Origin of the sequence: Sorangium sp. So ce834 (genome assembly GCF_051521425.1) — a bacterium.
GTDB lineage: Bacteria > Myxococcota_A > Polyangia > Polyangiales > Polyangiaceae > Sorangium > Sorangium cellulosum_D.
Genome location: NZ_CP150351.1, coordinates 1,903,159 through 1,960,829, shown reverse-complemented (window position 1 = coordinate 1,960,829; position 57,671 = coordinate 1,903,159). Strand labels below are relative to the sequence as shown.

17 protein-coding genes (2 of these 17 only partly in view) are annotated in these 57,671 nt (G+C 71.4%); 10 read left to right on the top strand and 7 right to left on the bottom strand.

All coding sequences use genetic code 11. The annotated features are described in order from the left end of the window. Window positions 1-54, bottom strand: partial view of a DNA-3-methyladenine glycosylase I gene (locus WMF20_RS07020; protein WP_437611759.1) — the start only. The gene continues 552 nt to the left of window position 1, outside the view; the window shows 54 of its 606 coding nt (coding positions 1-54); the start codon lies at window positions 52-54; its stop codon lies beyond the left edge, outside the window. A 214-nt stretch (window positions 55-268) separates the two neighbouring features. On the opposite strand from WMF20_RS07020, the gene WMF20_RS07015 reads away from it, so the two are divergent. Beyond that, window positions 269-1,777: a serine/threonine-protein kinase gene (locus WMF20_RS07015; protein ID WP_437611758.1), complete on the top strand. Its 1,509-nt coding sequence runs from the start codon at window positions 269-271 to the stop codon at window positions 1,775-1,777. 92 nt (window positions 1,778-1,869) lie between these two features. Here WMF20_RS07015 and WMF20_RS07010 read toward each other — a convergent pair whose 3' ends face one another. The 3 genes from WMF20_RS07010 to WMF20_RS07000 form a co-directional block, all read right to left on the bottom strand. After that, on the bottom strand, window positions 1,870-3,159 hold the full coding sequence (locus WMF20_RS07010; RefSeq protein WP_437611757.1) for a glycosyltransferase family 4 protein: 1,290 nt from the start codon (window positions 3,157-3,159) through the stop codon (window positions 1,870-1,872). 283 nt (window positions 3,160-3,442) lie between these two features. Next, the gene (locus WMF20_RS07005) at window positions 3,443-5,455 is read right to left on the bottom strand and encodes a nucleotide-binding protein (protein ID WP_437611756.1); all 2,013 of its coding nucleotides are present in this window, start codon (window positions 5,453-5,455) and stop codon (window positions 3,443-3,445) included. Next, window positions 5,445-6,371 carry a hypothetical protein gene (locus WMF20_RS07000; protein ID WP_437611755.1) on the bottom strand — a complete coding sequence of 309 codons (927 nt, stop codon included), beginning with the start codon at window positions 6,369-6,371 and terminating at the stop codon, window positions 5,445-5,447. The genes WMF20_RS07005 and WMF20_RS07000 overlap by 11 nt, the downstream gene beginning before the upstream one ends. A 312-nt stretch (window positions 6,372-6,683) precedes the next feature. Here WMF20_RS07000 and WMF20_RS06995 point away from each other — a divergent pair, with 312 nt between their 5' ends. The 6 genes from WMF20_RS06995 (at window position 6,684) to WMF20_RS06970 (ending at window position 13,032) form a co-directional block, all read left to right on the top strand. Next, window positions 6,684-8,390, top strand: coding sequence for a DUF1592 domain-containing protein (locus tag WMF20_RS06995; RefSeq protein WP_165373834.1), 1,707 nt, complete (start codon window positions 6,684-6,686; stop codon window positions 8,388-8,390). Continuing rightward, entirely contained in the window at window positions 8,390-9,775 is a 1,386-nt protein-coding gene (locus WMF20_RS06990; RefSeq protein WP_437611754.1) for a DUF1552 domain-containing protein, read from the top strand. Before WMF20_RS06995 ends, WMF20_RS06990 begins: the two co-directional genes overlap by 1 nt. Window positions 9,776-10,157: 382 nt before the next feature. Beyond that, window positions 10,158-11,054, top strand: coding sequence for an RCC1 domain-containing protein (locus tag WMF20_RS06985; protein WP_437611753.1), 897 nt, complete (start codon window positions 10,158-10,160; stop codon window positions 11,052-11,054). Between the two features lie 253 nt (window positions 11,055-11,307). Then, window positions 11,308-12,273: an NADP-dependent oxidoreductase gene (locus WMF20_RS06980; RefSeq protein ID WP_437611752.1), complete on the top strand. Its 966-nt coding sequence runs from the start codon at window positions 11,308-11,310 to the stop codon at window positions 12,271-12,273. A gap of 178 nt (window positions 12,274-12,451) precedes the next feature. After that, complete coding sequence (locus tag WMF20_RS06975; RefSeq protein WP_437611751.1) at window positions 12,452-12,628, top strand: hypothetical protein; 177 nt, start codon at window positions 12,452-12,454, stop codon at window positions 12,626-12,628. Then, window positions 12,625-13,032 (top strand): helix-turn-helix domain-containing protein, encoded by a 408-nt coding sequence (locus WMF20_RS06970; RefSeq protein WP_437611750.1) that lies wholly within the window; start codon window positions 12,625-12,627, stop codon window positions 13,030-13,032. The genes WMF20_RS06975 and WMF20_RS06970 overlap by 4 nt, the downstream gene beginning before the upstream one ends. Window positions 13,033-13,464: 432 nt before the next feature. Here WMF20_RS06970 and WMF20_RS06965 read toward each other — a convergent pair whose 3' ends face one another. From WMF20_RS06965 to WMF20_RS06955, 3 genes are read right to left on the bottom strand one after another with little or no spacing between them, the layout of a single operon-like run. Continuing rightward, complete coding sequence (locus WMF20_RS06965; RefSeq protein WP_437611749.1) at window positions 13,465-14,580, bottom strand: beta-methylarginine biosynthesis bifunctional aminotransferase; 1,116 nt, start codon at window positions 14,578-14,580, stop codon at window positions 13,465-13,467. Window positions 14,581-14,591: 11 nt separating this feature from the next. After that, complete coding sequence (locus WMF20_RS06960) at window positions 14,592-15,593, bottom strand: 2-ketoarginine methyltransferase (protein WP_437611748.1); 1,002 nt, start codon at window positions 15,591-15,593, stop codon at window positions 14,592-14,594. 60 nt (window positions 15,594-15,653) lie between these two features. Continuing rightward, window positions 15,654-15,968 carry a hypothetical protein gene (locus WMF20_RS06955; RefSeq protein ID WP_437611747.1) on the bottom strand — a complete coding sequence of 105 codons (315 nt, stop codon included), beginning with the start codon at window positions 15,966-15,968 and terminating at the stop codon, window positions 15,654-15,656. A 759-nt stretch (window positions 15,969-16,727) separates the two neighbouring features. Here WMF20_RS06955 and WMF20_RS06950 point away from each other — a divergent pair. The 3 genes from WMF20_RS06950 to WMF20_RS06940 all read left to right on the top strand — a co-directional run. After that, a complete protein-coding gene (locus tag WMF20_RS06950) occupies window positions 16,728-31,409 on the top strand; it encodes an SDR family NAD(P)-dependent oxidoreductase (protein ID WP_437611746.1) in 14,682 nt (4,893 codons plus the stop codon). Window positions 31,410-31,619: 210 nt separating this feature from the next. Then, a complete protein-coding gene (locus tag WMF20_RS06945) occupies window positions 31,620-52,538 on the top strand; it encodes an amino acid adenylation domain-containing protein (protein ID WP_437611745.1) in 20,919 nt (6,972 codons plus the stop codon). A 27-nt stretch (window positions 52,539-52,565) separates the two neighbouring features. Beyond that, on the top strand, window positions 52,566-57,671 hold the 5' end (the start) of the coding sequence (locus WMF20_RS06940) for a non-ribosomal peptide synthase/polyketide synthase (RefSeq protein ID WP_437611744.1). It continues 17,691 nt past the right edge of the window; 5,106 of the gene's 22,797 nt are visible here — the first part of the coding sequence; its start codon is at window positions 52,566-52,568; its stop codon lies off the right edge, out of view.

Below are 57,671 nucleotides of genomic sequence, written 5' to 3'. Positions count from 1 at the left end.
GTGGTAGGCGACATACTCGGGATCCGCGGTCACCCACGGGCATCGCTCCGGCATCGCGCGGCACTGTAGCAGCTTCCTCTCCGCGCGATTCCGCGCGATCGCGCTCGCCGCTCCGCGGGGGCGACGTGCGCTTTGACTCCCCGCCAGCGCAGCGCTCCAATGCGGCCTGCACCCTGGGCCGCGCCGCACCATGAACGCCTCGAGCAGCTCTCATCCGACGGGATCCCAGGGAGCCTCCGGCCCGAGCTCGACGGAGGAGCGCCGCGCGATGGCGCGGGGCCTCCCCACCGCGCTGGTGACCTGGCCCACCTTCGCGGCGCTCGACGTGTTCGTCGTGCTGGCGGTGTTTCCGAGCGCCTCCATCGCGCGGCTGCTGCTCTACCGGCTGCTCGGCGAGATCATCCTGCTCTGGCTCTACCTGCTCGCGCGGCGCGAGCAGACCTCGGCCGAGCTCCTCGACGCGGCCCACGTGTTCGCGGTCTGGAGCACGGGGGGGCTGATCTCGGTGATGGCCCTGGAGTTCGGGGATCTCACCTGGAACTACATGCACGGGCTGTCGATCGTGATGCTCGTCGACGCGACGATCCTGCCCACGCACTTCACGCGCTCGCTGCGGATGACGCTCCCCGTGGCGCTCAGCTTCCCGATCATCATGGGCGCGGGTGCGTCGCTCGACCCGTCGCTCGCGGCGCAGTGGACGTCGCCGCGGTCGCTCGTGGTGTTCGCCTGCAACTACATCTTCGTGCTCGCCACCGCGATCCTCGTGTCGGCGGCGAGCCACGGCCTCTGGTCGGCGCGCCAGCAGGTCTACGAGGCCCGCAAGCTCGGCCGCTACCGGCTCGTGGCGCCGGTCGGCCGGGGCGGGCAGAACGAGGTGTGGCTCGCGTGGGACGAGTCGCTCCGCCGCGACGTGGCGCTGAAGCTGCTCCGCAGCGAGAGCAAGTCCGAGGGCGACGTGCGCAGCTTCGAGCGCGAGGCGCGCGCGACGAGCCGGCTCACGTCGCCGCACACCATCCGGATCTTCGATTTCGGGGCGAGCAGCGACGGCATCTTCTACATCGCGATGGAGCACCTGGCCGGCGCCGACCTGGCCACCCTGGTGCGCGATCACGGCCCGATGCCCCCCTCGCGCGTCGTGCACTTCGCGCGGCAGATCTGCCTCTCGCTGGCGGAGGCGCACGACGCGGGCGTCATCCACCGCGACATCAAGCCGCACAACCTCTACATCACGCGCGTCGGCGACGAGCACGACGTGCTCAAGGTGCTCGACTTCGGGATCGCGAAGCAGGTGACCCTCGAAGGGGACGCGAGCATGACGGACGTCGGGGTGATCAAGGGAACGCCGACCTACATGTCCCCGGAGATGATCTCGGCCGGCGCGGTCGACGCGCGCAGCGACATCTACTCGCTCGGGGTCACGCTCTATTACCTGCTGACGGGGGTGGCCCCGTTCGACGGCCGGAGCTTCGGCAAGCTCGTCTACTCCCACATGACGATGCCGCCGATCCCGCCGTCGCTCCGCGCGCCGTGGCCGCTCTCGTCGGAGCTGGAGGAGGTGGTGATGCGGTGCCTCGCCAAGCGGCCCGGCGACCGATACCAGAGCGCGCGCGAGCTGCTCGCCGCGCTCGAGGCGTGCGCGCCGGAGCCGCCCTGGACGCCGGAGGACGCGCGGAGCTTCTGGGCCGCGCGCGCCGCGATGCCGCGCGCCGAGCCCCCGCCCCCGGATCCCGGCCCCACCGTGCGCCTGCGGCCCGACAAGGCCGTGCCGGTGACCTGAGGCGGACCCCGGGCCAGCGCGGGGCCGCCCTGTGCCTTCAGGCCGCCGCCGCGCGCCTTCAGGCCTGGCTGACCCCGCGCCGCGCGGCCTCCTCAGGCCTGGCTGACCGCGACCTCGGGGAACCGCCGCGAGGCGGGCGGCGGCGCCCAGCGCGCGGACGGAGGGGGCTGCCCGTCGAGCTGGAGCACCGGGCGCTTCTCGACGACCGCCGGCAGCGGCCGCTCGCCCCGCGCGGCGAGGATCGAGTCGTAGAAGGCGCGGGCGCTCTCGTCCCACCCCTTGCACCCCGAGATCGCCGCGATCCGCTCGGGATCGTACGGCGCGTACGCCGCGCGCACCATGGCCCGGGACAGCGCGGGCAGATCGCCGGGCGAGACGAGCTCGCCGAGCTCGGGGCTGCTCAGCACGTCGGGGATGCCGCCGACCCGCGTCGCCACCACGCGGCGGCCGGACGCGATCGACTCGATCACGACGTTGGGCGTGCCCTCGTGGTGGCTCGGCAGCACCAGCGCATCGCAGGCGGCGACCCAGCGCGCCACCTGGTCGTGCGGCTGGCGGCCCGCCAGGAGGACGCGGTCGCCGAGCCGCTCCGCCGCCGCGCGGCAGGCCTGCTCGTCGGCGCCGCTCCCGACCAGCACGAGGTCGATGTCCGGGTGCGCCGCGGCGACCCGCTCGAAGGCGGCGATCGCGTCGAGCGCGCCCTTGTCGCGGAGCAGGTGGCCGACGTAGAGCAGCGTCCGGCGGTCCGCGGCGCGGCCCAGGGCGGCGCGGGCCTCGCCCCGGTCGCGCGGCCGGAACATGGCGCGATCGACGCCGTTCATGACGACGTCGATGCGATCGCGCGGGACGCCGAGCGCGTGGACCCCCTCGGCGAGCTGCTTGCTCACGGCGACGACGCGCGTCGCGCGCCGGAGCCCCCATTCAAGCGCGGGCCGCACCGCCGGCTGCTGGGAGAGCACGTCGATGTCCGAGCCGTGCACCTTGACGACGGCCGGGACGCCGAGCAGCTCCGCCAGGCACACCGCGGCGAAGCCGTCCGGGTAGGCGAACGATCCGACGATCACGTCCGGCGCCGGGTGGTGCCGCGCGAGCTCGAAGAGCATCGAGGCCGCGTAGAGCGGGCCGTTGAGGTACGGCGCGACCTTCGGCAAGTACAGGAACCGCGGGTGGCGCACCGGCAATCCCTCGATCACCTCCTCGCGAGGCGCGTTGTCCGCGATTGACCACTTGGAGAACCTGGAAGCTCCCGGAAACCAGGGAATGGTGGCGAAGACGTCGATGTCACAATAACGCGACAGCGCGGCGAACTGCCGCCGGTTGAACGGCGCCTGGCCAGGGTTCATCGCGTTCGGGAAGACCTTGGTGATAAGCAGGATGCGCATACCTCTGCTCCTCCGGACTCGCCCGCAGGCTCGACAGGAGTCCTCCAAATAGGGGGGTGCGCGGCTCGCGCGCGGTCGAGCCACGGTCAGCAGAGAACATGCCACCTCGGAGAAGCTGGAAACCAGGCCGGAATGGCAGCAGCGGGCCCGCGCCAGCAACAAGCGAGCATCCAGCCTGCCTCAGGCGAGGCAAATTTGCACAGGGCAGGATGGGGTCGCTTGCGTGAGACGGTTCAGCAGACAGCGGATTTGTACATCAGGGCGCCAATTTTACAACCGGGGGCTACAGGGAAAGTTTCGTCAGAAACGCATCCCCCTGGCCCGCGCCCGAGAGCGCCCCCTGACCGAAGTTGAGCTTGCCGTAGAAGCGGCCGGCGAGCAGCACGCTCCCTCCTGAGTCCGCCGTGACGTCCAGGCCGACCTGCGTCTGACCGTCTCCGAACAGCGAGCTGAACAGGTGAGCGCCCGAGGGGCCGAGCTTGACCAGGTAAACGTCGGTCTTGCCCCGGCTCTTCAGCAGCCCGCCGCCGAAGTCCGCCGCGCCGAAGAGCGGCCCCGCGAGCACGATGTTGCCGCCGGCGTCCACGTCGGCGCTCGCGCGCGCGCCCGTCTCGAAGTCGGTGAGCAGCTGGTCCTCCGCGTCGCCGAAGCGCCGGCTCAGGACGTGCGCGCCGTCGCTGGAGAGCCGGGCGACGTACAGGTCCCGCCCGCCGGCGCTCGTCAGCCGCCCGCCGCCGAAGTCGATGGTCGACGCGAACGTGCCCGTGAGCACCACGTCGCCCGTCGCCCCGTGAACCGCGACGTCGTGGGCCTCGTCGGCCTCGGCGCCGCCGAACCGGGCGCTCCACAGGTGGTCGCCCGAGGGGCCGAGCTTGGCCAGGAAGACGTCCGAGAGCCCCGCGCTCACCAGCGGCGCCCCGCCGAGATCGATCGAGCCCGAGAAATGACCCGCGACGAGCAGGTTGCCGTCCGCGTCGGCCGCGATCCCGTGCGCGTAGTCGTCGCCCTCGTCGCCGGCGCGCAGGGCGAGCAGCGTGCGGCCGTCCCCCGGGGCGAGCCGCAGCACGAAGGCGTCGCGCAGGCCCGCGCTCGTGAGCACGGCGCCGCCGACGTCGACCTCGCCGTGGAAGCCGCCCGCCACGAGGACGCCGCCCGCCGGATCGACGGCGACGCGATCGCAGCGGTCCGCGCCGGATCCGCCGATCATCCGGCTCCAGACGTGCTCGCCGTCTCCGTCGAGCTTGGCGACGAACACGTCGTCGGCCCCGTGCGACACGAGCACGCCGCCGCCGAGGTCGACGCTGCCGAACGCGCGGCCCGCCACGACGATGTCGCCGGCCGGGTCGACCGCGAGCGCCATCGCGAACTGGTTGCCGTCGCCCGCGAAGCGCTTGCTCCAGAGGTGGGTGCCGAACTTGTCGAACTTCGCCACGAACGCGTCGGCGCCCGTGGCCGTGAGCGGGCCGCCGCCGAAGTCGACGGTGCCCTCCATCTGGCCGGCGACGATCACGTTCCTGTCCGCGTCGACGGCGACGGCGCGGGCGTACTGGCCGTTCGCGTCGCCGAAGGCGCGGCTCCACACCTCCTCGCAGGCGGGCACGCGCCCGTCGCAGTCCTCGTCCTCGGGCGTGTCGCACGCGTCGAACGCGGGCAGGACCTCGCCGGTGCACGGGCCCCACGAGGTGCCCTCGGCGTTGCAGGTGCGGGTGCCGTCCGCGCAGCGCCCGACGCCGCGCGTCTCCTCCGAGCCGGAGTAGCACGCCTCCTGCGCGCCGGGCGCGCACACGCACCCGGGACAGCCGCAGTCGGGGCCGCTGCACGCGGCCGGCGCGAGCTCCGCGATCCACGCGGCCACGCACGCGAGCTCCTCGGACGAGTACGGGAGCCCGCCGAGCGGCATGCGCGCGCCGCAGGACGGCGCGTCCGTGAGCTTCGCGTAGAGCACGCTCTCCTCCGGCCGGTCGGGGTCGGCGAGCACCCCCGCGCAGCTCTGGGCCGGGCGCCCGACGACGCGATCGCCGACGCCGAGCGTGACGAGGTCGAGGGCGGCCGCGGGCTCGCCCGGGCCGTGGCAGCTCGCGCCGCCGCAGCGCTCGGCGAACGCCGAAGGCACGTCGGCGCAGCCGGCCGGCGGGCGGTCGTCGGGCGTCTCGAACCGCGTTTTGTCGTCGATCCTGCCGGGACACCCCGCGAGCAGCGGCAAGGCCGGCGCGGCGAGCGCGGCCGCCGCCCAGAAGCCGCGGCGGAGGCCGGACGCGCCGCGCGCCGCGCGCGCTCCGCCCACCTCAGTACCCATGATAAGCAACCCCCAGGTGAACGCCGAAGAGCTGATCGAGCGCCCCGCCGGCGATGTACGGGTCCCCGGGCTCGGAGTCGAAGTCATAGAAGAACCGCGCATACGACGCCCCGGCGCGCGCCTCGAGCCCCGGCGCGAACGGGACGGCGACCGCGACGCGGAGGTCGACGCCGCCGGCGCTGGGCTCGCGGAAATACGACGCGAGGGCGCCCATCGAGAGCGGCGCCTGGTAGCCCGCGCCCGCCTCCAGCGCGACCGGGCCGACAGGGAGGCGGCCGTCCGCGCCGAGGCGCAGGGCGACGTAAGACACCGCCGCTGCGTCGCGCGACGGGTCGCCGGTCGGCGCGACATCGAAGTCGGTCCAGCAGAGTCCGCCGCTCGCGAACAGGACCGGGCCAGCCTGCCCGGCAGGGCGATAACGGCCCTTGAGGCCGGCGTGCAGCCGGCTGAAGGAGGTCGATACGCTCGCTCCCCCGGCGCCCTCCGAGTCGAGGCCGACGGCGCGCGCGTACGAGAGGGCGATCCCGAGATCGCGGAGCACCGGCAAGGCGCTGCGCGCGAGCGGGTACAGCTCCGCCCGGAGCGACGGCATGGGCACGCCGAGCACCTCGTAGGTGCGGAGGTTCTCGGAGAGCAGATCCGTATAGGACAGCGTACGACCCGCGATCTCGAGATCGACTCCAGCGCTGAAGAGCTCGGTCCCCACGGCGGCCCCCGCGTCAGGCGGAGCGCGCCCCTCGTCGCGCTCCGCGGCCTCGGGGCGGAGCGCCGCCGCGACCTCGGCGGCGCGCGCGGACGGGGGCGCGGCGAGCGCGGCGAGCGCCGCGCCGAGCAGCGCGGCCGCATGGGAGCGGCGCGCGCGGCGCCGCGATTGCGCGGGAAGCAATGGACAGGCGAGCGTGCGCCTCGTTGGCATCGAGCGCGAGCATAGTCGCTCTTCACGTCGCGGGTCGAGCGTCGCTTTCGAGAGACCGAGTCGGCGACATCCCGCGGCGATCCGGGGTCGTTTGCGACAAACCGCCACACAGCGCGCCCGCGGTAAGGCGAGCGCGCATGGGAGGATCGCATCGGCCCCAAGCTCCCACTTGATTCGCCCTCTCCTCGCGCGGCGCCTATCCTGGAGGAGCGGATTGCCATAGGCTCCCCGGAAGATGGCGAGAGGGCGCGCGCGGCACGGCGGCGCGCGATCCCGCCGTCGGCTCCTCCCCGCGCTCGCTGACGAGGCATCATGGCTGAACCACGAAGTCTCCGCTGGCCCATCGGCCTGCTCCTCCTCGCCTCCTGCACAGGTCAATACGGCGATTTGCCCGCGCACGATGGAGACGGAGAGGCGACGGCCCCGCTGTGCACCGCGATCGAGCCCGGCGAGTCGCCGCTCCGCCGGATGACCCGCGCGGAGTACGACAACACGATCTTCGATCTCCTGGGCGACGACAGCCGCCCTGCGAAGGGCTTCGTGCCAGAAGAGGAGTCGCTCGGCTTCAACAACCAGGCGGCGGCGCTCGTGGTGAGCCCGCTGCTCGCCGAGCAGTACATGACGGCGGCCGAGGGCGTCGCGGCGCGCGCGGTGGGCAAGCTCGTCCGCGAGGCGCCCGCGTGCCTCGAGGCCGCGGCGGGCGAGGCGTGCCGCGGCGAGGTCGCGGCGCTCGTCGCGTCGTTCGGCAAGCGGGCGTTCCGGCGGCCCCTCGCCGAGGACGAGATCGCCGACTTCGTCGCGCTCTTCCGGCGCGGGATCGCCCTCGGGGACGCGCCCGACGACGCGTCGACCGGCCTCGCGCTCGTCCTCCAGGCGATGCTGCAGTCGCCGCACTTCCTCTACCGGGTCGAGCTCGGCATGCCGGATCCGGTGGAGGACGACGTCGTGCCGCTCACGTCCTACGAGATCGCCTCGCGTCTCTCCTACCTGCTCTGGGGCACGATGCCCGACGGCGCGCTCTTCGCCGCCGCCGAGCAGGGGGCGCTCGGCACCGCCGCGGAGATCGAGGCCCAGGCGCGGCGCATGCTGGAGGACCCGCGGGCGCGCGAGGCCGTGAAGAGCTTCCACCGCCAGTGGCTCGGGCTCGCGAAGATCGACGAGATCGCCGCGGGCGGGAAGGATCCGGAGCTCTACCCCGAGTACGACGACGAGCTCTTGCCGCTCTTCCAGGCCGAGACCGAGGCGTTCCTGGACCACGCGATCTTCGAAGAGGACGCGGGCGTGAGCGCGCTGTTCACGGCGCCGTACTCGATGATGAACCGGGAGCTCGCCGCGTTCTACGGCGTCAAGGGCGGCCCGAAGGGCGACGCGTTCGAGCGGGTCGAGCTCGATCCGTCGCAGCGCGCCGGCTTCGTGACGCACGCCGGGCTGCTCGCGCTCTACGCGAAGCCGAACCGGTCCTCGCCGGTCCACCGCGGCCGGTTCGTGCGCCAGAGCCTGCTCTGCCAGATCCCGCCGCCGCCGCCGGACGTGGTCCCGGAGCCGCCCATGGTGGACCCGACGAAGACGACCCGCGAGCAGTTCGCCCAGCACGTCTCGGATCCGGGGTGCAAGAGCTGCCACGCGCTGCTCGACCCGATCGGGTTCGGCTTCGAGCACTACGACGCGCTCGGCCGCTGGCGCGACGCCGAGAACGGCATCCCCGTCGACGCGAGCGGCGAGCTCACGCAGACCGACATCGACGGTCCGTTCGACGGGGCGGTCGAGCTCGCGCACCGGCTCGCGCAGAGCGAGCAGGTGCGCGCGTGCGTGGTGAAGCAGTGGTTCCGCTTCGGCTACGGCCGCGCCGAGCAGAGCGAGGACGGCTGCAGCCTCGCGCAGGCGACGCAGGCGTTCGAGGCGTCCGGGTACAACATCCGGGCGCTGCTCGTGGCGCTCACCCAGACCGACGCGTTCCGCTACCGGCGCATGATCCGCGCAGCAGGCGCCGCAGAGGGCGGCGCAGAAGGAGAGCCGTGATGAAGCCGTTCCGACTCAGCCGCCGCGCCGTGCTCCGGGGCCTCGGCGGCGCGGCGCTCGCGCTGCCGTTCCTCGAGGTGATGGGCTGCTCGAAGCGGCTCGCCCCCGCGTCGGAGCAGACCGGGCGGGCCGCGTTCGGGGCCGAGTTCCCGAAGCGCTTCGTCGTCATCTACACGCCGAACGGCACCGTCCCGCCGGACTTCTGGCCGTCGTCGTCGCAGCTCAAGAACGGCGAGGAGCTGTCGCCCATCCTGGCGCCGCTCAAGGACCACAACGAGGATCTGCTGGTCCTCGGCAACGTGAGCGCGCTGTCGGCGCTCACGGGGCCGGGCGACGCGCACCAGAAGGGCACGGGGCAGTGCCTGACCGCGCGGCCGATGCAGGAGGGCGATTTCCCCGGCGACGCGGGGCTGTCGTGCGGCTGGGCCGACGGCATCTCGGTCGACCAGGAGATCGCGAACCACATCGGCACGAGGACCAAGTTCCTGTCGCTGGAGCTCGGCGTGCTCGTCTACGGGGCGAACGTGGGCGCGCGCATCGCCTACCGCGGCCCGGCGCAGCCGCTGCCGCCGGAGAACAGCCCTTACGCCGCGTTCGACCGCCTCTTCTCCGATCTGGCGGTCACGCCCGAGACGGCGACAAAGAAGACCGAGCAGCGCAGGGCGGTGCTCGACAAGGTGGCCGCCGACTACAAGCGGTTGCAGCGGCGCCTCGGCGCCGCGGATCAGGAGAAGCTCGCGGGGCACCTCGCGTCGGTGGAGGACATCGCTTCGCGCCTCGACCGCGGCGTGGTGCCGACCTCCGAGGCGTGCGCGCCGCCGGAGCTGACGCCGGACGTCGACCCGGACAAGGTCGCGAACATGCCCGAGGTCACGAGGCTCCAGCTGGATCTCATGGCCATGGCCCTCGCCTGCGATCTGACGCGGGTGGCGAGCCTCCAGTTCACGAACTCCGCGACGACAAAGGTGCTGAGCTTCCTCGGCCCGGACATCACCGAGGGGCACCACCCGATGGCGCACAACGGCTACGCCGACCCGGTGAACCGCCAGCGCCTCACGAAGATCAGCCGCTTCTACGCCGAGCAGCTCGCATACCTCATCGCGAAGCTGAAGAGCATGCCGGAAGGCAACGGCTCGGTCTTCGACAACACGGTGATCTTCTGGACGAACGAGCACGCCGACGGCAACCACCTGCGCCAGAACATCCCTTATGTGCTCGCCGGGAGCGCCGCCGGCCACTTCAAGACGGGCCGCTTCGTCTCCCAGGCGAAGCAGGTCGGGCACAACGACCTGCTCGTCTCGCTGCTGCAGGCGATGGGCGTCGACACCGAGTCGTTCGGCGACCCGAAGTACTGCACCGGGCCCCTGAAGGGGCTGACCAGCTGAGGGACAGGGGCGACGGCGCGCGGAGGGCGCGCGATCCTGGCCCGATCTCCCCGAGTCGGTTCGCAGAAACATCTTGACAGTGCGCCGCGACGCCAAGAGCGCCGCGCGTATACTGGCTTTGCGCAAGACGGCGCGCAGTGGCACGCCCGGGCAGGTCAAGAAGGGCGCGCGCGACCTGCAGGCCGATGGTCGCGTCCTGACGGGTCGCGCAGATCTTCTCCTTCACGGCACGCTGCGGGGAATCCATGGGGCCGGCCGGACGAATGTCCGGCGTACGCCCCCCACGTACGCACCACGTAGGCAGGACGACGAGGAGAGGGCGTGTCCGAGACGCGCATGAATGTGGTTGAACTTACAAAATGATCAGTGTACGCAGTTACTGTTGTGTATTTTTTCCTGCGCCGCGACCAGCACCGGATCCGCCTACTGCTGGGGGCACAACGGCCACGGGAAGCTCGGCGACGGGACCACGACAAACCGTCAGGTGCCGACGGAAGTCTCGGGCGTCTCGGGAGTTATCGACGTGGCGGCGGGATACGACCACAGCTGCGCGCTGCTCTCCGGGGGCTCGGTCAAGTGCTGGGGAGGGGCTCTCCACGAGCAGCTCGGGGATGCGAGCAGCGCCGTCTATCGGCTCTCGCCCGTGACGGTCGCCGGAATCACGGATGCGGTGGCCCTCGACACTCAGAGCTATTTCAACTGTGTTCTCCACAGCACGGGCGCCGTCTCGTGCTGGGGGGACGGCTTCCTCGGTAAGCTCGGAGACGGCGCCACGACGACCAGGAAGACGCCTGTGAGCGTGACCGGCATCTCGACGGCGGTCGCCGTGGCTACCGGCAACAATCACGCATGCGCCCTCCTGTCGGATGGAACCGTGAAGTGCTGGGGGAGCAACAGCTCGGGTCAGCTCGGAACAGGCTCGATGTCGCCCGCATACAGCACCACGCCGGTCACGGTCACCGGGATCAGCGACGCTGTGAAGCTCGACGCCGGTCAAAGCCACACCTGCGTGGTTCATTCAGGCGGGGGCGTATCCTGCTGGGGCTTGAACGGCAACCGTCAGCTGGGGGACAACACCACGACGAACAGCGCGTCGCCGGTCTCCGTCGGGAGCCTCAGCAACGCGGTGCTGGTCTCTGCCGGCACCCTGACGACGTGCGCGGCCATCTCGGGCGGCGGCGCCAAGTGCTGGGGCAGCGACATCACGGGGCAGCTCGGCGACGGAGGCTCCCTGCCCGGCACCGGGAGCGGCACGCCCGTCGACGTCTTGCTGCCGTGAGCCAATAGGTTCACGGAGCTGCTCCGGGTTTCGCACGGGAGCCCGACGTCCACCACCTGCAGAGCCGCTCGGAGCGCGAGGCCGTGCTGCTCGAGGTGGGATCGAGCTGCCCGGACGATGCGGCCGAGTACCCCGACATGAGGCGTCGAGCGCGGAGGAACTCCCGGTTCTTTGTCCTGGGCACGCCCGTTCACGGCTGCCCTCGCGACCTCTTCCGTCGGTGCGCCCCCTCGACGCTCACGAGATCCACACCATGTTCTCGACGATGCTCCCCAGCGCGACCGACGCCGCCCGAGTCCACCGGTTCGGCGGCCCCGAGGTCATCACCCTCGAAAAGGTGCCGCTCCCGCTGCCCGGCCCGGGCGAGGTGCTGGTCCGCGTCGCGGCGGCCGGGGTCGGGCCGTGGGACGCCTGGATTCGTGCCGGCAAGAGCGTGCTGCCCCAGCCGTTGCCGCTGACGCTCGGCTCGGATCTCGCAGGTACCGTGGCCGCGGTCGGCCCCGAGGTGACCGGCCTCGCGCCGGGCGCAGCGGTCTTTGGCGTCACCAACAGGCGCTTCACCGGCGCACACGCCGACTATGCCGTGGCGCAGGCGTGCAGGGTGACGCGCAAGCCTCTCCGGTTCGACGACGTGCAGGCCGCCTCCGTGCCGGTCATCGCCGTCACGGCGTGGCAGGCGCTGTTCGATCAGGCCCAGCTCGAAGCCGGACAGACCGTGCTGGTGCACGGCGCGGCCGGCAGCGTCGGCGCGTACGCGGTGCAGCTCGCGCGCCGGGCCCGCGCCCGTGTGATCGCGACGGCTTCGGCCAAGGATCGCGACTTCGTCCGCGGTCTCGGCGCGGACATCGTCGTGGACTACCGGAGCGAGCGCTTCGAGGAGGCCGCCAAGGACGTCGATGCCGTCATCGACCTCGTCGGCGGCGACACCCAGGCGCGGTCCTTCGCCGTGCTCAAGCGGCGTGGCATCCTGGTCTCGGCGGTGTCGACCCCAGATCAGGAAGAGGCCGCCCGTCGCGGCGTGCGGGCGAGCTTCTTTCTCGTCGACGTCACGACGGCCCACCTCGACCGCATCGCCGCCCTGCTCGACGCGGGCGAGCTCTCGGTCGACATCGGCGCCGTGCTGCCGCTCGCCGAGGTCCGCGGCGCGCATGAGATGCTCGACGGCACCCGCCCCCGCCCGCGTGGCAAGATCGTCCTGGCAATCACGCCTGCTCGCTGAGGTCCAGCACAGCGGCCCTCCGGGCGCGTCCGACGAGGCCATTCTCCTGAGCAGCGCCTGCGGGCGCTGGCGAGCAGCGAGGCCCCGGCGGCTGCGGATCGCCCTTGGGCGACGCGGTGCTAGTGCCGCGCCTCGGTTCTGACGATCCGTTTCGCCCGGCTCGTGCGTCTGGGCAGGCGTGGGCGACGAACGAAAGCAGCCGAGGCCGAGGTTCACGGGGCTCCAGCTCAGCCAGGAGGACCAGCAGGCACTGCGCCGACGCGAGAGGGAGGGCCCGCTCGGCATGCTGGTCGCACGGCGGATCCAGGCCCTCCGTCTGCTCGACAAGGGCTGGACGATCACGCAGGTGGCGTGAGGCGACGGGAACGTACCGCCGCGAGGTGCGACGCGTCGCCAACCGCTTCCTGGAGGGGTATCGAGCACGCCCTGAGCGAGGAGCCCCGGCGGCGCCGCGCCAAGCTCCTCGACAGTGCGCAGACCGCCGCACTCATCGCGCTGGTCTGTGATCCGCCGCCCGAGGGGCGGGCGCGATGGACCATCGCCCTGGTTGCCGACGAAGCCGAGCGGCGAAGGGTCGTCCGCTCGGTCAGCCGAGAGACCATACGAAGGCCCCTCGCCGACCATGACATCAAGCCCTGGCGGGAAAAAGATGTGGTGCGTTCCGAAGATCGACCAGCCGTTCGTCGAGCGGATGAAGGACGTGCTGGAGCTGCACGATCGGCCCCACGACCCGACCAAACCGGTCGTGGTGTTCGATGAGCGCCCCGTCCTACTGCACGACAACGCAAGGCCCGACCGGCCGATGCGCCGAGGAAAGCCACGGCGCATCGACTGCGAGGGGCGAGCAAACTCATGCGGCCAGTCGCCCCGCGCGCGCCACGGAGCTCGGCCAGCGTCTCGATGAAATCCGAACCGAGCGGCGAATTCGCGGGGGTGTAGCTCCGCCAGGCCATCCTCGAGCCGTGACAGCTCCTTGCTCGTTCCGAACCACGTCGTCGTCCGACCGCCCGGTCGCGCGTCTCGATGATGGCGATCGCGTGTTTGTTGAGGAGGCCCGGGAGCGGGCGGCAGTCGAGGCAGAGGCGAAGCTGGACGCGGCAGCAGCGCGAAGGGCGAGGCGGTAGGCGAACGACGGCAACACCGATCTCCACGACCTCGAGGATATCTTCCCGCATCGTTTCGATGACACTCTCACCGCGTTGAATGGCAGCAGCGCGCTCGATGCCGAGCCCTGGCGATCACCTGTAGTGCTTCCGCCAAGAACGACGCCGGCAATCCCGTCGGCACGCGAATATGATCGACGTCTCGAGGGTAGTAGTTCGCGCCCGTCGCGACGATCATCCTATCTTCCACCAGCAGCGAGTCCGCGAATCGCTCCGTATCACCGGCCTCGAGGTCGAGCCACGCCTGAGTCCCGCTCCGCACGGAGTCCAGACGAACGCCGTGCTCCAGGGCCCAATCGACGACGAGCTGGTGACCGTGGTCGACTCGCTCGATGAGCGGCGCATTGCCATGCTTGCACAGGGCGGCGGCCCGGAGCTGAGCCTCGGTGGACACGGCGATTCGCTCCATTTCAAGATGCGAAGTCAAATCTGCGATCGTCCCCGGCTCGGCGACCAGCCATCCAACACGAAGCCCGGGAGCTCCGTAGTTCTTGGAGAAGCTGTTGACACCAAAGACATTTCTCCACTCTTCCACTAGCGCCAACGGAGAAACGAAGCGCTGCGGTCCATAGGTAAAGGAGTCGTACACCAGATCGAAGATCAGCGCGAAGCCGTGATGCTCCTGGTCCTTGAGCAGATCCTTCACTATCCAATTCTCGAGGCATGTGCCCGTGGGGTTGTGTGGAGTGTTGATGTAGACGACGTCGCCAGGACCCAGGCGGAATAGCCGCCAACTCTGCTCAGACCACAGTCTCGACCAAGGCTGGACGACTAATTGAAGCCCAGTGACGTCGAACAGTTGGGCCAGGCTCAGCAAGATGGGCCCCGCACAGACGGCGCGGCTCACCCCGGACCGCCTCAGGTGACGGACCGTCAACCCCAGGGCGTCGAGACCACCGTTGGTGATGAGAATCGACTCGGTCCCGACGTGCACTCCCTGGGACTGACCACGGTCGTGCAAGGCGTCGAGCAGCACTTCAACCCCCTGGCTCGGCGCATACCGGTGGTCTCCGTCTCCCCATGTATACGGCGGGACCGGCGGAGCGACCGGCCAGACCGGAACGTTTTCTACAAGGAACTTCCAGTTTATATCGGATGCTCGCGCAGCACGCGCCAGTCGCTTGCCCAGCGGTGTCTGTTCCATACTTCCTCCAATCACCTGGACTTCAGCACGCAGCCGAACAGAAGCCCGGTCGAATCAACCTCTGGGTTCACGTGCTGTCGAGCGACCACCATGGCACCCGCCTCCTCGAAAAGATCCAACCAGAACCGCGTCGTCTCCAGCCGCTGCTCGGTCAGGACGTGCAGGAGATAATATGGATTGTAGTAGGCGAGGCCCAAACCGTGCCGCATGACCGATGGATCCGCCGGTCGATGATCGACCTCGACGACCACGAGGGACGCATCCCCGCGGAGCGCGTTCCGCACGAGCTCGACCACATCCGCCCGGCCCTCCTGCTCGAGGATCTCCTGCAGCAGGAAGGCGGCGAGGAATAGGCGGCGAGGACGACCGGCGACGGGTCCCTCGGGATCGAGAGAGCGGACATAGTCCACTGCAGAAGCCCGACAGAACGTGAGCAGCTCGCTGCCGCTGAGGAGAGGTGCGAAGGGGTCTATACCGATGGCGTGAATGCCAGGGTAGTCTCGCGCCAGATCTGCCAGGAACGTTCCATCGCCGCAGCCCAGATCGATGAGCTGCGTAGCGGACATCGGCATATTCGCCAACAACCTTCGGACGAGCGGCAAGGCATCGTATCGGCTGATGCCGCAGCTTCCGATCCCGACCATCGCGCCGTCGCGGCTGGCATAGCTCCCTCCCCGGAGCGTCTCCGTGATCTGCTGGAACGTCTGCGCGTAACCTCCGATCAGCAACTCGTACCAGGGCCGGAACTCGGCGAGCTCGCGCCCCCGTGAGGTCAGCGAAACAGCGTCACCCTGCAGCAAGACGAGCCCCTCATTCGCGAGATAGCGAAGAAAACCAGCGGTTCGTCCTCGGTGCGCTCCCGAATCCTCGAGATCTTGCAGAGTCGACGTGCCGCTGACCAGCCGGTCGAAGATGCCGCTCAGGAACAGATGATATATTCCCTGGGCCAGCGCGAAACCTCGAATGGGCTGCAACGCCTCGATCAGCCGAACTTCGAAATTGCTATCGGTCATCGGTGTCTACCTCATGCCAGATCTCGTGTTTGTCGCGTCGCGTCATCAAGCCGTGTCGCCTCACTGCTCGCCGTACCCATGATTCGTCTCATCGCGCTCTTCTCCGATGCTCATCGGATTGAAGCCGATTTGGACGATCTCGAGATCGCACAGATCGTTGAGCAGGACCTTGAAACGCTCGGCCCGCTCCACGGATCTCGTGCTGACTCGGAGGAAGGGACGTTCGTTGCCCTGCCAATCGCGGACACGGGAGCGCGCCGCCGTGACGAATACACAATCTCCTCGGAACGGCTCAGCGTCCAGCCGCTCGCGGACGCGATGCTCGAGGATAGCTCGTTCATCGTCGCTGTAACCGAAGAATTCGATGGTGGGCATATGACTCCGCTAGCGCTGTGCTGGAGCTTGGCTCGCGTTGTCGCCGGCGAGCCGCTCGATCATGAACAGTGTCCTCTTGCATCGGTCGCTACTGGTCCTTCCTGGGGCGGAACCCCCTCGGCTGCCGCGCGTCTCGCGTGGCCGCAGCGGCCTCGTCGCTTCGAGGCGCGATGACCCGGAGCGGCGCGCGCACGACGAGCAGCCATGGGGACTCGCCGGCCCACCGCAGCCCGCTGTCACATCTCTACATCTCTATCTCTCAAGCAGCCGACGTGCCAGGTCGATGCGGCTCGGATTCAGGCGATCCAGCTCAGCAGGGCAGCGCAACGAACCGATCCCGAAAAGGATGCCCACGATCGAGCAGAGCACGCTCTGGCTGGCAGAGCCCGACGGCCAGACCGGCGAGTCGTCGGGAGGTCCGCCAGGCTCCATCACCATCAGGCGCGGCCTGGGCTTTCCTGTCAGGAGCGTCTGGGAAGTCCACCGTAAGCTCAGGTCACTTGCGAGGCACCATCCCAGCACTAGGGTAAATCCACGCGTGGCGTCGCGGCACTTACGCTCGTGCCGCGCGTCGGACCGGCGACATGCAGTTCGGACCGCCGCATGATCGATCCTGATTCGACGACGGGGAGAACCTCGCCAGCCTGGAGAACACATGCCCGCGTGCCCAGGACAGGCCTCCTCCAAGCATGAGCTCGGTAGCCACCGAGTTGTGCTTGCCTATCTGGCGCATCAAATCTGCTCATCGGAGGGACCAGGATGATGGGTCAAGCGACGGACGAAGCCGCTCGGCGCGCAGCCGTACGAACAGAAGAAGAGATCCAGACTTGGCTCATCGATCGGTTGGTTGCGCTGGCGCGGCTACCTTTGCGATCGGTCGATACCGGCGAGCGGTTCAGCCGCTATGGGCTCGATTCGCTCAGTGCGATGCACCTGCTCGCCGACCTGTCTCAGGCGCTCGGGCGCGACCTGCCGCCCACCCTGCTCTGGGAGCACCCGACGATTGACGCCTTGTCTCGGTACCTTGCTGGTTTGATGGGTGCGGCGGCCGCCAAAGGCGCAGACTCGCCGGCTTCGCCCGAGGACGTGAGCGCGGTCCAGCCCTCGGCGCGCGAGCCCATCGCCGTCATCGGCATGGCCTGCCGGCTTCCAAGAGCGCCCGACATCGAGGAGTTCTGGCGGCTACTTCGGGAGGGAGTGGACGCCATCACCGAGGTCCCCCGCGCTCGGTGGAACGCTGACGCGCTGTTCGATCGCGAGCTGGCCGCGCCCGGCAAGATGAACACCCGCTGGGGCGGGTTCCTCGACCACGTGGACCAGTTCGACCCGCTCTTCTTCGGGATATCCCCCCGAGAGGCGGTTCACATGGATCCGCAGCAGCGGCTCATGCTGGAGCTGGCCTGGGAGGCGCTCGAGGACGCGGGTCTCGTGGCAGGAGAGCTCAAGGGGAGCCGAACAGGCGTCTTCTTCGGCGTGGTCTGGACCGATTATGCTGCGCTGGCGCAGCAGGCCGGCGCCGCGGCCGTCGCGCAGCACACGGTGACCGGCCTTCATCACAGCATCGTCGCGAACCGCGTATCCTACGTGCTCGGCTTGCAGGGGCCGAGCCTGGCGCTCGACACCGCCTGCTCCTCTTCCCTCGTGGCCGTACACCTCGCGTGCGAGAGCCTGCGCCGCGGCGAATCGACGCTCGCGCTGGCCGGCGGTGTCAACCTGAATATCGTCCCAGAGAGCACGATGCAAGTGTCCAAGTTCGGTGGCTTGTCGCCGGACGGACGGTGCTTCACCTTCGACGCGCGCGCGAACGGGTACGTTCGTGGCGAGGGCGGAGGCGTGGTGCTGCTGAAGCCGCTCTCCCGCGCGCTCGCGGACGGCGATCCCATCGTCTGCGTGATCCGCGGCAGCGCTGTTAACAATGACGGAGCCAGCAGCGGGTTGACCGCGCCGAACCCGAGCGCCCAGGTGGACGTGCTGCGCGCTGCCCTCCGGCAGGCCGGCGTGGATCCCGCGGCCGTCGATTATGTCGAGGCCCACGGCACGGGGACATTGCTTGGCGATCCAATCGAAGCAGCGGCGCTGGGCTCCGTTTTCGGAGCAGCCAGGCCGGCCGAGCGGCCGCTCCTCGTCGGCTCCGTCAAGACGAACATCGGCCACCTGGAGGCCGCCTCGGGTATCGCCGGCCTCATCAAGGTCGCGCTCTGCATCAAGCATCGAGAGCTGCCGCCCAGCCTGCACTTCGAGACGCCGAACCCGTACATCCCGTTCAACGAGCTCCACCTCTCGGTTCAGCGTACGATCAGCGCCTGGCCAGATACGGACAGGCTCGCGACGGCGGGGGTCAGCGCGTTCGGCTTCGGAGGGACGAACTGTCACGTCGTGCTCCAGGAGTGGCCGGCGCCGCAGGCAGAGCTCCTGCCGCTCTCCGCAGAGCGCCCGGACGCGCTGCGGACAGCCGCGCAGAAGCTCCTCGGGCACCTGCCCCCGGCAGAGGCGCGCAGCTCGGTCCAGGAGCTCTGCAGCGCGCTGGCGCTCCGCTCCAGCGATGGCGACCACCGCCTCGCCATCACGGCACGCTCCTGTCGCGAGCTCAGGCAGAAGCTCCAGCGCTGCGTTGATGGCGAACCAGGACCGGAGCCGACCGGCATCGCGGGCGGACCCGGGATCGCGTCGGGCATCGCGGAGCAGGGGCGCCTCGGAAAGCCGGTCTTCGTCTTCTCGGGTCAGGGCTCGCAGTGGCTGGGCATGGGGCGCTCCCTGCTCGCGCGCGAGCCGCTGTTCCGGGCCGTCCTCGGGGATTGCGATCGGCTCATCCGGCGGTACGTGGGCTGGTCCCTGCTCGATGAGCTGACAGCGGGCAGCGAGCGCGCGCGGATGATGGATGAGATCGACGTCAGCTGCCCGGCCATCGTGTCGATCCAGGTCGCGCTCGCGGCGCTGTGGCGCTCGTGGGGCGTCGAGCCCGCGCTCGTGGTCGGACACAGCATCGGCGAGGTCGCGGCGGCGCATGTCGCTGGCGCCCTGAGCCTCGAGGACGCCATGCTCGTCATCTCCACGCAGGGCCGCCTGATTCGCCGCATCCGGGGCCAGGGAGCCATGGGGCTCGTGGCGCTGCCGTGGGACGAGGCCGGCGAGGCGCTGGCCGGCCGTGAAGGGCGCCTCTGCCGTGCGATCCACGCGAGCCCCGACGCAACGGTCCTGAGCGGAGAGCCAGAGGCGCTGGCCGAGGTCTTCGCCACGCTCGGGCAGCGCGGCGTCTTCTGCCGCCAGGTGAACGTGGACGTCGCGGCCCATAGCCCGCAGGTCGATCCCCTCCGTGAGGATCTGCTCGAGGCGCTGCAGCGCGTATCGGCGCACCCGGCGCGCGTACCCATCTGCTCAGGCGTGACCGGCTCGACCTTGGAGGGCGAGCGGTTCGACGCCTCGTACTGGGCGAGGAACCTGGCCGAGCCGGTGCGCTTCGCCGACGCGATGGCGTCGCTGATTCAGGAGGGACACAGCGTCTTCGTCGAGATCAGCCCGCACCCGCTGCTGAAGCACGCGGTCACGTCGTGCCTCAACCACGTCGGACAGCGCGGCGTCGTTCTGGCCTCGCTCCGCCGGGACGATGACGAGCGCGCCGCGCTGCTCGACGCTGTCGGAGCGCTCTATGCGTCGGGCCATCCCGTGAGGTGGAGCGAGATCTGTCCCGCCGCGGGAACGGGCGTGGACGCGCTCGATCTCATGGCGGACACCCCGGCTCCGGCGAGCGACGCCGCCCCGGGCTCCGTTCCGGACCCCGAGCCCCATGAGAGCTGGTATGTGCTGCCGCTGTCCGCGCACTGCCCGGAGGCGCTGTCCGCCCACGCGGACGCGTACCGATCGTTGCTGTCCCGAGCTTGGCCGTCCGGCGCCCGGAGCATCCGCGATATCGCCTATACGGCCGGCGCCCGGCGGAGTCACCACGATCACCGCCTCGCGGCGGTGGCGTGCTCGCCAGAGGGCCTGGTCGCATCCCTCGAGACGTTCGTGCGAGGAGGGGAAATGTGCTCGGGGCTCGTGCACGGCCAGGCGGGGCCCCGGGCGCAGCGCAAGGTGGTGTTCATCTTCTCGGGCCAGGGATCTCAGTGGGCGGGTATGGGCCGCGAGCTCCTCGCGCGAGAGCCTGTATTTCGCGCCGCAGTCGAGAGGATCGACGCGCTCGTGGCCCGGCGCGCGGGCTTTTCGATCCTGCGAGAGCTCGCCGCGCCCGAAGATCGGTCGCGCCTGCACGGGACCGACGTGGCCCAGCCCGCGATCTTCGCGCTGCAGGCAGCGCTGTCGACGCTCTGGGCGTCGTGGGGCATCGCGCCCGACGCGGTCGTGGGGCACAGCGTCGGCGAGGTCGCGGCGGCGCACGTGGCCGGGGTGCTGGGCCTGGATGAGGCGGTCCGCCTCGTGTGCGCGCGCGGGCGCGTCATGCACCAGGCAGCGGGGCTCGGGAAGATGGCGTCTGTCGCGCTCGGCGCCGAGGAGGCGGCGCGCGCCCTGCGCGGTGTGCGCGGTGTCGAAGAGCGGGTGTGCATCGCGGCCATCAACGACCCCGGCGCGGTGGTGCTCTCGGGCGCCACCGCGACGCTCGAAGAGGCGGTGGCGAGGCTGAAGCAGCAGGGCGTGCGCTGCCGCTACCTGCCAGGCAGCCACGCGTTCCACAGCCCGCAGATGGCTCCGCTCGCGGGCGAGCTGCTCGAAGCGCTCGGCGCCATGGCGCTGGATGGCCCGAAGCTGCCGCTGTACAGCACGGTCACGGGCGCCAGGCTCTCGGACGTCGAGCTCGACGTCGCTTACTGGGCGAGAAACCTCCGGGAGCCGGTCCGGTTCGCGAGCGCGATCGGCGCCGCGATCGATGACGGGTACCGGGTGTTCCTGGAGCTCGGACCTCACCCGGTCCTGTCCAGCAACGTGGAGCAGTGCCTCGCGGCGCGGGCGGTCGAGGGGCGCGCCGTTTCCACGCTGCGGCGCGGGCGGGAGGAGCGGCGGAGCCTCCTCGAAGCGCTCGGAGCACTGTACGTGTGCGGCTGCGCGGTGGACTGGGAGCGCCTGTATCCGTCGGGAGGGCGCGTCGTCTCGGTGCCGCGGTATCCGTGGCAGCGGAAGCGCTACTGGCTCGATCCGGGACCGGCAGCGCACGCGGGCCCTCGGGGCGCGGCGTCAGGACACCCTCTCCTCGGGGCGAGGCTCCCGGTGGCGACGGTGGGAGCCGCCTTCGAGGCCGCGCTCAGCGCGGAGACGGCGCCGTACCTCGCCGATCATCGCGTCTTCGACGAGGTGGTGCTGCCAGGGGCGGCCGTGCTGGAGATGGCGCGCGCGGCCGCGGCGTCGCGCTTCGGCCATGAGCGGGTGAGCGTCGAGGACCTCCTGCTCCAGGCACCGCTGCTCTTGCCGGAGACCGGCGGCGTGCGCGTGCAGGTCGTGCTGTCGGCGGAGGCAGGACAGGACACCACCGTGACCGTGTGCAGCCAGGCGCTCGAGGCGGCGCCGGAGCACGCGTGGACGGTTCACGCCAAAGGGCGCGTGCAGCCGTGGTCCGAGGAGGCGTGTTGGACCGCCGTCGATATCGGCGCCGTGCAGGCGCGCTGCCAGGCGGTGGTGCCGGCGGCAGACATGTACGCGGCCTGTGCCGATGCGGGGCTCGCGTATGGACCGGCATTCCAGGGGATCACGGCGCTCTGGCGAGGCCACCGCGAAACGATCGCGCAGGTGACGCTCCCGGCGCGCGAGCTCGAGGACGCCGGGGCCTACGGGGTTCACCCGGCGCTGCTCGACGCGGCGCTGCAAACGCTGCTCGCCGCGCTCGATCCCTGGTGCGCGTCGGCGCCTTCGGCGGTCCTGCCCGTCGGGGTGTCCGGCTTCCGCGTGTGGCAGCCAGGAGCGACGGTCGCGTGGGCGCACGCTCGCGTCCAACGAGCAGCGGAGCCCGGCGCCCCGGTCATGTCGGGCGACGTCGCGCTCCTGGACGCGCTGGGCCGGCCCATCGCCGAGGTATCGGGGATCCGGCTGAAGCACGCCGATCGCGCGGCGCTGCGCGCGGCGGGCAGCCAGGCGCCCCTGGAGCGGCTGTATCGGCTGAGCTGGATGGAGGCGCCGCAGGCCTCGGGCGAACAGACGCCGAAGGAGCGCTGGCTCGTGGTGACCGACGGCTCGGCCGTCGGGGAAGCGCTGGTGGAGCGCCTGCGATCCTCGGGCGCGACCTGCGTCGTCGTGGCACGAGGGCCGTGGCACGTGACGCGCGACCGCGGCGCGGCGGGGGCGAGCCGGACGTTTCCCGAGGCGCTCGATGCAGCGCTCGCCGACGAGCCGGCGGGCGCGCCGCTCCAGGGTGTCGTGGTCCTGTGGGACGTGACACCGTCCCCAGCGCCGGCGGGGTCGCCCGCGGAGCGCGCGGATGAGCTCGCGGTGGCCGGCCTGCACCTCGTGCGGACCCTGGCCCGGCGCGCGTTGCCGGCGGGGGCTCGGCTCTGGTGGGTCACTCGGGGCGCCCAGGCCGTGGAGCCCGGCGATGTCTCCGACGTGGCGCAGGCGCCGCTCTGGGGGCTCGGGCGGGTGGCGATGCAGGAGCACCCGGAGTTCGGGTGCACGCTGGTGGATCTCGATCCGTCCGCCCGAACCGAGGACATGGCAGCGGCCCTGATGCGGGAGCTCACGAGCGCCGACGGAGAGACGCAGGTAGCGCTGCGCGCCGGCAGGCGGCGCGTCGCTCGGCTCGTGAGGGCGGACGCGGCGGCCGGGCTCGCGATCCCCGAGGCGGTGTCCTATCGGCTGGAGCACGGGCGAAGAGGCCTCCTGAGCGAGCTGCACCTAGCCGCAGCGGAGCGCCGGGCGCCCGGGCCGGGCGAGGTCGAGATCGAGGTGACCGCCTCCGGGCTGAACTTCCGCGACGTGCTCGCGGCGCTCGACGTGTATCGCGACGAAGCCGGACCGCTGGGCAACGAGTGCGCGGGGGTGATCGCTGCGGTGGGCCAGGGGGTCGATCGCCTCTCGGTGGGCGATCGTGTCATGGCGATCGCCAAGGGCACCTTCCAGCGGTACGTGACCGCCGACGCGCGCCTCGTCGCCCCGCAGCCGGCGGGGATGACGCCCGCGCAAGCAGCGACGGTGCCTGTCGCGTTCCTGATCGCCTGGCATGCGCTGCACGACCTGGGGCAGCTCCAGGCGGGGGAGCGGGTCTTGATCCACGCCGCCGCCGAGGGCGTGGGAATGGCGGCGGTGCAGATCGCCGCGTGGCTCGGGGCCGAGGTGTTCGCCACGGCGAGCCCGCCGATGTGGCCGGTGATCGAGGCGATGGGGGTACGGCACAGGGCCAGCTCGAGGTCGCCTGAGTTCGCTGCTCTGTTCCGGGCAGCGACGCAGGGCGCCGGCATCGATGTCGTGCTCAACTCCCTCGCGGGCGAGCACGTCGACGCGGGCCTGTCGCTGCTCTCTCCAGGCGGCCGCTTCCTGGAGATGGGCAAGACCGACGTCCGATCGAGCGAGGTGATCGCCAGGGACTACCCCGGGGTGCGCTACTGCGCCTTCGATCTCTGGGAGGTGGGGCCAGAGCGGATCCAGGCGATGCTCGAGCTCCTGCTCGAGGGGTTCGCGTCAGGGCGGCTGCGCCCGCTGCCCGTGCGAACGTTCGCGATCAGCGACGCAGAGGCAGCCTTCCAGCTCATGGCGCAGGCCAGGCACACCGGCAAGGTCGCGCTCTTGCCGGCGCCGGGGCCGCGGATCATGGCGGACTGCTCCGTGTTGATCACGGGCGGGCTCGGGGCTCTCGGGCTCTACACGGCGCGCTGGCTCGCTGAAGAGCACCGGGTGCGGCACCTCGTGCTCGCCGGCCGCCGCGCCCCGGACAGCGAGGGCGCGGCGGCGATAGAGGCGCTGCGGGCCAGAGGGGCGCTCGTCACCGTGGCCCAGGTCGATGTCGCCGACGCGACCGCGGTGCGCTCGCTGCTCGCCTCGCTCCCGCGGCACCTGCCGCTCAGGGGCGTCATCCACGCGGCGGGGGTGCTGGACGACGGCATGCTCGCCGACCAGGACGCCTCGCGCCTCTCGGCGGTGCTCTCGCCGAAGGTGCGCGGCGCATGGAACCTGCACAGCGAGACCCGGCACATGCCGCTCGACTTCTTCGTGCTGTTCTCCTCGGTGGCGTCGCTCCTGGGCCCGCCTGGCCAGGGCAGCTATGCGGCGGCCAACGCGTTCATGGACGCCCTGGCGCACCTCCGGCGCGCCGAGGGGCTCCCGGCGCAGAGCGTGAACTGGGGGCCGTGGTCCGGAGGCGGCATGGCCGGGAAGCTGGGGGAGGCCCACAAGGCGCGCCTCGCTCGGCGGGGAATCGGCGCGCTGCCGCCGTCCGAGGCCGTCGCGCTCCTCGGGCGCGCGATGTCGCGCGGAGAGACGCAGCTCGGGCTGCTGTCGCTCGACGCGCGGGCAGCGAGGCTTTCGTTCGCTGCCGCGAGCGACGTGCCGCCGCTGTGGCGAGCGCTGGTCGCGCCGTCGCCCGCACGATCCCCGGCGGCAGACGCGGGCGCGTACACGGCGCGGCTCGCCTCGCTGCCCAGAGCGGCGCGACCGGCGGCGATCGAGGCTGCGGTGCGGGCCGAGGTGGCGAAGGTGCTGTCCCTTGGATCCCCCGACGACATCAGCGCCGAACGACCTCTCCAGGAGATGGGCCTCGACTCGCTGATGGCCGTGGAGCTGCGCAACGCGCTCTCGGCGCGCGTCGGTCAGCCGCTCCCCGCGACCCTGGTGTTCGACTGCTCGACGGTGGCGGCGCTGGCGCGTTACCTGCTCGAGAAGGCGCTGCCGGAGCCGACGACCGGCGCCGCGCCGCCGCCGCCCGCGGTGCGCGCCGCGGACAACGAGCCGATCGCGATCGTGGGCCTCGGCTGTCGTTTCCCGGGCGGCGTGCGGGATCCTGAGGGCTTCTGGCGGCTGCTGGACGAGGGGGTGGATGCGATCCGGGAGGTCCCGAAGGATCGATGGGACGTCGACGCCTACTACGATCCCGACCCCGACGCGGTCGGGAAGATGTACACCCGCTCGGGCGGCTTCCTCTCCGAGGTGGACCAGTTCGACCCGGGCTTCTTCAGGATCTCGCCGCGAGAGGCGGCCCGGATGGATCCGCAGCAGCGCCTCCTGCTCGAGACGAGCTGGGAGGCGCTGGAGCGGGCCGGGCTGCCGCAGCAGCGCCTGATGGGCAGCGACACCGGGGTGTTCGTGGGGCTCATGTACCACGACTACGGCGTGTTGACCTCGGGCGCGCCCGAGCAACTCGACGGGTACGTGGCCATCGGATGCGCGGCGAGCGTGGCGTCAGGTCGAATCTCGTACCTCCTGGGTCTCAGGGGCCCAGCCATGACGGTGGACACGGCGTGCTCCTCGTCGCTCGTAGCCGTCCATCTGGCCTGCCAGAGCCTGCGGGCCCGGGAGTGCTCTCTGGCCCTGGCGGGCGGCGCGACGCTGGTGCTGCTCCCCGACATCTTCGTGGAGTTCAGCCGCCTGCGCGCCCTCGCGCCGGACGGCCGCTGCAAGCCCTTCGACGCATCCGCCGACGGCGTGGCCTGGAGCGAGGGCTGCGGCATCGTCGTGCTGAAGCGCCTGTCCGACGCCGAGCGCGACGGAGATCCAGTCCTCGCGGTGATCCGCGGCTCGGCCGTCAACCAGGATGGGCGCAGCAACGGGCTCACCGCGCCGAACGGCCCGGCGCAGGAGGAGGTGATCCGGCGCGCGCTCGCGCAGGCGGCCGTGGCGCCGTCCGCGGTGGGTTACGTCGAGGCACACGGCACGGGCACGCCGCTGGGAGACCCCATCGAGCTCCTGGCGCTCGGGAGGGCGCTGAGCGCCGGGCGCACGCCGGACCGACCCGTGGTGGTGAGCTCGGTGAAATCCAACATCGGGCACACCCAGGCGGCCGCGGGGGTAGCCGGAGTCATCAAGGCGGTGCTCGCGCTCCAGCATCAGCGCATCCCGCGGATGGTGCACTTCACCACGCCCTCGCCGCACGTCGCCTGGCAGGAGCTCCCGCTGCAGGTGGCCGCCGAGTCGGTGCCGTGGCCGGCCACCGGAGCGCCGCGGATCGCCGGCGTGAGCTCCTTCGGGATCAGCGGGACCAACGCCCACGTGGTGCTCGAGGAGGCGCCACGGAGCGCCGCAGCGTCGCCCACGGCGACGCGCGCCGTCACGCTCCTGCCCATCTCGGCGAGGAGCCCGGAAGCTCTCGCGGCGATGGCCCGGGATTACCGGGCCTGCCTCGCCCAGGCGACCTCCGAGGCCCCGGCGACGCTCCATGACGTGGCGTATACGGCGAGCGTGCGGCGCAGCCATCATGAGCACCGCCTCGCGCTTCTCGGGAGCAGCTGGGAAGAGCTCGTCACGTCGCTCGACGCCTTTCTCTCCGGCGAGCCGCGCGCTTCCGTCATGCAGGGGCAGGCGGCGCCCGGGAACCGGCAGCCCAGGGTGGTGTTCGTGCTTGCTGGGCAAGGCTCCCAGTGGGCGGGAATGGGCCGAGAGCTGCTCGCCGAGGAGCCGGTCTTCCGGGCCGTGCTCGAGCGATGCGAGCCGCTCGTGCAGCGCCATGGTGGCTTCTCTCTGATCGACGAGCTCGCCGCGACGGAGGCGACCTCCCGCCTCGACGAGACCTTCGTGGCGCAGCCGGCCCTCTTCGCCCTCCAGGTGGCGCTGGCAGAGCTCTGGAGCGCATGGGGCGTGACGCCCGACGCGGTGATCGGGCACAGCGTGGGCGAGGTGGCCGCCGCACACCTCGCCGGGATCCTGAGCCTGGATGACGCCGTCCGCCTCGTGGTCTCCCGCGGACGCGTCATGCAGCGTGCGACGGGCCTCGGGAGGATGGCGGCTGTCGCGCTGCCGGCGGAGGAGGCGGCGCGCGCCCTCCGTGGCGTCGAGGACCAGGTGTCTGTCGCCGCCGTCAACGATCCCGGCTCGGTCGTGCTGTCCGGCGACGGGGCGGCGCTCCGGCGCGTGGTGAAGCGCCTCGCGCAGCGGAAGGTGCACTGCCGCATGCTCCGGGTCAATTACGCCTTCCACAGCCCGCAGATGGCCCCGTTCCAGCAGGAGCTCCTGAGCGCCGTCGGCGCGCTCGAGCCGCGCCGCCCGGAGCGCCCGATGTACAGCACGGTCACCGGTGCGAGGGTCGACGGAGAGCTCGATCTGCAGCACTGGGCGGACAACATCCGAGCACCGGTCGAGTTCGCCCGCGCCGTCGAGGCGTCGATCGCCGACGGCCATGATGTGTTCTTGGAGGTGGGGCCTCATCCGGTCCTCTCCGTTCACCTTAGGGCGTGCCTTTCCTCGCGAGCGGAACAAGGTCATGTCCTTGCCTCGCTGCAGCGCGGTCAGGAGGAGCGGCGGAGCCTGCTGCGGTCGCTGGGCGCGCTGTACGCCACGGGCCAGCCCGTGGCGTGGGAGCGCCTTTACCCCGCGGGCGGGCGCTGCGTCGCGCTTCCGACATACCCCTGGCAGCAGCAGCGTTGCTGGTTCGAGTGGGGCTCGCCGGGCGGAAGCGCCCCGGTGCGCCCCAGGAGCGCTGGCTCGAGGGACGAGGGCCACCCGCTCCTCGGCGCGCCCCTGCCCGAATCGGAGCATCCTGAGACCCGCTCCTGGGAGCAGACCCTGAGCGCGGGGGCGCTGCCTTACCTGTCAGATCACCGACTGCACGGCGAGGCCGTGCTGCCCGGGGCCGCCTACGTCGAGATGGCGCTCTCCGCCGCCGCAGGGGCCGGCCGCGCCGGGACGCCGGCGCTGGAACACGTGCGGTTCGAGCGCATGCTCGTCATCCCACAGAAGGGCGGGCGCACGGTGCAGGTGACCCTCGCCATGGAGCGCCACGACCATGCCTCGTTCCAGATCCTGAGCCGCGAGGCCTGCGGCGCGTCCTGGCAGCGGCACGCCGCGGGACGGCTCCGCTGGAGCGACGGGGCCGCAGGAGCGCATCCGACGAAGGAAGCGCCGCACCGGATTCAGCAGCGGTGTCCGAGGCCGATGCGCGGCGCCGAGCACTACCAGCACATGAAGGCGCTTGGGCTCGATTACGGCGCTTGTTTTCAGGGCGTGCAGGAGCTGTGGGTCGGCTCGGGCGAGATCCTGGGCCGGGTGCGTCTTACGGACGCGCTGGCGGGGCAGGACGGCGCTTACCAGCTGCATCCGGCCTTCCTCGACGCGTGCCTCCAGGTGCTGGGCGCCTCGCTGGCCGCAGAGGCGCGCGCGCCCGTCGACGGCCGGCTCGTCGTGCCCGTGGGCCTGCGCCACGCGCGCGTCTACGGCCGGCCCGGCCAGGAGGTGTGGGTGCACGCGCGGCTCTCGGCCGGGCCGGCCGCGGCCGACGGCGAGTTCACCGGCGACGTGGACCTGCTCGAGGACGACGGGAGGGTCGTCGCCGAGGTCCACGGGCTTCGTGCCCAGCGGCTCGCCCGCGGCGCCCTTCCCCAGGCGGCGCCCGCCGGAGGAGAGGCGCCGCTGTTCGCGCTCGAGTGGCAACGCAAGGAGCCCCTGGCCCGGGCACCCGAGGTGCGACCTGCGACGGGCGTCCTCCTGCTCTTCACGGATCGGGGCGGTACAGGGGCGGCCGTCGCTTCCCTGCTGCACGAGCGCGGGGAACCCTGCGTGCAGGTCGTCGCGGGGCAGCGGTATGCTCGCCTCGCGCCCGGATCCTACGAGATCGACCCAGCCCATCCGGGCGCGTTTCATGCGCTGCTCCGCGATGCGCTCGGCAAAGATCTTCCATGTCGAGGCGTCGTGCACCTCTGGAGCCTGGATGCGACGGCGGCGGCGGACACGACGCCCGAGTCGCTGGAAGCGGATCTGCGCCTCGGCAGCCTGAGCGCGCTGCTCCTGTCGCAGGCGCTCGTGCAGCGAGGTGGCCGCGATACGCCGAGGCTCTTCCTGGTGACGCGCGGAGCGCAAGCGGCGGGGCTGGAGAGCGGCGCTGCCTCGGTGTCCCAGGCGCCGCTCTGGGGTCTAGGCCGGACGCTGGCGCTCGAGCACCCCGAGCTCGCGTGCACCAACGTGGATCTGAGCCCGGTGAGCTCGCCGGGAGAGGCGCGATCGCTGCTCCGGGAAATCGAGCTCGGGGATCGCGAGGATCAGATCGCGCTGCGCGCGGACGGCCGCTTCGCGGCGCGCCTCGTGCGCACCTCGCTCGCGAGCGAGGCCGGGACCGCGGTCCACCCCGCCCTGGAGCCGGCCAGGGATCGGCCGTTCCGTCTCGAGATCCAGGAGCCCGGCGTGCTGGAGCGGCTCAGCCTGCGGGAGATCCCGCGCCGCCGTCCAGGCCAGGGGGAGGTGGAGATCGAGGTCGAGGCCGCCGGGGTGAACTTCCTCGATGTGCTCCTCGCTCTTGGGATCATGCCCGACGACACTGCGGAGGCCAGCGGCGCGTCACCCAGCCTCGGGGGCGAGTGCGCCGGGCGCGTCGTCGCGCTGGGCGAGGGGGTCACGGACCTCGAGGTAGGCTGCGAGGTGTTCGCGCTGGCCCCCTGGAGCTTCAGCTCGTTCGTGACGACGAGACGCTCGTTCGTCGCTCGCCGGCCCGAGCGCCTGAGCTGCGAGCAGGCCGCGACGATCCCCATCGCCTTTCTGACGGCCTACTACGCGCTCGCGTACGTCGGCAGGCTCCGCGAGGGCGAGCGTGTCTTGATCCACGCGGGCGCCGGCGGGGTCGGAATGGCCGCCATCGCGTGGGCGAAGCACGTCGGCGCCGAGATCTTCGCCACCGCCGGGAACGACGAGAAGCGCAATCTTCTGCGCTCGCTCGGCGTCCAGCATGTGATGAGCTCGCGATCACTCGAGTTCGTGGACGAGGTGCGGCGGATCACGAACGGCGAAGGGATCGATGTGGTCCTGAACTCGCTGTCGGGGGAGTTCATCGACGCGAGCTTCGGGCTCCTGCGGGATCACGGCCGGTTCGTGGAGATCGGAAAGAGGGACTACTACGAAGACAGGAAGCTCGGGCTTAGGCCGTTCCTCCGGAACCTCTCGTTCTCTCTGGTCGATCTACGGGCGATGCTGACCCAGCGACCGGAGCTCGTTTCATCGCTCCTCGAGGAGGTCGTGCGCCTCTTCGACGCTGGCGTGCTCGGGCCCGTCCCCTGCCGCTCGTTTCCGATCGCGGAGGCGGTCCAGGCCTTCAGCACGCTGGCGCAGGCGAAGCATGTCGGCAAGATCGCCCTGACGATGCGGGATCCGGAGGTGCGGATCGCGCCGGCCTTCCCGGCGGACCGCCCGCGCATCCGGGCGGACGGCAGCTATCTGATCACGGGCGGGCTCGGTGGCCTCGGGCTCTCGCTCGCGCAGTGGCTGGCCGCGCAGGGCGCCCGCCACCTGGCGCTCGTGGGGCGGCGCGGCGCCTCCGCGGCGGCCCGCGCCGTCATCGCCGCGATCGAAGGGGCGGGTGCGCAGGTGGAGGTGATCCAGGCGGACGTGTCGCAGTACGACGAGGTCTCCGCCGTGATGCGGGAGCTCGGCCGCCGCCTGCCGCCGCTTCGCGGCGTCGTCCACGCGGCCGCGGTCCTCGACGATCGACGAGCCGCGGACCTGTCGACGGAGAGCTTCCGGAACGTGATGAAGCCCAAGGCGCTCGGCGCGTGGAACTTGCACGCACTGACCCGGGACATGCCGCTCGACTTCTTCGTGCTCTACTCGTCGGCAGCGTCGCTCCTCGGCGCCGCCGGACAGGCAAACTACGCAGCCGCCAACGCGTTCCTCGACGCGCTCTCGCACCACCGCTGCCGGACTGGCTTGCCGGCGATGAGCATCAACTGGGGGCCGTTCTCCGAGGTCGGGCTCGCGGCGGCGGACGACAGCCGCGGCAAGCGGCTCGCGAGTCGGGGCATGCGGAGCCTCACGCCGGCAGAAGGGTTGGAGGCGCTGGGACGCCTCCTCGCGCGTCCGACGGCGCAGATCGGGATCTTCGAGCTGAACGTCCGCCAGTGGCTGGAGTTCTACCCGGTCGCCGCGCGCTCGCCGCTCTGGGCAGAGCTCTTGAAAGAGCAGGACCCTGGAGCGCCGAGGTCTTCGGGAGCGCTCAGCACGAGGAGGGCGCTGGAGGATGCGCGACCCGAGGAGCGAGTGACGATCCTGGAGGAGCACCTGAGCGAGCAGCTCTGCCGTGTGCTGTATCTGCCGGCGTCCCAGGTGGACAGGACCACCGGGTTCAGCAGCCTCGGGGCGGACTCCCTGAGTAGCCTGGAGCTCCGTAATCGGATAGAGGCCAGCCTCGGGATCAAGCTGCCGGCCACATTGCTGTTCATGTGCCCTAACCTGACGTCGCTGGCTCGCCACCTGATGGAGGAGATGGGGCTCTCCGTCGAGACCAGCGGCGCAGCGGCTCCGGCAGGCGAGGGCGATGCGCCGCGCCGCTTCACGGAGGAGGTGGAGAAGCTCTCGGAGGATGAGCTGCTCGCGCTCTTCGACGACAAGCCCGCCGGTTGAACGCGCTCATCACGTGGCCAGTCCGGCCGCGCTGACGCTGCCGAGATCACCGCCACGGACGAGCTTTCGCCGGAAAGGAAGGCTCATGCGGGCACGAACGCTCGCGCCCCGCTGGCCGGGCGTCGAGCGGGCGGCTCACCGGTTTCGCGGCGAGCGACACTTGCGCGGCCTCGAGGCCAGCACCACTTACGCGCACCAGAAGCGAGCACCTTGTACGCAGGCAATACCGAGCTGGGCATCGAGGGCGAGCGAGGGGGCGGGATGGGCAGTGTCGACGTGGACTACCTGGTCCGTTTGAGGCGTGCGGCGGTCAGGATCAAGGAGCTCGAATCCAAGGCTCTCGAAGCCGAGCAAGCGAGGACGGAGCCGATCGCCGTCGTCGGGATGAGCTGCCGGTTCCCCGGCGGCGCGGCCGATCTGGAGTCGTTCTGGCAGGCATTGAAGGACGGCACCGACGAAATCGGGGAGATCCCCACGGACAGGTGGCCGGCGGACGCGACGCCACCGGATCAGCCGTCGACGCGCTGGGCCGGACTCCTCCCCGCGTCCGCGATCGACGGGATGGACGCGCCGTTCTTCGGGATCGCGCCTCGCGAAGCGGCGAGCATGGACCCGCAGCAACGGCTCGTGCTCGAGGTGGCCTACGAGGCGCTGGAGGACGCCGGTCATCTCCCCGAGCAACTGAACGGGAGTCGGACGGGCGTGATGCTCGGCGTATCGAGCGCGGATTACCAACACCGCTTGTTCTCCGCGGGGCCCGCTCACCTGGACGCTTATGCCGCCACCGGCACGATGCTCAGCGCGGCGGCGGGACGCCTGTCCTACGTGCTCGGGCTGGAGGGGCCGTCCCTCTCCGTCGACACCGCTTGCTCCTCATCGCTCGTGGCCATTCACCTGGCCTGTCAGAGCCTGCGCAACGGCGAGAGCGCGCTCGCCCTGGCGGGCGGGGTCAATGTCATCGTCATCCCGACCGGGATGCATCTCTTGGCGCAGATGCAGGCGATATCGCCGGACGGCCGCTGCAAGACCTTCGACGCGAGGGCCAACGGGTACGTGCGCGCGGAGGGCTGCGGCATCGTCGTCCTCAAGCGGCTCTCGGATGCGCAGCGCGACGGGGATCGGGTGTGGGCGTTGATCCGGGGCTCAGCGGTCAATCAGGATGGCCGCTCCTCGGGGCTGACCGCGCCGAACGTGCTCTCGCAGGCGGCGCTGCTCCGGACCGCGCTCGCGAGCGCCGGCGTCTCGCCGTCCCAGGTGGGCTACGTCGAGACCCACGGCACGGGGACTTCCCTCGGAGATCCCATCGAGGTCGAGGCGCTGAAGGCGGTCTTGGGCGCGCCTCGACCGGATGGATCGACCTGCGCGCTGGGAGCCGTGAAGACGAACGTGGGCCACCTCGAGGCAGCCGCGGGCGTAGCGGGGCTGATCAAGGCCGTGCTCGCGCTCAAACACGAGACGATCCCTCGCAATCTCCATTTCGACACGCTCAATCCGAGGATCTCCCTCGAGTCCACCTCGCTGGTCATCCCGGTGGAGGAGCTGCCCTGGAAGGCCGGCGGGGCGCCGCGTATCGCCGGGGTGAGCTCGTTCGGGATCACCGGGACCAACGCTCATGTGGTGCTGGAGGAAGCGCCCCGATACGCAGCGGCGCCCGCCGGCGAGGCGTCCGCCGTCCTCCTGCCGCTGTCCGCGAAGAGCCCTGAGGCGCTCAAGGCGCTGGCCCAGGCCTACGCGAGCCACCTCGCCCGCGCGCCCGCCGAGGACACGGCGAGCATCGGGGATATCGCCTACACCGCGAGCGTGAGGCGGAGCCATCATGAGCATCGCCTCGCGCTCGTCGGGGGCAGCCTGGAGGCGCTGCGCGCCTCGCTCGACGCGTTCCTCCGCGACGAGACTCACGCCTGTCTGGCGCAGGGGCGGGCCGAGCCCGGCCCCCGGCCCAGGCTCGTGTTCGTCTACCCGGGCCAGGGCTCGCAGTGGGTCGGCATGGGGCGCGCGTTGCTCGATGAGGAGCCGGTCTTCCGCGCTGCCATGGACGCGTGCGATCATGCGATCCAGCGCGAGGCCGGCTTCTCGCTGCTCGAGGAGCTCCGCGCCGGCGCGTCCGCATCGCGGCTCGAGCGCATCGACGTCGTCCAGCCGGCGCTGTTCGCGATGGAGGTGGCGCTCTCGACGCTGTGGCGCTCCTGGGGAGTGCACCCCGACGCGGTGGTGGGCCACAGCATGGGCGAGGTGGCCGCCGCGCACGTCGCCGGCGTCCTCTCGCTCGAGGACGGGGCGCGCATCGTCTGCCGGCGGAGTCGGCTGCTCCGCCGGCTCAGCGGCCAGGGCGCCATGGCGCTCGTGGGTCTGTCGCTGGATCGAGCGGAGGAGGCGCTCTCGGGCTACGAGGATCGGCTATCGGTCGCCGTCAGCAACAGCGAGAGGTCCTCCGTCCTGTCGGGAGACCCCGGCGCGCTCGACGAGGTGCTCGCGCGGCTCTCGCAGGCGAACGTGTTCTGCAAGCGGGTCAAGGTGGACGTCGCCTCGCACAGCCCGCAGGTGGATCCGCTTCGCAGTGAGCTGCTCGACGCGCTGTCGGGGCTCGCGCCCGGCGCCGCCACGCTGCCCATCTACTCGACCGTGACCGGCAGGGCGCGCGAGGGCGCGGGGTTCGGTCCGGAGTACTGGGTCGAGAACCTGCGGCGCCCGGTGCGGTTCTCTCAGGCCGTTCAGCGGCTCATCGCGGACGGTCACGCGCTCTTTCTGGAGGTGAGCCCGCACCCGATCCTGCTGCCGGCCCTGGAAGAGGGGCTGGATGTCGGCGGGCAGTCCGGGGCGGCGCTGCCGTCGCTGCGCCGGGGAGAAGAGGAGCGGCGCAACCTCCTCGAGTCGCTGGGCGCCCTGTACACCCGCGGTTATCCGGTGGAGTGGAGTCGGCTCTATCCGAACGGAGGGCGGTGCGTGCGGCTGCCGACGTACCCCTGGCAGCGGCAGCGGCTCTGGATCGAGGTCGCGCGCGGGTCGACCGCGGTGCGCGGCGCGGTCGACACCGGGCACCCGCTGCTCGGCGCGCAGCTGCCCGTGGCGGGCGCGGGCGCCGTGTTCGAGGCGGTGCTCGGGCCCTCGCTCGACGATCACCGCGTCTTCGGCGAGCCGGTCGTACCGGCGACGGTGATGCTCGAGCTCGCGCGCGCGGCCGCGACGAGGCAGCCCGGGTCGGGCCGAGCGCGGGTGAAGGCGCTCGAGCTGACCGTGCCGCTCGTGCTGCCGGCTTCAGGGGAGCTGCGGGTGCAGGTGGTCATGTCCGACGTGCCGGCCGGGAGCGCGGCCGTGGGGGTGTACAGCCAGGCCGCCTCCGCGCCGGCGGGCGAGGCGTGGACCCTCCACGCGAGGGGGCATGTGGAGCCGCTCCCCACGGACGCGGAGCCGCCGGCGCTGGATCTCGCCGAGGCCCGCGCGCGCTGCAGCGCGGCTGTCGACGTCGCGGCGCTCTACGCGGCGTGGCGCGACCTGGGGCTCGACTACGGTCCTGCGTTCCAGGGGATCACGGCCCTGTGGCAGGGAGAAGGCGAGGCCGTCGCCCGCGTCGGGCTGCCGGCGGGGGCCAGCGGCAGCGCGCTCGCGGACACGGCGTGCGGCGTGCCTCCGGCGCTCCTCGACGCGGCGCTGCAGGCGCTGAGCGCCGCGATGCCCCTGCTGGCCAAGGGACATGTGTACCTGCCGGTCGAGGTCGGAGAGTTCACCGCATGGCAGCCCGGGGCGACGGCGTTCTGGGTCTACGCTCGAGGGACGAGCGCGCCGGGGCCGGAAGCCGAGGTGCTGTCGGGCGACGTTACCGTGCTGGACGAGCGCGGCGGGGTGCTGGCCGATGTCAGGGGAGTCCGGCTCAAGCGCGCCGACGAGAACGCGCTGCGGCGGCCGCGGAGCCCGGTCCCGCGGTCGCTGTACCAGGTGGCCTGGCGGGAAGCGGCGCCGGCGCCGGACGTCAAGACGCCCTCGGGCGCCTGGCTCCTGCTGGCGGAGGGCTCGGCCCTCGGCGACGCGGTGGCGGCGCGCCTGCGCTCGGCGGGAGCGCAGTGCACGACCTTGGCGCTGCACCAGGACGCCGCGCTTCGGGGTGGAGAGCTCCGCGCCACGGCCTCGCGCGTCGGCGAGGCGCTGGGGCGGGCGGTGGCCGCCGCGGCGGAAGCCGGACGGCAGCCGCTGGAAGGCGTCGTGTGCCTCTGGGGAACGTCGGCCGCGACGGAGGCAGGACGCTCGCCTGCGGACGCCGCGGAAGCGCTCGCGGCCGCAGGGCTCGCCGTGGCGCAGGCGCTCGCGCGGCAGGGCGCGAAGGTGCTGTCGCGTCTGTGGTGGGTGACCGAAGGCGCGCAGGCGGTGCGCCGGGGCGAGCAGGTCGCGGCGCAGCTGGCGCCGCTCTGGGGGCTCGGCCGGGTGGTCATGCAGGAGCACCCGGATCTCGGCTGCACGCTCCTGGATCTGGAGCCGGGCGCAGAGGACGCCGTGGAGGCCCTGTGGACCGAGATCACGCGGGCCGATGAGGAGAACCAGGTGGCATGGCGGTCGGGGAAGCGCCTCGCGGCGCGGCTGGTCGAAGCGCCTGCCGCGGCGGCGCTCGCGGTCCCCGACGCGGCGTCGTACAGGGTGGAGATCGCGCAAAGAGGTCTGCTGGAACAGCTGCGCGTGGTCGCGGCGGATCGCCGGGCGCCGGCGGCGGGCGAGATCGAGATCGAGGTGACCGCCTCGGGGCTCAACTTCCGCGACGTCCTGAGCGCCCTGGGGATGTACCCAGGCGAGGCCGGGCCGCTCGGCAGCGAGTGCGCGGGCACCGTCACCGCCGCGGGCGAGGGTGTGGAGGACCTCGCTCCGGGCGACGCGGTGCTCGCGCTTGCGCCGGGCGCCTTCAGCCGGTTCGTCACCGTGGATGCGCGCCTCGCGATCCGGCAGCCGGCAGGGCTCTCGGCAGCGCAGGCGGCGACCGTGCCTGTCGCGTTCGTGACAGCGCTGTACGCGCTGCGCGAGGTGGCCCGGCTCCAGCCCGGCGAGCGGGTGCTGATCCACGCCGCCGCCGGGGGCGTCGGGATGGCCGCGGTGCAGATCGCGCAGTGGCTTGGCGCCGAGGTGCTCGCCACGGCGAGCCCCCCCAAGTGGGCGGCGGTCCGGGGGATGGGCGTGCGCCACGTGGCCAGCTCGCGCACGCTGGAGTTCGTCGACGACTGCCGCGCTGCGACGCAGGGCGCAGGGGTGGACGTGGTGCTCAACTCCCTGAGCGGCGCGTTCGTCGACGCGAGCGCCGCGCTGCTGTCGCCGAACGGTCGCTTCCTCGAGCTGGGCAGGACCGACGTGCGATCGGCGGCGGCCATGACGGCAGCCTATCCGGGGATCAGCTACCGGGTCCTCGACGTCTGCGACGTCGGGCCGGATCACATCCAGCAGATGCTCCGGGACATCGCCGGCGGCCTCGCTTCAGGACACCTGCGGCCGCTGCCGGTGCGCTCGTTTGCGACGACCGACGCCGAATCCGCGTTCCGGTGGATGGCGCAGGCCAGGCACACCGGCAAGGTCGCGCTCTTGCCGGCCCCCGTCGCGCCGGCGCCGGCGGTCCCTGCCAGCAGCACCGTGCTGATCACCGGCGGGCTCGGTGCCCTGGGGCTGCACGTGGCGCGGTGGCTCTGGGAGGAGCACCACGTCCAGCACCTCGTCCTGGCGGGACGGCGCGCGCCGGAGGGCGATCGCCTGGCCGCGGTGGAGGAGCTGCGGGCGGCGGGGGCTCGCGTGACGGTGGCGCAAGCCGACGTGGCGGACGCTGCCCAGGTGAAGGCGCTCCTCGACGCGATCCCGGAAGAGCTGCCCCTCCGCGGCGTGATCCACGCCGCGGGTGTGCTGGACGACGGGGTGCTGTCTCAGCAGAACGCGGAGCGGTTCGCCGCCGCGCTCTCGCCCAAGGTGCGCGGGGCGTGGAACCTGCACGAGCAGACGCGCCACGCGCCGCTCGCCTTCTTCGTGCTCTTCTCCTCGGCCGCGTCGTTGCTCGGCCCGCCTGGGCAGAGCAGCTACGCCGCCGCCAATGCGTTCCTGGACATGCTGGCGCACGCACGGCGCGCCGAGGGGCTGCCGGCGCACAGCCTGAACTGGGGCCCCTGGTCGGGTACGGGCATGGCCGCGGGGATGGATCCGCTGAAGCAAGCCCGCCTCGCGCGCCGGGGGATCAGGGGGCTCGCGCCGGAGCAGGCCCTCGCGCTGCTCGGGCAAGCGCTGGCGCGGCCCGAGCCCGAGCTCTGCGCGTTGCTGCTCGACGCCCTCGCGCTGCGGCAGGAGCTCTCCTCGGGCCCCGTGCCGCCGCTGTGGCGAGCGCTCGTGGCGCCGCACGGGGGACGTGCGCAGGCGCGCGCCGCCGGCGGGTGGGTCGAGCAGCTCGGCGCGCTCGCGCCGGCGGCGCGGGCGGCGGAGGTCGAGGCGGCGGTTCGCGCCGAGGTGGCGAAGGTGCTGGCGCTCGGCTCCGCGGCTGACGTGCGCACCGGCCGCCCGTTCAAGGAGCTGGGCCTCGACTCACTGATGGCGGTGGAGCTGCGCAACGCGCTCGCAGCGCGGCTGCGCGAGCGGTTGCCTGCGACGCTGGCGTTCGATCACCCCACCGTCGAGTCCATGACGCGCTACCTGCTCGATCTGTTGTCGCCCGACCGCGAGAGCGCGAAGCCGGCGCAGCCGAGCGCGCCCGCGGCGCTCGAGGAACCGATAGCGATCGTGGGCATCGGCTGTCGTTTCCCGGGCGGCGCGCGGGATCCGGAGAGCTTCTGGCGGCTGCTGGACGAGGGGGTGGATGCGGTCGAGGAGGTGCCGAAGGACCGCTGGGACATCGACGCGTTCTACGACCCCGACCCCGACGCGGCGGGCAAGACGATCTCCCGCTGGGGAGGTTTCCTCTCCGCGGTGGACGAGTTCGATCCGGGCTTCTTCGATGTCCCGCCGTGGGAAGCGGCGAGCCTGGACCCGCAGCTGCGTCTGCTCCTGGAAGTAAGCTGGGAAGCGCTGGAGCGCGCGGGGCAGACGCTGGAGCGGCTCGCGGGCAGCGACACCGGCGTCTACATGGGGATATGCAGCAGCGAGTACCCGTCGTTCGCGGACGGACGCGCTGAGGCGGTCGATCCGCACGTGTTCCTGGGGACCGCGCACAGCACCGGCGTGGGTCGCCTCTCGTACTGGCTCGGGCTCAAGGGCCCCAACATGCCGGTCAACACGGCGTGCTCGTCGTCGCTCGTGGCTGTTCACCTGGCGTGTCAGGCGTTGCGCGCCGGCGAGTGCTCGCTGGCGTTGGCCGGCGGGGTCAACCTGATCCTGACGCCCAGGGGTGCGATCTGCTTCAGCAAGATGCGGGCGCTGTCGCCGACCGGCCGCTGTCGCGCCTTCTCGGCCGACGCGGACGGCTTCGTGCGCAGCGAGGGGTGCGGCGTCGTGGTCCTCAAGCGGCTATCCGACGCGAGGCGAGACGGCGATCCGATCGCGGCCGTGATCCGCGGATCGGCCGTCAACCAGGACGGCCGCAGCAACGGGCTGACGGCGCCGAGCGGGCCCTCGCAGGAGGCGGTGATCCGGCGAGCCCTCACGCAGGCAGGCGTCCCGCCAGCGGCCGTCGGGTACGTGGAGGCGCACGGGACAGGGACGCCGCTCGGCGACCCGATCGAGGTGCAGGCGCTGGCGAAGGTGCTGGGCGAAGGACGCGCGGGAGACGAGCCCGTGGTCCTCGGCTCGGTGAAGACGAACCTGGGCCACACCGAGGCGGCGGCGGGGGTCGCGGCGCTGATCAAGACGGCGCTCGCGCTCCAGCATCGACGCATCCCGAGGTCGTTGCACTTCACAAGCCCGAACCCTCACGTCCCCTGGGAGACGCTGCCGGTGAGGGTGGCGACCGCGAGCGTCCCCTGGGCGGCGAACGGAGCGGCCCGGATCGCCGGCGTGAGCTCGTTCGGGTTCGGCGGGACCAACGCCCACGTCGTGCTGGAGGCAGCGCCGGATCTCGAGCCGCGGCAGGAGGAGGCGCCCCGGCGCCCGCTGCACGTCCTCGCGCTGTCGTCCAAGGCTCCCGAGGCGCTGCGGGAGCAGGTCGAGCGCTACGCCGAGCACCTCGTGAGCCATCCGGAGCAGTCGCTCGCAGACCTTTGCTACACGGCCAACACCGGCCGCAGCGGCTTCGCCCATCGCTGGGCGGCGGCGGCGGAGACACCGGAGCAGATGGTGGCTGCCCTGAAAGCCGCTGGCGCCGTGCTCGCCACGGCTGCGCCGGCCCAGCTGCAGGACGGCGAGCCGTCGCGGCGGCCGAAGGTGGCTTTCCTGTTCACCGGGCAGGGCTCGCAGCACGCGGGCATGGGCCGGGAGCTCTACGAGACCCAGCCGGTCTTTCGCGAGGCGCTGGACCGCTGCGACGCGTTGCTCAGGCCGCTGCGCGAGCGGTCGCTCCTCTCGGTGCTGTACCCGAAGAAGGGGGAACCCGACCTCCTGCACGAGACCGCCTGGGCTCAGCCCGCCTTGTTCGCGGTGGAGTACGCCCTCGCGGAGCTCTGGCGCTCGTGGGGCGTGACGCCGGACGCCGTGCTCGGCCACAGCGTGGGCGAGTACGCGGCGGCCTGCGTCGCAGGCGTGTTCTCGGTGGAGGACGGGCTCCGGCTGATGGACGTGCGGGGGCAGCGGATGCAGGCGCTGCCCGAGGGCGGAGCGATGGCCTCCGTCCGCGCGAGCGCGGCCCGCGTGGCCGCGGCGATCGAGGCCCAGGCCGACGCCGTGTCGATCGCGGCGTTGAACGGACCCGAGCACGTCGTGATCTCGGGCGCCGACGAGGCGGTGCGGGCTGCGTGCGAGGCGCTGTGCGCGGCAGGAATCGAGACGAAGCGGCTCCCCGTGGCGCACGCCTTCCATTCGCCCCTGGTCGAGCCGATGCTCGCCGACCTCGAGCAGGCAGCCGCGAGCGCGGCGCTCGCGTGTCCGCAGGTCGCGCTCGTCTCCAACGTGACCGGCGGCCTGGTCACACGCGAGCTCATGACCGCCTCGTACTGGAGGCGCCACGCGCGCGAGCCGGTGCGGTTCGCCGATGGGATCGCGGCGCTGCACGCCGAGGGGATCGAGCTCTTCCTCGAGATCGGCCCGCGACCGACGCTGCTGGGGCTCGGAGAGGCGTGCTCGCCGGACGCCAGAGCGGCGTGGCTGCCTTCGCTCTGCCCCGGGCAAGGCGACTGGCCGACGATCGTGAAGAGCCTTTGCCATCTGTACAGGAGCGGCGTCCGCGTAGACTGGGACGGCTTCGACCTGCCGTATCTGCGCCGACGCGTCGACGCGCCAACCTACCCGTTCCGCCGGTCGCGGTTCTGGATCTCCGCGGCGGCGCAGGAGAGCGGGCCGCCGCCCGCGCCGCGCCATGCTGCGGACGGGGCAGCTCCGGCGCCCGAGCTCGCGGAGGCTGCGTCGTGCCCCGCGCCGGACGGAGGCGCAACCCTGCCGGGCGCGCCGGAGCGGGGCACGAGGCTCCTCGAGGAGATCCGCGAGCTCTTCGCCGGATTCTTCGCGCTGCCCGCGGCGGAGGTGCAGACGGATCGCAGCGTGCTCGAGATGGGCCTGGACTCGCTCGGATTGTTCCGCTTCAGGAAGGTGATCGAGCAGCGTTTCCAGGTGACGATCCCGCTCAGCGCGTTTTACGAGGAGGCCGCGAACCTGGAGCGCATCGCGTCGCTGATCGACAGGACGCTGCCGCCCGAGCCGGCCGCGGTGGTCGAGGATCGGCGCCCGCCGCCCCCGCCGAGCAGCGCGGGCCGCGCGCAACCCTGCTCACCCCTCCCACCGCAGGAGCCGGTCGCGCCGAGCACGCTCGGGACCGGAGACGAGGCGGGGAGCGCCGTGGAGCGGATCGTCCTGGAGCAGCTCGCCCTGCTCCGGCCGCAGCGCCAGGGGGCCGAGGCGAGCGGGGCCGTGGAGCGGATCGTCCTGGAGCAGCTCGCGCTCCTGCGGCAGGCCCACGACGGCGCCGGCGTCGGCGCTCCCGCGGGCGCGGCCTGTCTGCTGCCCCCGCCGCCTTCGTCCGGCGACGCTCCGGCGCGCCTTGCCCCGCGCCCGACCCGGGAGGAGCAGGCGCCGCGCCCGGCCGCCGCCGCGCCCCGACGAGAGGGCGATCCGGCGACCTTCGTCCCCTACCGCCCGATCCAGACGGCGCGCGAGCCCGAGAGGGACGCGAAGAAGACCGCGTTCGTGGAGGCGCTTGTCCGCGAGCTCACGGCGCGCACCCAGGGCTCGAAGCACCTCACCGAGGAGCACCGCGCCGCGCTCGCCAACAACCGCGCCGTGGCCGGGTTCCGGTCGTCCTGGAAGGAGATGATCTACCCGATTCATGCGGTCCGGGCCGAGGGGAGCAGGATATGGGACGTCGACGGCAACGAGTACCTCGACGTGACCATGGGGTTCGGCGTGTACCTCCTGGGGCACGCCCCCGCGTTCGTCGTCGAGGCGGTCATCGAAGAGCTCCGCCGCGGCGCGCCCATCGGGCCCATGACGGAGCTGCCGAGCCAGGTGGCGAAGCTCATCATCGAGGCGACCGGGGTCGAGCGGGTCGCCTTCTACAATTCAGGGACGGAAGCGGTGATGGTGGCGCTCCGCCTGGCGCGCTCCATCACCGGCCGTTCGAAGGTGGCGCTCTTCGGAGGCTCGTTCCACGGCAGCTTCGACGGCGTCCTCGCGATGCCCGGCCTCGACGGCCCGAGCTCGGGCGCGGTGCCGATGGCGCCCGGAACGACCGACGCCATGGTCAGCGACGTCATGGTGCTCGACTACGGCGCGCCCGACGCGCTCGAGGCGATCCGTCGGTGCGGGGACGAGCTGGCCGCCGTGCTGGTAGAGCCGGTGCAGAGCCGGCGCCTCGACTTGCAGCCTCGGAGCTTCTTGCACGAGCTGCGGCGGATCACGACGGAGTCGGGCGCGGCCCTCATCTTCGACGAGATGATCAACGGGTTCCGGATCGGGCGCGGCGGAGCTCAGGCGCACTTCGGAGTTCGCGCCGACCTCGTCACCTACGGCAAGGTCATCGGCGGCGGGATGCCCATCGGCGTCGTGGCCGGGACACGACGCTTCATGGATGCGGTCGACGGTGGTCTGTGGCGGTTCGGCGACGATTCTTATCCACGGGTGCGGAACACCTTCGTCGCGGGGACGTTCTGCCACCACCCGGCGGCGATGGCGGCGGCGCGCCAGGTGCTGCTGCACCTGAAGCGCGAGGGCGACGGTCTGCAGGAGCGGCTCACCCGGAAGACGGCGGAGCTCGTGGCAGAGCTCAACGACCACTGCGAGCGCGCGGGCGCCCCGGTGCGCCTCGTGCATTTCGGCTCGGTGTTCCGCTTCCAGCTCAAGGGGGACTGGGAGCTCCTCTTCTACCGGCTCCTCTGCAAAGGGATCTACGTCTGGGAAGGCAGGAACTGCTTCCTCTCCACGGCCCACTCCGAGGAGGACATCCGCCGGCTCGTCGCTGCCGTGAAGCAGTCGATCGACGAGATGATGGCGGCCGGGTTCGCGCCCGCGCCCGCGTCCGTGCCGCCAGAACAGCCCGGCAATGACAGCGCGGCGACGGCGGCCGGTCCCGCGGTCTACCCCATGTCCTCTGCCCAGCGGCGGGTCTACGTGCTCAGCCAGACGGAGGCCGGCGAGCGCGCCTATCATGTCATCGGCGCCCAGGAGATCGTCGGCGCCCTGGACGAAGCGCGCGTCGTGGCGTGCTTCCGGACGCTGATGCAGCGGCATGAGAGCCTGCGCACCGGGTTCGATCTGCGCGAGGGCGGCCAGCTCGTTCAATGCGTCTACCCCTCTGTCGAGCTCGACGTCACACGAGAGCAGGGCAGCGATATCGACGCATGGCTCCGGCAGCTCAACCGGCCGTTCGCGCTCTCCCGCCCGCCGCTCTTCCGGGTAGGGCTGCTCGAGGTCGGCGAGAACCGGCGGATCCTGGCGCTCGTGCTGCACCACCTGCTCGTGGACGGCCTCTCGGACGTGATCCTGCTGCAGGAGTTCGCCTTGCTGTACCGCGGCGCTGCGCTCACGGCTGCGCCGAGGCAGTGCCACGAGCACGCGGTCTGGGAGCAAGAGTTTCTGCGCAGCGAGGCATCGGCTGCGCAGCTCAGGTACTGGGAAGAGCGCCTGTCCGGCGAGCTGCCGAGGCTCGCGCTCTGCACCGACTTTCCGAGGCCGCCGGTGCGCCGCTTCGAGGGCGCCGAGGTCTGCCTCGAACACCCCGCGCAGCCGCTGCGGCGGCGGGCACAGGAGCGCGGCACGTCGCTCTACATGCTGCTCTTCGCGGCGTACCACGCGCTCCTCCAGCGCTTGACCGGGCAATGCGATCTCGTCATCGGCACGGCGCACAACGCCCGCCAGCGCGGCGGCTTCGACGAGGCGGTCGGGATGTTCGCCAACGTGCTGCCGCTGCGGGTCTCGATCTCCGAGGACGCCACCTTCGTCGAGCTCCTCGACCAGGTGAAGCGGCGCTGCCTCGAGGCGTACGAGCACCAGGACGTCCCCTTCGAGACCCTCGTCCAGCGCATGAAGGCGGGCGGCGATCCGAGCCGCAACCCGCTCTTCGACGCCATGTTCTCCTACGAGCGGGCGGACGAGCGGGGGATCCGGCTCCCCGGGCTCGAGATCAACGAGCTCAGGAGGCCGAGCGAGGAGGCCCCGTTCGATCTCTACCTGGACATCGCCGAGACGCGCGGCGTGCTCCGCCTTCGATTCGAGTACTCCACGGCGCTCTGGAGGCGGGAGACAGTGGAGCGCTATGCGGCGTACTTCCGCAACCTCCTCGGAGAGATCGAGGGCGATCTGGCGCGCTCGACGGCAGAGGCGCCCAGGAGGCGGGTCGGCGAGCTCTCGCTCCTGACCGCGGAAGAGCGGCGCGAGCTGCTCGTGGCGTGGAACGACACGAGCACCGCCTACCCGCGCGAGCTGGCCGTTCACGAGGCCTTCGAGGCGGAGGCCGAGAGGACGCCGGACGCCATCGCGGCGGAGCACGGAGAGCAGCAGCTCTCGTACAGGGAGCTGAACCGCCGCGCGAACCAGCTCGCGCGTCACCTGCGCACGCTGGGGGTGGGGCCCGAGGTGATGGTCGGTCTCTGCGTCGAGCGGTCGTTGGAGATGCTGGTCGGTCTCCTCGGCATCCTGAAGGCGGGTGGGGCCTATGTCCCTCTCGATCCGACGTATCCCAGGGAGCGGCTGGCGTTCATGATGTCGGACGCGGCGCTCCCGGTGGTGCTGACGCAGACGTCGGTGGCCGGCGCGTTGCCGCGGTCCGCGGCCGCTGTGGTTTGCCTGGACGCCTGCGGAGGCGTCATCTCCCGCGAGAGCGCGGAGGACCTCGGGGGCCGTCAGGGCGGCGAGCGCCTCGCCTACGTGATGTACACGTCTGGCTCGACCGGTCGGCCCAAGGGCGTCTGCGTCCCGCATCGCGCCGTGGTGCGGCTCGCGTGCGCCACCAGCTACATCCGAATCACCCCGAGCGATGTCGTGCTGCAGTTCGCGCCGATCTCCTTCGACGCGTCGACCTTCGAGATATGGGCCGGCCTCTTGAATGGCGCGCGCGTGGCCATCGCGCCTCCCGGACCGGTCGATCTCGCCGAGCTCGGGCGGACGCTGGCGCACCACCGCGTGACGACGTTGTGGCTCACCGCGCCGTTGTTCCACCGCATGGTCGAGGAGCGCCTCGACGATCTGCGCGGGCTCAAGAACCTCCTGGCCGGCGGCGACGCGTTGTCGGCGCTCCATGTCCGGCGCGCGCTCGCGGGGCTGCCCGGCTGCCGTCTGATCAACGGGTACGGGCCCACGGAGAACACCACGTTCACCTGCTGCTGGCCCGCCGAGGCCCGTGCGCTCGTCGGCGCCTCGGTCCCGATCGGCCGCCCCATCGACAACACACGCGTGTACCTGCTCGACGCCAGGCTCCAGCCCGTCCCTGTCGGCGCCGCCGGGGAGCTCTGCACGGCGGGCGACGGGCTGGCGCGGGGCTATCTCCACGACGACGCGCTCACGACGGCGAGGTTCGTCCCGGACCCGTTCAGCAGCGAGCCCGGGGCGCGGCTGTACCGCACCGGGGATCTCTGCCGTTATCGGCCGGGCGGGCTGATCGAGTTTCTGGGCCGCGCGGATCATCAAGTGAAGATCCGGGGCCACCGGGTCGAGCTCGGGGAGATCGAGGTCGCGCTGGGGCGGCACCCCGCGGTGCGGGCGGCGGCGGTCGTGGCGCACGAGGACGTGGCCGGGGAAAAGCGCCTGGTTGCGTACCTGGTCGCGCGCGAGGACGCGGTGCCAGCCGCGACCGAGCTGCTGGCGCACCTGCGCGAGACGCTCCCTGAGCCCATGCTCCCGACCGCGTTCGTGTGGCTCGCCGCGATGCCGCTCGGCCCGAGCGGCAAGGTCGATCGTGGCGCGCTGCCGGCTCCCTCCACGGCGCAGGACGGAGGCTTCGTCGCGCCCCGCACGCAGGCCGAGCAGCTGATCGCGGATATCTGGGCGGAGGTGCTGGGCCACGCGCGCGTGGGGAGCAGCGACAGCTTCTTCGCGCTCGGCGGACATTCGCTGTCTGCGATGCAGGTGGCTTCGCGGCTCCGCTCCGCGTTCGGGGTGGAGCTCTCGTTGCGGGCGCTGCTCGCGGGGCCCACGGTAGCCGAGCTCCGCGGGCACATCGAGGCCGCCCAGCGCCGCGGCGTGCCGGCTCCGCCGCCGATCGAGCGCGCCGGGCGCGAGGGCGAGCTGCCGCTGTCCTTCGCGCAGCAGCGGCTCTGGTTCTTGGATCAGCTGGAGCCGAACAGCCCCTTGTACAACCTCCCGGCGGCGGTGCGCCTCACGGGGTGGCTCGACGTCGCCGTGCTGGAGCGGAGCCTCTGCGAGATTGTACGGCGCCATGAGGTTCTCCGGACCAGGTTCTCCTCTGCCTCCGGGAAGGCACGCCAGGTCATCGAGAGCGAGGTCGGCTTCGCGCTGCCCGTCATCGACCTCGGGGCGCTGCCGACGTCGGCCCAGGACGCCGAGATCCGGAGACGGGCGCAGGACGAAGCCGCGCATCCGTTCTCTCTCGGCGAGGTGCCGCTCTTCCGGGCTGCGCTGCTGCGGATCTCCGACACGGCTCACGTCCTCCTGTGGACGATGCACCACATCCTCTGCGACGGCTGGTCGATGGGCGTCTTCGTCCGCGAGCTCTCCACGCTCTACAGCGCGTTCTCGGCCGGGCGGCCGTCGCCGCTGCCCGAGCTGCCCATCCAGGTCGCGGATCACGCCCTCTGGCAGCGTCGATGGCTCTCGGGCGAGGTGCTCGAAGCACAGCTCGCGTACTGGACGCGGCAGCTCGGCCGCGCGCTGCCCGTGCTGGAGCTCCCCACCGATCGACCGCGTCCAGCCGTGCAATCGCACCGGGGTGCGTCCCTGCCGGTGGAGCTGCCCAGCGAGCTCTGCGCAGCCCTCCGGGACCTCTCCCGGCGGCAGGGCGTGACGCTGTTCATGACCTTGCTCGCGACGTTCGAGGTGCTCCTGTCGCGCTACGCGGGGCAGGACGACATCGTCGTGGGCACCCCGGTTGCGGGTCGCACCCAGGGGGAGACCGAGGGGCTGATCGGCCTGTTCGCCAACACGCTGGTGCTGCGCAGCGACCTCTCGGGAGAGCCGACGTTCGTCGAGCTGCTCCGCCGGGTGCGCGAGGTGACACTGGACGCGTATGCTCACCAGGCGGTGCCGTTCGAGAAGCTGGTCGAGGAGCTCGCCCCGGTGCGGGATCTCAGCCGCTCACCGCTGTTCCAGGTGATGTTCGCCTTCGAGAACACGCCTCCACCGGCGGCGTCCCTCGGCGATGTGAGCCTGACCCCTCTCTGGGTGGAGAGCGCGACAGCGAAGTTCGACCTCACGCTGTCGCTCCAGGAGAGCGAGGGCGTAATCCGGGGAGAGCTGGAGTATGCCACGGACCTCTTCGACGCGGCGACCGCGGCGCGGATGGCACGGCACTTCCAGACGTTGCTGGAAGGCATCAGCCTCTCGCCCGAGCGGAGCATCTCGGATCTGCCACTCATCACCGCAGCGGAGCGGCATCAGCTGGTCTCGGAGTGGAACGACACCCGGGTGAGCTACCCCGAGGACACGTGCATCCACGAGCTCTTCGAGGCTCGAGCGGAGGAGCGGCCGGACGCCGCCGCGGTGGTGTCCGGACAACGAGCGCTCTCGTACCGCGAGCTGAACCAGCGTGCCAACCGGCTCGCGCATCACCTGCGGTCGCTCGGTGTCGGGGCGGAGGTTCGCGTGGGGATCTGCGTCGAGCGGTCGCTCGAGATGGTGATCGGGCTGCTCGGCATCCTGAAGGCGGGCGGCGCCTATGTGCCTCTCGACCCGGCATACCCGCAGGAGCGGCTCGCCTTCATGCTCGAGGACAGCGGGGCCACCGTGCTCATCACGGACGAGCGGCTCCACGGCGCGCTGCCCGCGCCCTCGTGCTCCCGGGTCCTGCTCGAGGCGGCGCAGGCGCAGGGGGGCCGCGAGAGCGCCGAGAACCCGCGCTGCCACGTGGCGCCTTCCGACCTCGCGTACGTCATCTACACGTCGGGCTCCACGGGACGTCCCAAGGGCGTCGCCATCGAGCACCGGAGCGCGGTGGCGTTTCTCCACTGGGTCCAGCAGGTCTTCTCGCCGGACGAGCTCGCCGGTGTGCTCGCCTCGACCTCGCTCTGCTTCGATCTGTCGATCTTCGAGGTGTTTGGCGCGCTAAGCGCCGGCGGCACGGTCATCGTCGCGAGGGACGCCATGGAGCTGCCGTCTCTCCCCGGGCGCGACGCGGTCACGTTGATCAACACCGTCCCTTCTGCGATGGCCGAGCTGCTGCGCATGGGCGCCCTGCCGCCTTCGGCGCGCACGGTCAACCTTGCAGGGGAGACGCTGGACAGCGCGCTCGCGCAGCGCGTCCACGCGGTGCCGACCGTCGAGCGGCTGTACAACCTCTACGGCCCCACCGAGGCCACCACGTACGCGACCATCTCCCTCGTGGGCCGCGGCTCACGTCTGCCACCCAGCATCGGCCGCCCGATCGCCAACACCCGGGTCTATGTGCTCGACGCGCGGCTCGAGCCTGTGCCTGTCGGCGTGTACGGCGAGCTGTACGTCGGCGGCGCGGGGCTATCGCGCGGTTACCTCGGCCGGCCCGAGCTCTCGGCCGAGCGGTTTGTCCGCGATCCGTTCTCCCCCACTCCGGGCGCCCGCATGTACCGGACGGGCGACGTCGCGCGCTTCCGGCCGACGGGAGAGCTCGAGCTCTCGGGGAGGCTCGATCATCAGATCAAGCTGCGCGGATACCGGATCGAGCTGGGTGAGATCGAGGCGGCCTTGCGGCAACATCCCGCGGTGCGCGACGCGGTGGCGATGGCGCGGCACGACGATGGCGGGGACAGGCGCTTGGTCGCGTACGTGGTCGCGCGCGAGGGCGAGGCGACGTCGATCGCCATGCTGCGCGACCACCTGCGCCGGCTGCTCCCGGAGCCGATGGTCCCGTCCGCGTTCGCGTGGATCGAGGCGCTGCCGCTGACCCCGAGCGGCAAGGTCGATCGGAACGCCCTCCCCGCCCCCTCCCGGACGCGGCCGGAGGAGGGTGATTTCGTCGCTCCGCGCACCCCATCGGAGGAGCTCCTGGCCGGCCTGTTCGCCGATGTGCTGGGCCGAGATCGGGTAAGCGTCCTCGACAGCTTCTTCGAGCTGGGCGGGCACTCTCTCTCCGCGACGCAGCTGCTCTCGCGGCTCCGCGCCAGCTTCGCGGTGGAGCTGCCGCTGCGCGCGCTGTTCGAGACACCCACCGTATCGGGTCTCTGCGAGCGGGTCGAGTCCGCCCGGCGCAGCGGCGCGCCGCTGGGGCCGCCGATCGAGCAGGGACGCCGCGACGGCGAGCTGCCGCTGTCGTTCGCGCAGCAGCGGCTCTGGTTCCTCGATCAGCTGGAGCCGAACAACCCAACGTACATCATTCCAGCGGCCCTGCGCCTCGATGGGCCGCTCGACGCACAGGCCCTGGAGCGAAGCTTGCGAGAGATCGTGCGGCGCCACGAGGCGCTCCGGACGAGCTTCCCCGTCAACGACGGTAGAGCGCGCCAGGCCATCGCCCCCGAGCCGTCGCTGACGCTGCCCGTGGTCGACCTCGGGGAGATCCCGGCGCCGGCTCAGGAGGCCGAGGTGCGGCGGCGGGCAGAGGCCGACGCGAGGCTGCCGTTCTCGCTCGCGGAGGGGCCGCTCGTGCGCGCCATGCTGCTACGCCTCTCCGAGAGGGCACACGTCCTCCTGTGGTCGATGCACCACATCATCTCTGACGGATGGTCGACAGGCATCCTGCTACGGGAGCTGTCCGCCCTCTATGAAGCGTTCTCGGCAGGTCGGCCCTCCCCCTTGCCCGAGCTGCCCATCCAGGTCGCGGATCACGCCCTCTGGCAGCGACGGTGGCTGTCCGGCGAGGTGCTGGAGGCGCAGCTCGCCTACTGGAAGCAGCAGCTCGCCGGGGCGCCGCCGGCGCTGGAAATGCCGACGGACCGGCCGCGCAAGGCCATAGCGTCGCACCGCGGCGCCACGGCGCCGGTCGCGCTGCCAGGCGAGCTGTACGCCGCCCTGCGCGCCCTGAGCCGGCGGCAGGGCGTGACGCTGTTCATGACCTTGCTGGCGGCCTTCCAGGTGCTCCTGTCCCGCCATGCGGGGCAGGATGATATCGTCGTGGGCACGCCGATCGCGAGCCGCAACCAGGTCGAGCTCGAAGGGCTGATCGGGTTCTTCGTGAACACGCTGGCGCTGCGCACCGATCTCTCGGGCAACCCGACGTTCGTCGAGCTGCTCGAGCGGGTGCGGGAGGTGACGTTCGGGGCTTACGCTCACCAGGATCTGCCATTCGAGAGGCTGGTCGAGGAGCTCGCGCCGGCGAGGGACATGAGCCGATCGCCGCTCTTTCAGGTGATGCTCGTGCTGCAGAACACGCCGCCTCTGGCGCGCTCGCTGGGCGACGTGGCGCTCTGCCCGATCCCGGTGGAGAGCGCCACGGCGAAGCACGATCTCACGCTCAGGCTCCAGGAGACGGACGGCAGGATCGAGGGGGAAATCGAGTACGCAACGGACCTGTTTGACGCCGCGACCATCGCCCGGATGGCGGAGCGCTTCCGTACGCTCCTGGAGGCCGTGGTGGCCGATCCTGGGCGGCGGATCGGGGAGCTGCCGATCCTCCCCGACGAGGAGCGGAGTCGGGTGCTCGCGGCGTGGAACAACACTGAGGCGGCATATCCCCACGACCGTTGCATCCACGAGCTCGTCGAAGCGCAGGTCGAGAGGACGCCGGACGCCCTGGCCGTCCTCTGCGACGATCGGCAGCTGTCGTACCGTGAGCTGAACGGGCGAGCCAACCAGCTCGCGCGCCATCTCCGCTCGCTCGGGGTGGGCCCGGAGGTGCTCGTCGGCCTCTGCGTCGCGCCGTCGCTGGACATGATCGTCGCGATCCTGGGCGTGCTCAAGGCCGGAGGCGCCTACGTCCCCGTGGATCCGGGCTATCCGCCGCGGAGGATAGCCGCCCTGCTCCAGGATGCCGCGGCCCCGGTGCTGCTCACCCAGGAGCGGTTGTTACCGCAGCTCCATGCCGGTCCGGCGCGCGTGGTCTGCCTGGACGCCGGCTGGCCCGCGATCGCCGAGGAGCGCGCGGACAACCTGGCCACCACGGCGCGCCCGGAGCATCTGGCGTACGTCATCTACACCTCGGGCTCCACGGGCGCGCCGAAGGGCGTCGAGGTCCTCCATGGAGGCCTGGTCAACTATGCGAGCTTCATCTGCGAGAAGCTCGGCTCCGATCGTGGGGCGAGCCGCGGCCTCGGTTTCGGCGTCGTCTCGACGATCGCGACCGACCTCGGCAACACCAGCATCTTCCCCGCATTGATATCCGGTGGATACCTGCACGTGCTCGATCAGGAGACACGCACGGACCCGGAGCTCTTTAGCGCGCGCGCGCGCCAGCATCCCATCGACGTCCTCAAGATCACGCCATCGCACCTCACCGCCCTCCTTGAGGCGAGGGCGCCCGAACACGTCCTGCCGCGCAGGTACCTGATCACGGGCGGCGAGGCATGTCCGTGGAGCCTGGTGAGGCGCGTGCGGCAGCTGAGCGACGTGCCCTGGATCAACCACTATGGCCCGACCGAGACCACGATCGGCGCGCTCACGTTCGACGTCGGCGGCGGCGAGGCTGCGCGCGACGCTGGGGGGACCGTGCCGATCGGGAGGCCCGTGGCCAACACCCGGATCTATCTTCTCGATCCAGAGCTCAGGCCGCTCCCGATCGGCGTGCCCGGGGAGCTGTTCATCGCCGGCCGCGGCGTGGCCCGCGGGTACCGCAATCGACCCGAAGAGACGGCAGGGCGCTTCCTCCCCGACCTGTTCTGCGGTGCGGCGGAGCGCTCCGCGGCCGCCGAGCCGCCCGCGCCCACCCCGCCGCGGATGTACCGGACCGGCGATCGCGGCCGGTACTTGCCCGACGGAAACATCGAGTTTCTCGGTCGCCTCGATCACCAGGTGAAGATCCGTGGGTATCGCATCGATCCTGGTGAGATCGAGGCGGTGTTGAGGCAGCACCCCCGGGTGCGAGACGCAGCCGTGATCGCGCGTGATGGCGTGGCCGGGGACAAGCGCCTCTGGGCGTACCTCGTGGCGCGGGAGGGCGCGGCGCCGGGGGCGACCGCGCTGCGCAACGACCTCCTCGAGACGCTGCCTGAGCACATGGTGCCTGCAGCGTTCGCGTGGCTGCAGGAAATGCCGCTCACGCCGAACGGCAAGATCGACCGAGCGGCGCTCCCGGATCTCTCGCTCGCCGGCCTGGAGCAAGAGCGCGGCTTCGTCGCCCCGCGCACGCCGCTGGAAGAACGCGTGGCGGGCGTCTTCGCCGAGGTGCTGGGCGTCGAGCGAGTCTCCGTCGGCGACGACTTCTTCGATCTCGGCGGGCACTCCCTGCTCGCCGTGCTGGTGATCTCTCGGCTGCGCTCGGCCCTCGGCGTCGAGTTCCCGCTACGGGCGCTGTTCGAGGCGCGCACCGTGGAGGAGTTCGCGCGCGTCCTCGGCGCGCTGATGGGTGAGACCGACGTCGAGGAGACCGTCATCTGACCAGACCGCTGCTCTGGAGATCGTCCCGTGGATATCATCGATCGTCTGGAAACCCTGGGTGTCGAGCTGACGCTGGACGGAGACGACCTGCGGGTCAGGGCGCCGCGTGGGGTGCTCTCGCCGGAGCTGAAGGAGGAGCTCAAGGCCGTCAAGGCGGCTGTCCGCGAGGTCCTCCTTCAACGTCGCGCGACCGGCAGCAGGCCGGCTCCGGACACCCCCATCGTCCCGTCGCCGCGCGACGGGGAGATCCCTCTGTCGTTCGCGCAGCAGCGGCTGTGGATCCTCGACCAGGTAGATCCCGGCAAGCCCATATACAATGTCCCTTCCGCCACTCGCCTCTGCGGGCCGCTCAGCGTCTCGGCGCTGGAGCGGAGCCTGCGCGAGATCGTGCGACGTCACGAAGCGCTGCGGACGACGTTCCCCTCGGTGGACGGGCAGCCGCGTCAGCTGATCGCTGGCGAGGTCTGCTTTGAGCTGCCGGTGGTCGACCTCGGCGCGCTCTCGGCGTCTGCCCAGCACGCCGAGGTGCACAGGCGAGCGGACGCCGACGCGCACCGGCCGTTCTCCTTGGCCGAAGGGCCGCTGTATCGAGCGACGCTGCTGCGGCTGTCCGACACGGCGCACGTCCTGCTCTGGACGATGCATCACATCATCTCCGACGGCTGGTCGGTGAGCGTCCTGCTCCGCGAGCTGTCGGCGCTCTATGAAGCCTTCTCGGCGGGGCGGCCTTCGCCGCTCCCCGAGCTGCCCATCCAGGTCGCCGATCACGCCCTTTGGCAGCGGCAGCGGCTCTCTGGCGAGCAGCTCGACGCCCAGCTCGCGTACTGGAAGCGCCAGCTCGACGGCGCGCCGCACGCCCAGGAGCTGCCCACCGACCGCCCGCGCCCAGCCGTCCAGACCTACCGGGGAGCCACCCAGCCGCTGGAGCTGTCCGGCCAGCTCTGCGCCGCCCTGCGCGCCTTGAGCCGGCGCTGCGGGGTCACGCTGTTCATGACCCTGCTCTCGGCCTTCAAGGTGCTCCTGGCCCGCTCTACCGGCCAAGACGACATCGTCGTCGGCACGCCCGTCGCCGGGCGGACCCACGTCGAGACCGAGGGGCTCATCGGCTTCTTCGTCAACACCCTGGTGCTGCGCACCGATCTGTCGGGAAACCCCACCTTCGTCGAGCTGCTCGCGCGGGTGCGGGAGGTGGCGCTCGGCGCCTATGCCCATCAGGACGTGCCCTTCGACAAGCTCGTCGAGGAGCTGGCGCCGGCGCGCGACATGAGCCGGTCTCCGCTCTTCCAGGTGATGCTCGTGCTGCAGAGCACTCCCTTTGCGGCGCTGTCGCTGGGCGACGTGACGCTCTCCCCGCTGCTCGTGCACAGCGCGACGGCGAAGCGCGACCTCACCCTCTCCCTCGACGAGGTCGACGACCGCATCGAGGGCGTTTTCGAGTACGCCACCGACCTGTTCGACGGCGAGACGATAGCGCGCATGGTCGCCCGCCTGCGCACCCTGCTCGAAGGCGTCGTGCAGGCGCCCGAGCGGCGCATACAGCAGCTGCCGCTGCTCAGCGCCGAGGAGCGCAGCACCCTGCTGCACACGTGGAACCAGACCCGGACCAGCTACCCCGAGCACGCATGCCTGCACCAGCTGTTCGAGGCGCAGGTGGACCGAACGCCGGAGGCGGCGGCGGTGGTGCTCGATGGCGAGCATCTGTCCTATCGAGCACTGAACCACAGCGCCAATCAGCTCGCGCACCGACTGCGAGCGCTGGGGGTGGGGCCAGGAGCCCGCGTCGGCCTCCTTGTCGACCGGTCGCTGTCCATGATGGCGGGGCTCTGGGCCATCCTCAAGGCCGGAGCGGCGTATGTGCCGCTCGACCCCTCGTATCCAGCCGAGCGGCTGGCACTGCTGCTCGAGGATGCCGGCGTCGAGCTGGTGCTCACCCAGCAGCGACTGGCGGCCCGGCTGCCGGCACCGGCGCCGAAGCTGCTCTGGCTCGACGCGCCAGAGCAGGCGCTGCCCCGCGAGAACGCCGACAACACGGTGAGCGGGGCCGGGCCGGACAGCCTTGCTTACGTGATGTACACCTCGGGCTCCACCGGCAAACCCAAAGGCGTGATGATCCCCCACCGCGGCCTCGTCAACTACCTTTGCTGGGCCATCGACGCATACCGCGTGAGCGAGGGCACCGGCGCACTCGTCCACTCCTCGCTCGCGTTCGACCTGACGATCACAGGGCTGCTGGCGCCGCTGCTGGTCGGCGGGCGCGTGGTGCTCGTCGCCGAGACTCACCCTCAGGCGCTCGCCGACGCGCTCAGGCGCGAGCGCGACCTGACCCTGGTCAAGCTCACGCCGGCGCACCTGACCGTGCTCGGCCAGCTGCTGCCAGTCGAGCTGGCGGCGGGGCGGGCTCGCGCCCTGGTCATCGGCGGCGAAGCGCTGACGTACGAGCAGCTCGCCTTCTTCCAGCGGCACGCGCCCCAAACTCGCCTCTTCAACGAGTACGGGCCCACCGAGACGGTCGTCGGCTGCTGCGCCTACGAGGCGCCCCAGCCAGCACCGCAGACGGGAGCGGTCCCGATCGGTCGCCCTATCGCCAACACCCGGGCCTATGTGCTCGACGCTGACCTCTCTCCGGTGCCCATCGGCGTCGTCGGCGAGCTCTATATCGGAGGTGACGGCGTCGCCCACGGCTACCTCGACCGCCCCGAGCTGACGGCCGAGAGGTTCATCCCGGACCCCTTCCAGCTCCGCGCTGGCGCTCGGATGTACAGGACCGGCGACCTGTGCCGCTGGCGCAACGACGGCCTCCTGGAATACGTGGGCCGGCGCGATCACCAGGTCAAAATCCGTGGCTACCGCATCGAGCTCGGCGAGATCGAGGCCGTGCTCCGGCAGCACCCCGCCGTGCGAGATGCCGCTGTCGTCCCGCGCGAGGACACCCCCGGCGACAGGCGGTTGGTCGCGTACCTAGCGCTACGCGACGGCGCGGCACCGGCGTCGACCGAGCTTCGCGAGCACCTGGGCAAGTCGCTCCCGGAGCCCATGATCCCTGTGTTGTTCGTCCCGCTGCCGGCCCTACCGCTGACCACCAACGGCAAGGTCGACCGACGCGCGCTGCCCGCTCCCGACGGGCGGAGCCAGGCGCCGGAGCGCTCCTTCGTCGCGCCGCGCACGCGCGTCGAAGAGGTGCTGTCCGGCGTCTGGGCCGGCGTGCTGCGCCTCGATCGCGTCGGTGTCCACGACAGCTTCTTCACGCTGGGGGGCGACTCCATCCTTGCCATTCAGGTCGTCAGTAAGGCCCGGCAGGCGGGCGTCGTCCTGTCGGTCAGACAGGTGTTCGAGCACCAGACCATCGCCGCCCTAGCGGCGGTCGCCACCCCCGCGGAGAGCACCCGGGCCGAGCAGGGACCGAGCGCCGGCGCCGTGGTGCTGACCCCTATTCAACGATGGTTCTTCGCGCAGGAGAGACCCGAGCCCAACCATTTCAACCAGGCCGTCCTGCTGAAGACCCGAGAGCCGCTGGACACGCGCGTCCTCGAGCAGGCCGTCGACCTGCTGGTGCGCCACCACGACGCGCTGCGCCTGCGCTTCGTGCGCGACGGCGCGAGCGTTCGTCAATTCCATGCAGACGCCCCGGGGCCGGCGCACGTGGCTGTCGTCGATCTCTCGTCTACTCCGCCCGGACAGCTCGCGCACGCCCTCGAGGCGGTCGCCACGGAGACCCAGGCGAGCCTGCACCTCGAGGGAGGTCCGCTCCTGCGTGTCGTGCGGATCGATCTCGGGCCAGCGCGATCAGGCCGGCTCCTGATCGTCATCCATCACCTCGCGGTCGACGGCGTGTCCTGGCGGATCCTGCTCGACGATCTCGGGACCGCCATCGCCGCGCTCCGGCGCGGCCAGGCGCCGATGCTGCCGTTGAAGACAACGTCGTTCCAGCGATGGGCCGAGCGGCTCTCGGACCATGCGCAATCCGAGGCCGTGCGCGAGGAGCTGCCCTTCTGGCTGAACATGCCTGGGCCGCGCCCTCTTCCCCTGGACATCATGGGGGGAGACAACACGGTGGCTTCTGCCAGGTCGGTGGAGGTGGCGCTCGACGCCGAGGAGACCCGCGCCCTGCTCCAGGACGTGCCCGATGTCTACCGGACCCAGATCAACGACGTGCTGCTGACAGCCGTGGCGCAGGCGCTCGCGCCGTGCATCGGGGCGCCCACGCTGCGGCTCGACCTGGAAGGGCACGGGCGCGAGGAGGTTTTTCCGGGGCTCGACGTCTCGCGCACCGTGGGCTGGTTTACGGCGTTGTTCCCCGTTGCGATCGAGGTTTCGTCCTCGTCGCCGGGACGAGCCCTGATGGCGGTCAAGGAGCAGCTCCGTCGCATTCCGCAGCATGGCCTCGGGTATGGTCTGCTCCGTTACCTGCATCCGGCCGCCAGCGCGGCGCTCGCATCCGCGCCACGCTCGGAGGTGAGCTTCAACTACCTCGGTCAGCTCGACAGCAGCATGTCGGGCTCGTCCTGCTTCGAGTGGGCCGATGAGCCGACCGGTCCGGCGCACAGCCCGCGTGGCCTCCGCCCCTACCGGCTCGACATCCAGGCCTGGGTCGCCGGAGGGCTGCTCCGGATCCGATGGACGTACAGCGAGAACCTCCATCGCAGGGCGACGATCGAGCGTCTGGCGCAGCGGTTCATGGAGGCGTTGCGCGCGCTGCTCGCGCATTGCCTGTCGCCCGAGGCGGGGGGGCGCACGCCGTCAGACTACCCCCTCGCCCGGCTCCCGCAGCCGGCGGTGGATCGGCTCGTCGGCCGGGGGCGTGACGTGGAGGATGTGTATCCACTCTCCGGCTTGCAGCACGGGCTGCTCTATCACACGTTGCGCGACCCGGCGTCGGGCATGTACGTCGAGCAGCTGACGTTCCGGATCGACGCCGGGCTCGACGTGGAAGCGCTGCATGCGGCGTGGCAGCAGGTCGTGGATCGCCACCCGATCCTGCGCACAGGCTTCGTCTGGGAGGGATTGGACGAGCCCGTTCAGGTCGTGCGCACGGGCGTGGTCCTCCCCTGGTCGGAGCTCGACCTGCGCGGGCTCACGGCAGAGGAGCAGGAGGAGCGGCTCGATGCCTTGCTCGCCGAGGACCGGGCCCGCGGC

What these genes read in the sequence shown, in the direction of transcription:
- WMF20_RS07015 (WP_437611758.1), top strand. Translation starts at nt 269, where the DNA reads ATGGCGCGGGGCCTCCCCACCGCGCTGGTGACCTGGCCCACCTTCGCG.
- WMF20_RS07010 (WP_437611757.1), bottom strand. Translation starts at nt 3,159, where the DNA reads ATGCGCATCCTGCTTATCACCAAGGTCTTCCCGAACGCGATGAACCCT.
- WMF20_RS07005 (WP_437611756.1), bottom strand. Translation starts at nt 5,455, where the DNA reads ATGGGTACTGAGGTGGGCGGAGCGCGCGCGGCGCGCGGCGCGTCCGGC.
- WMF20_RS07000 (WP_437611755.1), bottom strand. Translation starts at nt 6,371, where the DNA reads ATGCCAACGAGGCGCACGCTCGCCTGTCCATTGCTTCCCGCGCAATCG.
- WMF20_RS06995 (WP_165373834.1), top strand. Translation starts at nt 6,684, where the DNA reads ATGGCTGAACCACGAAGTCTCCGCTGGCCCATCGGCCTGCTCCTCCTC.
- WMF20_RS06990 (WP_437611754.1), top strand. Translation starts at nt 8,390, where the DNA reads ATGAAGCCGTTCCGACTCAGCCGCCGCGCCGTGCTCCGGGGCCTCGGC.
- WMF20_RS06980 (WP_437611752.1), top strand. Translation starts at nt 11,308, where the DNA reads ATGTTCTCGACGATGCTCCCCAGCGCGACCGACGCCGCCCGAGTCCAC.
- WMF20_RS06965 (WP_437611749.1), bottom strand. Translation starts at nt 14,580, where the DNA reads ATGGAACAGACACCGCTGGGCAAGCGACTGGCGCGTGCTGCGCGAGCA.
- WMF20_RS06960 (WP_437611748.1), bottom strand. Translation starts at nt 15,593, where the DNA reads ATGACCGATAGCAATTTCGAAGTTCGGCTGATCGAGGCGTTGCAGCCC.
- WMF20_RS06955 (WP_437611747.1), bottom strand. Translation starts at nt 15,968, where the DNA reads ATGCCCACCATCGAATTCTTCGGTTACAGCGACGATGAACGAGCTATC.
- WMF20_RS06950 (WP_437611746.1), top strand. Translation starts at nt 16,728, where the DNA reads ATGATGGGTCAAGCGACGGACGAAGCCGCTCGGCGCGCAGCCGTACGA.